This window comes from Pseudomonas sp. GW821-FHT05D12 (assembly GCF_059419825.1).
Map to the genome: position 1 here is coordinate 57694 of NZ_JBWKSN010000008.1, position 40843 is coordinate 98536.

Sequence of the window (40843 nt, forward strand, 5' to 3'; positions counted from 1 at the left end):
GGCCTGCCCAAGGCGCTGATCGACCTGGTGTACCTGCGCGTTTCGCAGATCAACGGCTGCGCGTTCTGCATCGACATGCACTCGCGGGACCTGCTCAAGCAAGGCCTGGCCGTGGATAAACTGGTACTGGTACCGGTGTGGCACGATGCCCGCGACGTGTTTACCGCGCGGGAACGCATCGCCCTGGCCTTCGCTGAAGCCGTTACCCGCAGTGATGTGTCGGACGCGGACTACGCCGCCGCCGCCGCCGAATTCAATGCCAAGGAACTCGCTGACCTGACTTACGGCATCGCCCTGATGAACGCCTTTAACCGCCTTGGCGTCACCTTTCGCACCACGCCTGCAGCGGCGGCCTGAAACATTGCGCAAGAAGGCAATTTAATGGCCCCCCTGTAGGCAAATCCTCGCCAAAATCACTTTTATTTTCAGGTGGTTAGGTGAGGAAGCAAATGCGCACTGTTGGAATCATGCTGATCGCCTGCTCATTGGCCGGCGGCGCGGCTGCCGTGCAGGCACGGGAGCTGCGCGAGGGTGACAAGTACATGTGCAGTTGGGGCGCCGGCACTGCCGCCAGGGCCCAGGAACTGAAGCTGTCGGGCGTGTCGCTGTATGCCGCGCGGCAGAAGATCCAGACCATCAAGTTCAGCAAATCGTGGATGCGCATGATGGCCATGGGCATCACCGAACAGACCTATGACAGCCGTTCACGGCTCAAGCCCGAGGCGATTCGCCAGAGTTTCTACCAGGATTGCCTGCGCTATAAAGTGGCGCGCAAATAACCTCCGGCGGTTTAAAAAGACTGCGGTGAGCCGGCATGTTCCTGGAAAAATACGTTCGCCGTGGCGATAAACCATCGGTTCGCCTGGGACAGGCATACAGCGGCGCGCCAGCCCAGGTTGAAGTGCATGAACTGCGCAGGCATCGAATGATGCCGGGCAGTGCGCCGCAGGAGCAAACACCGCCCAGTGCAAAATCTGCGTAAGCCTGTCCAACTTCGTCGCGGGCACCCTCGCCATACTGGTGCCAGGCAAACCAAGAGGCACAGACCATGACCGAGTATGTCTTCACCCCCGCGCAAACCCCCTCGTTGGCAGTCAAGGGCAGCGACGCGCGCTTCCCCTTGCGCCGGGTCTTTTGCGTCGGCCGCAACTACAGCGAACACGCCCGCGAAATGGGGCACGATCCGGACCGCGAACCGCCTTTTTTCTTTATGAAACCCGCAGACGCGGTGGTGCCGGCCGAGGGCGTGATCGCCTATCCGCCGCTGACCGCCGACCTGCATCACGAAGTCGAACTGGTGGTGGCGATCGGCAAGGGTGGGGTGGACATCAATCCTGAAGACGCCTTGTCCCACGTCTGGGGGTATGGCGTCGGCATCGACCTGACGCGCCGCGACCTGCAGGCCGAGGCAAAAAAGCTCTCGCGTCCGTGGGAATGGGCCAAGGCTTTTGACGAATCCGCACCGACCACCGCGTTGCAACCGGTGAGCGCCGTCGGGCATCCGTCCAGCGGCAAAATCTGGCTCAAGGTCAATGGTCAGCTCCGTCAGGTCGGAGACTTGGCGGACTTGATCTGGAACGTCAGCGAAGTGATCAGCCACGCCTCCAAATCCGCAGCCCTCAAGCCCGGCGACCTGATCTTCACCGGCACGCCCGCCGGTGTCGGTGCGGTGCAGCGCGGTGATGTGCTCAGCGCCGGCATCGACGGCCTCGGCGAGTTGCGTTTCACCCTCGGCCAGGGTTGAGGCTACAGTGGTGCCCAGGCCATCCGAGAGACCGTTATGCCAGGCACCCGCGTCACCACTTACGGCATGGAGCAGCGCAGCGACCGCCCCGACTTCTACATCCGCGACAAATGCGGCAGGGCGGCGCTGACCAGTCCTCATCGCCATGAGTATTTCCAGATCCAAATCAACCTTGGCGGCGACACCGTGCAGCATATCGGCGGCGCGGTGCGGCCGTTCCCGCGTAACGCCCTGGCATTCATCCTGCCGCATCGGCTGCATTTGATCCCGCATCCCGAGGATGGCGAGTTCTTGTTGATCAACTTCAGCCAGGCGTTTTTCCTGCCGCAGTTGACGTGCGATCCCCTGGACCTGGAAGACATCCCCATCGGCCAGGCGCCGGAACTGTCGCCGTTTCGCTTCCAGGAACAGCTGGACTTCATCCTCGACGATGCCACGTTCGAGCAGGTCAAAACCTGGCTGGCGCATATGCGCGACCTGGATGCCCATCGCACTTTCGGCGCGCGCGAGCGCCTCAAGGGCTATCTGTTCCAGCTGATCGGCCTGGTCTGCGAGCAATACGCCGAGCCGTTACAGGCGTTCGCTGCCAACAACGCCACCCGACGCGGGCGCAAGGATGCCCTGGCGCGGGTGCAGGTGCATATCCGCGAGCACTTGCACGAACCGACCCTCAACCTGACCGATACGGCCGCCGCGGCCTTTTTGTCGCCCAACTACCTGACCCACCTGCTGCGCAAGGAAACCGGCAAGCCCTTCTCGCAACTGGTGCTCGACCGCCGCATGCAATTGGCGCGCACGCTGTTGCTCAACGGCACGCAGATGATTGGCGTGATTGCACATCGCTGTGGGTTTACCGATGAGGCGTACTTTTCCCGCTGTTTCCGCAAGGCTCACGGCATGGCGCCGGGGCAATTCAGGCGTCAATCCAGTGCATAGCGGCCGGCTTGCCGCTGCCTGTTAAGGCGTTTTACAAATCCACGACAATCGGTGTGTTTCTATTTGCATACAATTGCGCACTTCATCAGGGAGGCCAGTATGCAAACACTTATCCGCGTGGCGACGACGGATGACATCGACACGCTTTTTGCCATCCGCACCTCGGTGGTGCAGAACCACCTGAGCCGCGAGCAGATGGCCGACCTGGGCATCACACCGCAGGTGCTGGCCGACACTATCCAGGCAGCGCCCTGTGCCTGGATTGCCGAGGTGGAGGGCCAGCCGGTGGCGTTTGCCATGGTCGACCTGGCGCAGGGAGAGGTGTTTGCAATGTTCGTCTTGCCGTCGCACGAGCGCCTTGGCCTTGGACGCCAGTTGATGGCCGTGGCCGAGGCGGCGCTGTTCAAGCATCACCAGCGACTGTTCCTGATCACCGATGGTGGTGCCGACATTCGCGCCAACGGTTTCTACCAACGCCTGGGCTGGTCGGTAGTGGGCCGGGTCGAGGGTGACGACGTGCGTTATGAAAAGAGCAGGGTGGACTAAACCATGAGGCCCCTTGAGCCGCAGCCGTCCAACAGCCTGCGCTACTATGCGGTCGGGGTGCTGTGCGTGGCGGTGCTGCTCGGGGGGTATTTCATGCAGCTCAACGCCAAGGCGGATCGCCAGCGCGAGGAGGCCGCCGAGCGCCTGGCACTGTGTCGGCAAGTTGAGCGGGTTGCCAGTGTGGCAGTGTCCGGCAGCCTTGAACTTCGCGATAGCTGCAAACAGTTGAGCGAACAGTCGATCAGCAGAGACGCACCGAATTAATCAATAACCCTTTCTTATACGTGGATATATAGCGGAAGTTGCACCAAAAAGTGGCATTAATACCGCTGACTCCCTTTAAAAAAGTGTGGTTATTGAATGACTTACAACACTTTTAATCCGACGAAAGGATTAAAATAATCTTGTTACGGCTTTTTACAATCGGTAATATTGCCGGGCGTTCACCTCCCACGGTTTATGCATTTTTAAATCCCAAGTTTCCATCAGCTACTTGGGATTTTTTTTGCCTGTGATTTGACCTCGGCGTCAAACTTCACCCTCGGCAAACTCTGCGCGCATGCGTCCATTACGTTTGGCTTGATACAGCAACTTGTCGACGTCTTCGACAAAACCCAGCATCGCACTCTCGGGTGTGACGATCCGCGTACCGACACCCAGGCTCAAGGTCAGTTGGTTGGCGACGGGCGAAAAGCCGTGTTCGATCTGCTGCTGGCGGATCAGATGCAGGCAGCGTTGTGCCACTTGCCGGGCCGACGCCGCGTCGGTTTCCGGCAGCAGCCACACAAACTCTTCACCGCCGATACGCGCAATGAAATCCCGTGGGCGATTGGCCGCCTGCGACAGTGTGCGTGCCACCTGGCGCAGGCATTCGTCACCCTTGATATGCCCGTAGTGATCGTTGTACTGCTTGAAAAAATCGATATCCAGGATGATCAACGACAGCGGCAACTGGCTGCGCTGGGCGCTGGCCCATTCGCGCTCCAGCACGGTGTCGAACATGCGCCGGTTGGCGATGCCGGTGAGGCCGTCCTGATAGGAATATTCCTCGAGTTGTTTCTGCAGGCGCACCAGGTGTTCTTCGGTCTTCTTGCGCTCGCTGATATCGAACATGAAGCCAATCAGTGCCTCGACTTCGCCCTCTTTGCGCACCACATGCACTACGTCGCGAATCCACACGTAGTCGCCATTCGCCGTCAGCGCGCGGTAGTCAGCCTCGTGGTCGATGCCGGCGCGCGATTGCGACACGCAGAAATTCACCACGTATTCGCGGTCATCCGGGTGCATGCGTTCGACCCAGTCATCGACGCTGACCCAGCTTTGCGGGGTCCAGCCGAGCAATGCCTCGATCTGCGGGCCGATATAGCTGAAGGTCATGGTCTGCCAATCGATGCGCCAGGGGATGGCCTTGGTCGACTCCAATAGCGTCTTGTACACGTCACTGTCGGGCTGGCTCGGAGGGGCGGTGCTCATGCTGGAATGCTCGAGATGATGGCCAAAAGCCAAGAGCGTCTTTTGATCCACGCCTGGAGTCAAGCCCGGGCTTTGGCAGTAGACGAGAGGTCTGGTTGACCGCTTTTCTGACGCCAGCGAACCGGCGGTTCCGGGGCAAAATGAGTCAGGGTTGGCACTTTTGCGCGAATAGCCCCATCCCCTGCAAAACCTCATCTACTCTGTCTGCATCACAACTACCGGGTGAGGCCCAGGGAAGGGGACTTATCATGATTTCCATCGTCGAATTCAACCGCATCATGGCCTCCGGCTTCCTGCCGCTTGCGTGCGATTGCACGGTGAACAGCGACGGTTCGCTGCGCATCAGCGTGTTCGAGCCAGTGTCCGGACGCGTCGACCTGCTGCTGACGCGCGTGTCCCCCGAGGGTCTGGACAGCATCCGTTCCATCGCAAACCTGATCGGCGAACTGCGCACCGAGCTCAAGGCCGGGCGCCGTGGATTTGCGGCGGTCAGTTAGCTGTCGACGGTGTGGCTGGGCGTGTCGAGCGCGCCGTAGTAGCGCCAGCAGCAATGGCGGTGCTCCGGCAGGATCACGCAACCGCTGAGGCTGACGATCAGCAGGGCGGCAACCAGCATGGTAAGGCGACGGTACATGGTGTTTCCTCTTGGTTTTACCTGCGTTAATCCTTCAACGCGGCCACCCGTGTAAATCCGTCGCGAAGCTTTCAGATATTTCATCAAGCCCTCTCATTCCCTGCGCAATACTGCTGGCGAGCACTGCCCGAAAATAAATCCGCGCGGCCCGCGACGGATTTTTTGCGCACCCGCCGTTCAACCCATCAGCAACCCGCACTTTCGCCGGTTGCATGAAGGAGTTGCCATGAGACCCCTGGCCAAATTGCGTTTTGCCTTGCTTGCTCCGCTGGCCCTCGCCGCGTTTGTGAGCACCCCGACTTTTGCCCAGACCGAAATCATCATCCAGCAGGCACCCCCGCCGCAGCGTGTGGAAGTGATTCCCGCCCAGCGCCCCGGCTACGCCTGGGACCGAGGCCACTGGCGCTGGGAAGGGCGCGGCTACGGTTGGGTGCCGGGTCACTGGCAGCCGGTGATGCGCAATGCGCGTTGGGAGCCCGGCCACTGGGAAGCCCATGGTCCGAACTGGTACTGGCGCGAAGGGCATTGGATCCGCTGAAACTTGACCCTTGGCCCCGAGAACTACCCGATTGAAAGACACTGATCCGGACGTTGAACTGCTGGCGCGTATCGGCAATAACGAACCTGCCGCCGTCAACGAAATGGTGACGCGCAAACTCCCGCGTTTGCTGGCGCTCGCCAGTCGGATCCTGGGCGATGCCGATGAGGCCAAGGACGTGGCCCAGGAAAGCTTCCTGCGCATCTGGCGCCAGGCGGCCAACTGGCGCAGTGGCGAGGCGCGTTTCGACACCTGGTTGCACCGGGTCGCGCTCAACCTGTGTCACGACCGCCTGCGCCGGCGCAAGGAGCGCCCGCTGAGCGACGAGGACACGGCAGAACTGGCGGACAGTGCGCCGCCACCGGATGAACAGCTGGAAACCCTGGACCGCAGTGCCCGCATGGCCGCCGCGTTGGCGGCCTTGCCCGAACGCCAGCGCGAAGCCATCGTGCTGCAGTACTACCAGGAGCTGTCGAATATCGACGCCGCGGCCCTGATGAATATCAGCGTCGAGGCACTGGAGAGCCTGCTGTCGCGGGCCCGACGCCAGTTGCGCAGTCAACTTGCCGACACACCCGGGCTTGCCCGCCCAGGAAGGGGAAAATCATGACACCCGAACGCTTTGCTTATCTGGCCGACGTGTACGGGGCGGACCTGCAGCGCTGGCCCGACACCGAACAGCGCGCCGCCCAGGCGTTGCTCGACAGCGGCAATCTGCATGCGCGCGACGCCCTGCAGCAGGCGCGCTGGCTCGACCATCAGTTGGACAGCCATCAACTCGCGTTGCCCGACCCGGCGCTGGTGCGGCAGATACGTCAATCCGCGCCACGCTCATTCTGGTCACGCTACGCCAGCTGGTTATCGCCCGCCGGCCTGGTCGGCGTGGGCATCGCCGGCATCGTCACCGGGATGCTGGTGGCGTCCATGAGCGTGCCGTTGCCCATGTTGTCATCCGAAGTGCTGCCCAGCGTCTTCGACCAGGGCGACGCCGAAGTCGTCTTTACCGTCAACGCTGAGGAAACCGAGCAATGACCGTCAGATCCCTTAAACCGTGGTTGTTCGTTTCGGTGTTGCTCAATGTGTTTTTGATCGGCGGGGTCGGCGGTGGCCTTTACCACTGGATGGCCAGCGCCAAACCGGCGCAAGTGCTGGTCAACCAGCACGGCCTGCGCCAGGCCATGATCAACCTGCCACCGGAACGGCGCAGGGAACTGCGCCAGTTGCTGCGACGCAACAGTGCCGACAGCCAGCCGTTGATCATGGCCGGACGTGAGGCGCGCATGGGGGTGATCAAGCAGCTGGAGGCACCCACGCTGGACCATGAAGTGTTGGTGGCCGAGTTGGCCAAGGCGCGTGAGGCGGATGCAGCGCTAAGGGCGTTGGTGGATGGCACCCTGGCGCAGTTTGCCGGGACCTTGCCGCAGGATGAACGGCAGAAACTGGTGGAGGCGTTGTACCTGCGCGGGCAGGAGCGGGGGAAGAAGCCTCGGTCTTGAGTCCATATCCGTTGCTGCGGTCGCGGTTGCCATGGGTTGCGCTTTTACAGCGGGTCACTTTGGAAAAGAGCCGGAATGCCGGCCCAGCCCAAAGTAACCCAAGGGCTCGCATGGCGACCACGGTCAACCTGTAGAAGCTGGCTTGCCGGCGATGCCGGCACCTGGGTGTTACGCCCAGCCAGGTTCTAAAGGTTCTATGTGGTGAGCGGGTTGACTTACAGGCGTTTGCCCACCAGCACTTCCTGCTCTCGCTCTGCGCTGTTGACGTTCACCGTGCGGGCGAGGCTCACGCTGTTGCCTTCAAACACACATTTCACCCGATCCCTGAATGCGGTCTGCGGATAGATCCAGGTCATCTCCAGCGTCTTTTGATCCAGCCAGCGGGCACCGGCCACAATCTGTGCGTGGTTGAATTCATAACCGTGGTGCAACGCACGGCCCGGCATGCTGGTGAGGCCTGTGAGCCAGTGGTCGATGCCGATCTGCAAGCGATGGGTGGCCTGGCTGTCGGTCAGTTCGAAGGTGAGTACATGGCCTGTAAACGCGAACGACAGTTGGCGCACGCCAAGCCCGTTTTCGGCCACGGCAAATACGCGCATCGAATCCTCGGGCGCTGGGCAGTCTGAAACCAGTAGAGGCTGCTCAGCCATGCTCGCCAGCCGTTGCTCCAGCCGTGCATCGGCTTCGAGTTTCACGCTGCAATCCTCGCTGAAGGCTGCGGGAAAATAACGCTCGATAAACGGCACGATCTCTGCCGAGTTTTTCATCCCACCTACCAGCACCAAGGTTGCGTTGTGTTCGCGGTACACCGCGGCCATCTGCACGAACACCCCCAGCGCACTGAAGGCTGGGCGCGGTTTCATCATCCAATGGTAGCCGTAGCGGCTGTCGGGGCCGCCCTGGGGTTGGGTAGCGGCCTGGACCCACGCCGCCGGCAATACCTGCCGGCCGTCCCAGACACCGTTCTGGGCGTGCAATACCGCCAGTTTCAGCGCCGCCGACACGGGGGCGGTAAGGCCGTTGCCGCCGGGGTTCACGCCGTCTGGGCCGATGTCCCAGGTTTCATTGTGAATATCCAAGGGGATGAACAGGCGTGGCTTGAGGTAGTCGTGCAGGGTTTGGCCGGTGACGCGGTTGATCAGCGCCGAGAGCATGTAGCTGGCCGCGCTGGTGTACACGTATTCGGTGCCCGGCGCGTAGGCCAGGGGGATCTTGAAGAATTCGGCGATCCAGCTGGTGCTGATGCCGCGCCATACCGAGCCGGAGGTGTTGCTGGCGTGCCCGGTGCGCATGGTCAGCAGGTGTTCGACGGTCATGTCGGCCAGGCGCGGGTCGGCGTTCGCGGGGACGTCATCGGGGAAGAAACGCACCAGCCGATCATCGAGATTGAGCAAGCCTTCTTGGATGGCCAGGCCGATGGCGCAGCCGGTAAAACTCTTGGCCATGGAGTGCAGCACGCGTGGCTCATTGGGATCTACCGGCCAGGTCCAGCCTTCGGCAACCACGTGGCCGTGGCGGTGCAGCATGAAGCCGTGCAGGTCGAGGCCGGCGGCCTTGACCGCATCGAGAAACGCGATCAAACGGTCGGGGTCGATACCAAGGCTGCTGGCGCTGGCGCGGGGCAGACCATCGTAGGAAGTCAGGGGCATGAAAAGGCTCGGCAAGGGTGGCGATCAACGGCTGCGGTGTACCAGCCGGGAATAGGAAATCAGCATGCTGGTGAGTTCCTGGCTGACCCCGGTGAGGGGCGCTGAACGGCGGCTGATCAGGCACACATCCCGGGGCGCCAGGGGTTCTTCGATGGCGATGGTGGTGAGTGCGCTGGAAAACAGCTTCATCCCCGGCAGCATGCGCGGTTCGATGGTCAGGTAGTCGGTTTCCGAGACGATGTGCAGGGTTTCCAGCAGCGAGTCGGTGGTAATCGCGATCTTCGGCGGCGCCAGGCCCTGGGTGCGGAACAGCTGGACCAGGCGGTTTTCCGCGCCACCGATGACACCGGTGGAGCGCACGCTGATCCATTGGCAGTCCACCAGTTCCCGCACCGATCTGGCCTGGCCCAACGGATGGCCCTTGCGCGCGATAATGCCGGCGCTCGAGCTGTAGAGACGGTCGATGGACAGGTCGATATCGGTGACATTCGGTGCCAGCGGGCACAGCACGAAATCCAGGCGACCATCGCGGACCTTTTCGACCAGGCCCTTGGTGGTGCCGCTGGCCACGTGCACCTGGATGCGCGGGAAGCGTTGGGTGAAGTTGCTCAGCACCGGCACCAGCAGCTCGGCCAGGGGCTCGGAGGTCACGCCCAGGTCGATATGGCCTTCGGGCTCGCCTTTCCAGGGTTGCAGGTCGAGCAGCGCGCGTTCGCAATCGAGGGTGATGGAACGGGCGCGCACCAGGAACACTTCGCCAGCCGACGTCAGGTTGATGCCTTGGTTCGAGCGTTGCAGCAAAACCACGCCGAGTTCTTTTTCGAGGGTCTGGATCGATTGGGTCAGGGTGCTTTGCGCCACATCCAACTGGCGCGCGGCAGAGCGGAAACTGCCTTTTTCGACCACGGCACAGAACGCACGAAGATGGGTGAGTGTCATGAAGGACGGCCTCGGGTTTGAGCATTTGAACCATTGAATACCCGCCAGCTTATCTGATGCCTCCAGGTGCGCACAGATCGGTTTGGACGATCAGGTTCATTATTTCTGAACGCGCGCAAACGGCTCCGGGCCCTGATTTTTCGGTAGGCTGGGGGCAGGTTGTGAACGGCTCGGTAGGTGATCGGAAAAGCCGAGCCTGATCACCTGGAGCGTTCTTCTCAAGCTTGCCGCGTGAAGAATAAGATCGGTCCAGGAACATTCGCCGACCGTGACGGCGACTAAAACAACAACAACTATCCAGGTGTTCGGCCGTGCCTCTTTTTGGGTCCTGCCAGCGTCCGAACCCCAAGCGTAAGGATCATTTAAGGTGCATTTATCATGAACAAGACTTTAATCCTGGCAGGCGCTTTGTCTGCGGCGCTGGCGGGTACTGCCCACGCCGAAAGTGTGTTGAAGGTGGCGCTCAACGCCGATATCCGCAGCACCGACCCCGGTGTCAACCGTGACACCAACTCCGACGCGGTGATCATGCACCTCACCGAAGGGCTGGTGGCCTTTCGTGAAGACGCCACCGTCGGCCCGCTGCTGGCCAAGGACGTGCAGGTGTCCGACGACGGCCTGCGCTACACCTTCCACCTGCGCGACGGGGTGAAGTTCCAGAATGGCAAGGCGCTGACCTCCGCTGACGTGCTGTGGACCTGGAAGCGCTTCCTCGACCCCAAGACCCAATGGCGCTGCGCGCCTGAATTCGATGGCCATGGTGGCGCCAAGATCGTCGACATGAGCGCCCCGGACCCACTCACCGTGGTGTTCACCCTCGACAAGCCCAATGGCCTGTTCCTCACCAGTACCGCACTGCCGGAGTGTGGCGGCAGCGGCATCCTCTCCTCGGACTCGCTCAACGCCGATGGCAGCTGGAAAGCCCCGGTCGGCACCGGCCCGTTCAAGCTGGGCGAGTGGAAGCCCGGTCAATACGTCGAACTGCTGCGTAACCCCAACTACAGCGCCCGCGATGAGCAACAGCCCGATGGCTACACCGGCAACAAATCCACCACCCTCGACCGCGTGCGCCTGCTGGTGATCCCGGACCCGGCCGCCGCCAAAGCCGCCTTGCTGTCGAAAAACGTCGACTTGCTGATCGACGTCACCCCGCTGGACGCCACCGAACTGGCGGCCAACCCCGGCGTGCGCGTGACCTCCAGCGGCACCATGTCGGTCAACGCCTTGCTGTTCCAGACCCGCGACCCGCTGCTCAAGGATGTGCGCCTGCGCCAGGCCATCGCCCATGCCCTGGATTCGGCGCAAATCGTCGAAGCCCTCACCGGCGGGCGTTCCAAGGCCAACAACTCGATGGTCGCCAGCGGCAGCCATTACCACACGGCCATCGAAGACCAGGGCTACACCTTCGACCCGGCCAAGACCGCGCAATTGTTGCGTGAGGCTGGCTACAAGGGCGAGCCGATCAAACTGATCGTCAACAAACGCTACGCCGCGATTTTCGACATGGGCGTATTCGTGCAGGCCATGGCCAAGGCCAGCGGCATCAACCTGGAGCTGGAGACCCTGGAGTGGGGCACGCAACTGGAGCGCTACCAGAGCGGCAACTACCAGATGATGGCGTTCCCGTACTCCGAGCGCCTCGACCCGGCCCTGAGTTTCGATTCGATGACCGGCGACAAAGACAAGGAAGCCCGCAAGGTCTGGGACAACCCCCAGGCCCGTGAATGGCTGCGTGAAGCCCAGCGCGAAGGCGACATTACCAAGCGCCAGGCATTGTTCGATCAACTGCACCAACAGATGATCAAGGATGTGCCGATGATCCCGATGTACAACGGCAACGCGATTGCCGCCAGCCGTGACTACGTCAAGGGCCTGCGCACTTGGCCGGTGTCCAAGCCGCGCCTGTGGACCGTCAGCGTCCCTGCTTCCGGGAGCAATTGAGGATGTTTCGTTTTATCTCCCAACGCCTGGCGATGTCAGTCCCGACCTTGCTGCTGATCTCGCTGATGGTGTTCGCGATCATCCGCCTGGTGCCGGGTGACCCGGCCCTGCTGATGCTGGGCGACATGGCCGACGCCCATAGCCTGGAGGTCGCGCGCGCGTCCCTGGGCCTGGACCAGCCGCTGCCAGTGCAGTTTGTAATCTGGTTGAAGGCGGTGCTCAGCGGCGACCTTGGGCATTCGATTACCACCAATGAGGCAGTGTTACCGCTGATCCTCGATCGCTTCCAGGTGAGTGCCGGGATTGTGTTGGTGTCGGTGTTGCTGGCTGCCTTGATTGCGGTGCCGGCCGGCTTGCTGTCGGCGTGGAAGCAGGACAGTGCACTGGACTTTGGCGTGGTGTCGACCGCCACGCTGCTGCTGTCGATCCCCAGTTTCTGGCTCGGCCTGCTGTTGCTGTATGCGTTTGGCATCAAGCTGGGCTGGTTGCCGGTGGTGGGCTACGTGTCGTTCGGCCAGTCACCGTGGCAGGCCTTGAGTTTCATCGTGTTGCCGATCGTCACCCTGACCCTGGTCGAGCTGGGTGCAATCACCCGCATGGCGCGGGCCAGTGCCATCGAGGTGTTGCGCCTGGAGTACATCACCCATGCCCGCGCCAAGGGCCTGTCGGAACGTGCGGTGCTGTGGCGCCATGCGTTGCGCAACTCGTTTGCACCGACCCTGACCCTTATCGGCCTGATCCTCGGCAACCTGCTCAGCGGCATTGCCGTGCTGGAAACCGTGTTCACCCTGCCGGGCATCGGCCGCCTGATGGTCGACGCCATCTACGCCCGTGACTACCCGGTGCTGCAGGGCTGCCTGCTGCTGGTGACCTTTGTCTATGTGCTGGTCAACCTGTTGGTGGACCTGCTGTACCCGCTCTTCGACCCCAGGGTTAAGTTATGAATAAGCCACTGCCTGTTGCACCCGAGGTGCTACTGCCTGCACCGGTGCGTGCCCCCAGGGCCTGGCGCGTGCCGCCGTTGAATGCGCTGATCGGTGCGTTCCTGTTGGGCTTGCTATTGATCATGGCCGCGCTCGGCCTGGTATGGACGCCCCATGATCCGCTGGCGCTGAACCTGCTGGCGCGGTTGCAGGCGCCGACCGCCGCGCACTGGCTGGGCACCGATGAATACGGTCGCGATGTCTTGAGCCGCTTGATGATCGGCGCGCACACCAGCCTGTGGGTGAGTGTGCTGACGGTGAGCATGGCGATTATCGCCGGCACCTTCCTCGGCTTGCTGGCCGGCTTCCTGCGCGGCTGGGTCGACCGTGGCCTGATGATGATCAACGACGCGCTGCTGGCGTTCCCCGGCATCTTGCTGGCCCTGGGCTTGATGGCGATCATCGGTCCGAGCCTGTACGGCATCGTCTTCGCCCTGAGCCTGGCCTATACGCCGTCGGTGGTGCGGGTGGTGCGCGGCACGGTGTTGTCGCTGCGCGAGAAGGAGTTTGTCGAGGCCTCGCGGGTGATCGGCAATTCCGAGCTGTACACCATGCTGCGCCATATTGCGCCGAACTGCGTGGCGCCGGTGTGCGTGCTGGCCACCAGCATGTTCGGCTGGGCGATCCTCGCGGAAAGCTCCCTGAGCTTCCTCGGCCTGGGCGTGCCGCCACCGGCAGCGACCTGGGGCAACATGCTCGCGGCCAGCCGGCCGTATATCGCCACGGCCAGTTGGCTAGGGCTGTTTCCCGGTGTCTGCATCGCCATGGCGTTGCTGGCGTTCAACCTGTGTGGCGATGCCTTGCGTGACCGCCTTGATCCACGGATGAGTAAATGACCATGACTGATGTATTACTGGCAGTCGATCACCTGAAAATCCGCGTCGGCACCCACGGCCCGCTGGCGGTCAACGACCTGAGCTTCACCATCGCGCCGGGGGAAATCGTCGCGTTGGTGGGCGAGTCCGGCAGCGGCAAGACCATGGCCGCCCGCGCCGCCATCGGCCTGCTGCCGCCACCGCTGCAACACTGCGGCGGCCAGGTGCGATTCCAGGGCCATGACCTCAATAGCCTCAAGCCCGAGCAACTGCGCCAACTGCGCGGGGCCAAGATCGGCATGGTGTTCCAGGAACCCATGGTGTCGTTGAACCCGTCCATGAGCATCGGCGAGCAAATGGCCGAGGGCCTGCGCCTGCACACCAAGCTCACGGATGCGCAGATCCTCGAACGCAGCCTGGAGATGCTCGGCCATATCGGCATCAAGGACGCCGAACGTTGCCTGGCGGCGTTCCCTCACGAGTTCTCCGGGGGCATGCGCCAACGCATCATGCTCGCTTCGGTGATGCTGCTGCGCCCGGCGCTGCTGATTGCCGACGAACCCACCACGGCCCTGGACTGCTTGGCGCAACTGGACGTGTTGAAGCTGATGCTCGACCTGACCCGCGAGCAGGGCACGGCGATTCTGTTTATCAGCCATGACCTGTCCCTGGTGGCGCGCTACGCCGACAAGGTGGTGGTGATGCGCGAAGGCCGCGCGGTGGAGCAGGGCACCATTGAGCAGATCCTGCTGGCGCCCAAGGCCGAATACACCCGCCAGCTGCTGGAAGCCTTGCCGCGCCGTGGCGTGTTGGCGGACTTGCCCCAGGCCGATGGCCCGCTGCTGACGGTCCGCGACGTGTGCATCGAACACCCTGGCCCGCGCAGCCTGTGGGGCCGCACGCCGTTCAAGCGCGTGGTGCATTCGGCCAACCTCAGCATCGCACCGGGCGAAACCCTGGCGCTGGTGGGCGGCAGCGGCTCTGGCAAGACCACCCTGGGCCGCGCGATTGTCGGCCTGAACAAAGCCTGTGCCGGCGCCATCGAGTTTGAGGGCGTGGACATCCTCAAGTCCGGCAACCGCGAACACCGTTTGCAATGCCAGATGATTTTCCAGGACCCGTATTCGTCTCTCGACCCGCGCATGAAGATCGGCGACATCCTCGCCGAACCGCTGCGCCATGTACCGGGCATGAGCGCCGAGCACAAGCGTGAGCGCGTCACCAGGACGCTGCTGGATATCGGCCTGGCCGAGCAGTTTGTCGACCGCTTCCCGCATCAGTTGTCCGGTGGCCAGCGCCAGCGTGTCGCCATTGGCCGCGCGCTGGTGCGCCACCCACGGTTGGTGATTGCAGACGAGCCGATCTCGGCCCTGGACATGACTATCCAGAAACAGATCCTGGAGCTGTTCGAACGCCTGCAGGCGCAGTACGGCTTCGCCTGCCTGTTCATCTCCCACGACCTGGCGGCGGTGGAGCGCATCGCCCACCGGGTGGCGGTAATGAGCGAGGGCAGGGTGGTGGAAATGGGCACGCGCGATGAGATCTTCGACCGCCCGCAGCACCCCTATACCCGCAAGCTGCTGGCCGCTGCCAGCCCCTTGGAGAAACTTGAAAACGGTGGCTACCGCATTCGCCAGGGCCCTGTACCGCTAGCGCTGTAACCCAGGACTGACGTCACCCGCCGCGCAAATCACCGATTTGCGCGACCGGCGAAGCCATGCCCGAAGAACAATAAAAACCCCCAACCATGACACTGCCAGGAGCTTAAAAAAATGAAAAAATCCCTGACTCAACTCATCACCGGCGTGGGCGTCGTGAGCAGCGGGTTGATCCCGTTCGCCGCCCATGCAGATTTCATCAAGGACAGCAGCGGTACGCTGGAATTGAAGAACTACTACTTCAACCGTGACTACCGCGAAGAAGCCAGCCAGTCGGTGCGCGCCGAATGGGCCCAGGGCTTTCTGCTGGGGATCAAGTCCGGCTTTACCGAAGGCACGGTAGGTTTTGGCCTGGACGCCATGGGCATGCTCGGCCTGAAGCTCGACTCCAGCCCGGACAAATCCGGCACCGGCTTGCTGCAGCGTGACAGCGACAAGCGCGCTTCCGACAGCTACTCCAAGCTCGGCGTGACCGCCAAGGCACGCTTCGCCAAGAGCGAACTGCGCGTGGGCTACCTGGTGCCGGATCTTCCGACCCTGCAACCCAATACCAGCCGCCTGTTCCCGCAGTCGTTCAGTGGCACGCAGCTGGTGTCCAACGACATCAGCAACCTCAAGCTCAGCCTCGGTCAGTTGGACCAGGCCAAGGACCGCGATTCCACCAACTACGAAGACATGAAGCTGACCACGGTCAGCAAGGTCTACAAAAGCACGGCCCTGAGCGATCAGTTCCGCTTCGCCGGCGGCGATTATTCGCTGACCCCCAACACGTTGCTCAGCTACCACTACGCCGCGCTCGACAGCATCTACCACCAGCAATACGGCGGCTTCAAGAACAGCTTTGGCCTGGGCCCGGGCAGCCTGAAGACCGACGTGCGCTACTTCAAGGCCGACAAGGACGGCGCTGGCCTCGCGGGTGATGTCGATAACCGCGCCTTGAGTACACGCCTGACCTACCAGTATGGCGGCCACAGCATCGGCGGCGGCTTCCAGCGGCAGTTCGGCACCACGCCGTTCACCTACCTGGATGGTTCGATCAGCTACCTGTTCACCGAGTACCAGTTCACCAACTTCACCCAGACCAAGGAGCGCGCCTGGCACGCTCGCTACGACTACAACTTCGCCGACCTGGGCCTGCCGGGCCTGCTGTTCGGGATCAAGTATGCCAAGGGTGATTCGGCCGAGGTGATCGGCTTCAACGGCGAAGGCCGTGAATGGGAACGCGATCTGGACATCAGCTACGTGGTGCAGACCGGTCCGTTCAAGGGGGTGTCGATGCGTTGGCGCAACGCCCTGGCCAAGGGCAACTTCTACAACGACGTCAACGAGAACCGCGTGCTGCTGGGCTACACCCTGGCGCTCTGGTAAGCGTGTGTCTGAGGCTTAGTTGTGATGAGCGGGGCAAGCCCGCTCATCACACTGTCCCCGATCGGCATCACAACTGATCGGTTTGGCAGATCAAGATAGCCCCGGCCGCCCTTACAGGCGATCACCCGGTCTCGATACTCTTTTCAACAGCATCTTTTCTCCAGAACCATCACTCGAATATCGAGACTCCTGCGTTATGAAACTTAATCAACACCCCTTGCTGCAAGCGACACAAGGTACCCACAGGCACGTGGAAAGCGAGCATTACGGTGCAGTGGGTGCGGGTCGAAAAATCTATATCCAGGCGGCGCTGCATGCCGATGAAACCCCAGCGATGCTGGTGGCTGCGCACCTGCGCCGGCAACTGGCTGCGCTGGAAAATGCCGGCCGCCTGAATGCGCAGATCGTGCTGGTGGCCGTGGCCAACCCGGCCGGTCTGGGCCAATACATCATGGGCGCACCTAGCGGGCGTTTCGAGCTGGGCAGTGGGCGCAATTACAACCGTGGTTTCCCAGTGCCATACCCGGAAATCGCCAGCCGGATCGAACACCTGCTCAGCCAGGACATCGACGCCAACCGTGAACTGATCCGCCAAGCCTGGGGCGAATGCCTGCGCGCCGCCCAGCCGATGGACGAATACCAGTCGCTGCAGCAGACCCTGATGCTGCTGGCCCACGATGCCGACATCGTGCTGGACCTGCACTGCTCACGCGAAGCGGCCATGCACCTCTACACCGGCGAATCGGTGTGGCCGACCATCGAGCCGTTGGCGCGCTACATCGGCGCCGAAGCGACCCTTCTGGCTACCGATTCCCAGGCCAATTCCTTTGATGAAGCGCTCTACCTGCTGTGGGTGAATCTGCGCGAGCGGTTTGGCGAGCGATTCCCGATCCCCGACAGCAGCATCGCCGTGACCGTGGAGCACCGTGGCCAGCGTGATGTGTCGTATGAACTGGCAGACCATGACGCCACGGCGATCATTGATTACCTGACCCACCTGGGCGCCATCGAAGGCACCCCACGACCGTTGCCCGCCTTGCGCAACCCGGCCACGCCGCTGGCGGGCAGCGAGCAGTTCTATGCGTCGAGCGCCGGGGTGCTGGTGCATCGCGCGGCGGTGGGCAGTCGTATTGAAGCGGGGCAGGCGTTGTTCGATATCGTCGATCCCCACAGTGGCAAGACCGTGACGATCAACAGCCATACCACCGGCGTGTTGTACATGCGCCGCGATGTGCGCTTTGTGAAACCGGGCGACCCCTTGGGCCGTGTTTCCGGCGCCACGCCGATCCGCAGCGGCAAGCTGCTGAGTGCGTGAATTGAAAGGCGATCACTGTAGGAGCTGGCAAGCCAGCGCCTGCAGTAGATCCTCACTATTTTTAGATTTTTATCAGGCAGGACACCCCATGCACCCCAACCCGGCAATCACCCTCGAAAACCAATTCTGCGCCCACAACTATTCGCCGCTGCCGGTGGTCATCGTCAAGGGCGAGGGCGTGTGGGCCATTGGCGATGATGGCAAGCGCTACCTGGACATGATGTCGGCCTATTCAGCCGTCAGTCATGGCCATGTGCACCCGCGTATCCGCGCCGCCGCCGTGGCGCAGATCGACAAGATCAGCGTGGTGTCGCGCGCGTTCTACAGTGAGCCACTGGGTAACTTCCTCAAGACGCTGTGCCGCATCAGCGGCTTCGATTCGGCATTGCCGATGAACAGCGGCGCCGAAGCCGTGGAGACCGCGATCAAGGCCGCCCGTCGCTGGGGCTATCGGGTCAAGGGCATCGCCGCGAACCAGGCGAAGATCGTGGTGGCCGACAACAACTTCCACGGGCGCACCTCGACCATCGTCGGCTTCTCGTCCGAGCCGGACTACAAGGCGGACTTCGGTCCGTTCTGCGACGGCTTCACCGAAGCGCGGTTTGGCGATATCGAGAGTTTTCGCCAGGCCATCACGGCTGATACCTGCGCGGTGCTGATCGAACCGATCCAGGGCGAAGCCGGTATTCGCGTGCCGCCGGCCGGGTTCCTGCGTGAGCTGCGTGCACTGTGCGACGCCACCAATACCTTGCTGATCCTCGATGAAATCCAGTCGGGCCTGGGCCGCACCGGCAAGTGGTTTGCCTTCCAGCACGAAGGCATTCGCCCGGATGCGCTGATCCTTGGCAAGGCGCTGGGCGGCGGGATCATGCCGGTGTCGGCGTTTGTCGCGGACCATTCGATCATGGACCTGTTCGATGCCGGCAGCCATGGTTCGACGTTTGGCGGTAACCCCTTGGCGGCGGCCGTTGGCCTGGAAGCCCTTAACGTGCTGGAAGATGAAGGCTTGATCGATAACAGCGCGCAATTGGGCCACTACCTGGTGGAGCGCCTGCGGGCGATGAATTCCCCGGCGGTCCGTGAGGTGCGTGGTCGCGGTTTGTGGGTGGGGGTGGAGCTGGACCGTGATGCACGGCCGATTTGCGAAGCGTTGCTTGCCGAAGGCCTGTTGACCAAGGAGACCCATGAAAACGTGCTGCGTATCGCGCCGCCGTTGTCCATCACCCGCGAGGAACTGGATTGGGGCCTGGCGCGTATCGAGCGGGTGTTCGGCCAACTATGAGCGACGTTCTCAACCATCTGGACATCGGCGGGCAGCGTTACGCCTATATCGATCTGCATAAACTGCTGACCCCGGTGCAGCTGCATCGGCTGCCTTATTGCCTGCGCATCCTGGTGGAAAACATCGCCCGTTGTGCCCCGGCCTCATTGCCGTCCGTGCTGGCGCGAGCCACCGGCAGCGGGCCGGACTGCGAGGTGCCATTCCAGCCCAACCGCCTGATGTTTCACGACACCACCTGCCTGCCGGCCCTGGCGGACTTTGCCGGCATGCGTGATGTGGTCGCGGAGCTGGGCGGCGACCCGACGGCGGTGAACCCGGCGATCCCGGCCGTGTTGACCATCGACCACTCGGTGATTGTCGAGCACTACGCCGAAGCCGGCGCGGTGGACGCCAACCTCGACATCGACTTTCGCCGCAACAGCGAGCGCTACCGGTTTATCAAATGGGCCGAGGCCAGCCTGGACAACTTCAAGGTGATCCCGCCGGGGACGGGGATCATCCACCAGATGAACATGGAATCCATCGCCCAGGTGGTATGGGAAAGCCCGGCCGCCGAGGGGGGCGTGCTGCTGCACCCGGACTGCATGGTTGCCACCGACAGCCATACGCCGATGATCAATGCCATCGGCGTGCTGGGCTGGGGCGTGGGCGGGCTCGAAGGGCAGGCGGCGATGCTCGGTGAGCCGGTGCCGATTGCCTTTCCCCAGGTCGTGGGGATTCGCGTCAGCAATGCCTTGCGGGCCGGTGTGACGGCGACGGACCTGGCATTGAGCGTGACCGAGTTGCTGCGCCAGCGCAGCATGGTCGGCAAGTTTGTCGAGTTCACCGGGCCGGGGCTGGCGTCGTTGAGTTGGGCGGCGCGGGGCACCGTGGCGAACATGGCGCCGGAGTATGGCGCGACGGTGGTGTTTTTTCCGTTTGATGACGAGACCCTTGCCTACCTGGAATTGACTGCGCGGCCGGCGCCATTGTTGGCCAAGGTGTCGACCTATATGGCGGCACAGTCGCTGTGGCGCCAGGCCGGCGAGCCCGAGCCGCAGTTCGATGAACTGATCGAGCTGGACTTGGCCCGGATTGAACCCAGTGTGGCCGGACCACACCAACCCCATCAGCGCCAGTCGCTGGCGCAGGCGGGCGCCTCGTTTCATCAGCATGTGCACGCTGAGGCCGGGCAGCAATTCTTCGAGCCGTCCTTTGAAGCGCCGTTGACCCACGGCGCGGTGGTAATGGCGGCGATCACCAGTTGCACCAACACGGCCAACCCGGCGCAGATGATCCAGGCCGGATTGCTGGCACGTCGTGCACGGGCACGCGGCGTGGGGCGCAAACCCTGGGTGAAGACTTCGCTGTCGCCGGGTTCGCGGGTGGTGGCGGACTATCTGGATGCGGCGGGTTTGTTGGCGGATTTTGCGGCGCTGGGCTTCGACCTGGCGGGCTTTGGCTGCATGACCTGTATTGGCAATTCCGGAAGCCTGGAGGCCCATGTGGAGGCCTTTGCCGAGCAAGGCCTCAAGGGTGTGGTGGTGCTGTCGGGCAATCGCAATTTCGAAGGACGGGTCAACCCCAAAGTCCCCGCCGGGTATCTGGCCTCGCCGGCGCTGTGCGTGGCCTATGCGATTGCCGGGAGCATTGATATCGACCTGTCCAGCAGTCCGCTGGCGTTGGATGCCCAAGGCACGCCGGTGTACCTGGAGGAGCTGATGCCCAGTGATGCCGAGGTGGCGGCGCACGTGGCGCAGGTGGTGCGCCCGGTGTTGTTCCAGCAACGCAGTGAACTGCTCTGGCAGGGCACGCCGCACTGGCAGGCGCTGGAGGCCGACGCCAGCGTGAGATTTGCCTGGAACCCGGATTCCACCTATTTGCGCCGCCCGCAGTACCTGGCGCAGGTGCCGCCCGTGCCGGCGGCGCGCCTGTCGGTGCGCAACGCGAGGGCGTTGGTGGTGCTTGGTGATAACGTCACCACGGACCATATTTCACCGGCGGGCACCATCCCTTCCGAGAGCCTGGCCGGTGCCTGGCTGCGCGAAAGGGGTGAGGCCGAGGCGGATTTAAACCAGTACTCGACACGGCGCAGCAACCACGAAGTGATGGTGCGTGGGGCCTTTACCAACCCGCGCCTGAACAACCTGCTGGACCCGACACAAACACCACGCCGAGGTGTGTGGGCGTGGAATGCCGACCACACGGACTACCAGCCGTTGTACCTGGCCGCGCAGAGCTACGCCGGCACGCCCACCGTGCTGTTTGCCGGGAGCAACTACGGCGCCGGTTCCAGCCGGGATTGGGCGGCGAAAGTGCTGAGCCTGTTGGGGATCAAGGCGGTGGTGGCGCGCAGTATCGAGCGCATTCATCGCAGTAACCTGATCGGCATGGGCGTGTTGCCGTTGGTGTTCAGCGCCGGGACGACGGTGCAGGACCTGGCGCTGGATGGCAGCGAGCGCTTGACGTTCCTGGGGCTGGAACACCTGCAGGTTGGCGAGAACCTGATCATCCTGCAGATCGATCGCGCCGATGGCCGTGTTGTCACGCACCGGCTGGTTTTGCGCCTCGACTCGTTGCAAGAGCTTGGGTACCTTGAGCACGGCGGCGTGCTGCCGTTTGTGATCCGCAAGACCGTGCAACGAACCCGCCCAGGAGCGCTCGATGATTGATCCCGCTGTACTGCAACAACTGGCCCCCGATGGCGTGCTGCGTGCCGCCATCAACTTCGGCAACCCGGTGCTGGCGCAACGCGGCGCAGGCGGTGAGCCACAAGGGGTGTCCGTGACGTTGGCCAAGGCCTTGGCTGAAGAGCTGGGTGTCGAGTTGGCGCTGATCACTTTCGAGGCGGCGGGCAAGGTCTTTGCTGCGCTGGCCGAGGATGCCTGGCGCGTGGCGTTCCTGGCCATCGAGCCGGTGCGTGAGCAGGAGATCGCGTTCAGTGCACCCTACGTGGCGATCAAGGGCACCTACCTCGTGGCGACGGATTCGCCCTTTACCCACGTCGCCCAATTGGATGCAGCGGGTCGACGCATCGCCGTCGGCCAAGGCGCAGCCTACGACCTGTACCTGAGCCGTACGGTGGCGCATGCCGAGCTGGTACGGGCGCCTACGTCGGCAGCAGCGGTGGACTGGTTTATCGCGCAAGGTCTGGATGCGGCGGCGGGGGTGCGGGACTTTCTGCGCACCCGCGTGAGCGCGCAATGGCGCCTGGTCGAGGATGACTTCATGACCATCCGCCAAGCCATGGCGGTACCGGTGGCGCATGCAGCCGCTGCCGCGTTCGTCAGGTCCTTTGTCGAACGGCAGAAAGAGAAGGGTGTGGTAAAGCGAGGTCTCGAGGCCTGCGGACAGAGCGCTGAATTACAGGCGACGTAGAAAGGATTTGACGATGTGCCGGGTGGCGTCGGTGGTGTCCAGTTCATCCACGGCGCCATAGGCGTACCACTGGCAATCGATGATTTCGTTGCACGGCCGCGCGTCGGCGATGTTCACCACCGAGGCCTCGAACACATGGTGTACGGTGTCGCGGGCCTTGAGCTCCTGCAGGTACAGCAAGCCGTCCACATTCAACCCGGTTTCTTCTTCCAGCTCGCGTTCGGCCGCGCCGACCGGGCGCTCGTTCCGTTCGACCTTGCCGCCCGGCAATGCCCATTTTGACCTGGCCTTGCGCACGAAGAGGATATGTCCCTCGTGTTCGCAAATGACCGTTGCGCGTATTTTCATCGTCTGTGCCCCCGCAGCGGGATGAGTGTCATAAAAGTGTAATGCAAATGTCATGCTAAGTGGTTATGGCGTACCGGGTTGGGGATGTGGATACTGCCTGATTGATGAAAACGGACGAGGACAACAGATGAACACCGTACGTTGGGGCATGATCGGCTGTGGCAGTGTCACTGAACTGAAGAGTGGACCCGCCTTCTATAAAGCGCCAGGTTCGGCGCTGGTCGCCGTGATGGGGCGCCGCGAGGCAGCCGTGCGCGATTATGCGGCGCGCCATGGCATTGCCCGTTTCTATACCGACGCCCAGGCACTGATCGACGACCCTGAAGTGGACGCGGTGTATATCGCCACACCGCCCGACAGCCACCTCGAGTACAGCCTGATGGTGGCGGCGGCCGGCAAGCATTGCTGTGTCGAGAAGCCCATGTCGCTGAATGCCGAGCAGAGCGCGTTGATGCAGCGCACGTTCGAACGGGCCGGGCTGCACCTGTTTGTCTCCTACTATCGTCGCTCGCTGCCGCGCTTCCAGCAGGTACGCGAGTGGCTGCAGGCGGGACGCATCGGCCAACTGCGCCACCTGACCTGGACCTTGTGCAAGCCTCCGGGGGCCGACGACGCCAGCGCCGCCAACTGGCGCACCGACCCACTGATTGCCGGTGGCGGTTACTTTGCCGACCTGGCCAGTCACGGCTTTGACCTGTTCCAGTACCTGGCCGGGGATATCGTCGAGGTCTCGGGCTTTACCGCGCGCCAGGCCGGGCGCTATGCGGCGGAAGATGCAGTGACGGCCTGCTGGACCTTTGGCTCGGGCGCCCTGGGCATGGGCTGCTGGAACTTCGTCGCGGACCGCAAGGAAGACCGCGTCGAGCTGATCGGCAGCCGTGGTCGCATTCAGTTCTCGGTGTTCGAAGACCAGCCGCTGCGCCTGGAAGCCGAGACCCAGGAAGTGCTCGAAGTACCGTGCCACGCGCATATCCAGTGGCACCACGTGCTGGCGATGAATGCACACATTCGCGGCGAGGCCGAGCATCCTTCGCTGGCCATCGAGGCGTTGAAGACGGATCGGATTCTCGACAAGGTGCTATTACGCAACCCCCACCATCCTGGGTAGTCGCGATAAAAAAAGGTTTTTTCAAGGAACAGGCCGATGAAATACTGGATGGTGGTGTGGCTGGTGCTGGCGACCGGCGCAGTGGCAGCCCCGCGTGAACAGGGCACGCCGGGGGAGTTTGATTTCTATGTGCTGTCGTTGTCGTGGTCGCCGACGTTTTGCCTGACGCACCCGGACAACGAACAGTGCTCGGGCAAGGGCTATGGGTTTGTGCTGCACGGCCTGTGGCCGCAATACGCGCGAGGAGGGTGGCCGGCGAGCTGTGCGCCGCAGTCGTACCTGAGCCGGGAAGCAATGGACAAGGGCGCGACGTTGTTCCCGACGCGTGCGCTGCTCAAGCACGAATGGGCCAAGCATGGCACCTGCAGCGGGCTTGAACCGCTGGCGTACCTGGAAAAAACCGACGCGGCGTTGGGCGTGGTTGCCATTCCACACCAATTGCAGCCGTTCAACACACCGCCGTCGTTGCCGGCTCGCGAGATCGAGGCGCTGTTTCGCCAGAGCAACCCGCGCATGGGCAATCACGGTGTGGCGGTCATCTGCAAAGGCAAGGTGCTGTCGGAGGTGCGGGTGTGCCTGACCAAGGACCTGGCCTTCGCCGGCTGTCCGCGCAGTGTCAAAAGCCAGTGCCGCGAGGGTGAAATCCGCATTCCGGCCCAGCGCTAGGGCCGCATCGCCACGCGATGATGCTCATCAAAATCCTCGGCCAACTGCGCCAGGGTGACCTTGCCGAGGCGCTTCAACAACAGCGCCTGGGCTTGTTCGAAGGCGTCGGTGAGCGCCGCGTTCTTCATGGCGGCCCATATGGATCAGCACATGCAGCCTGCGCAACGTGACGCGTCCCTCGCCGCCGGCTCCGTGGTGCTGGCCGTGGCCGAGGGTGTGCGCGCCGGGGTCGGCGCGCATTTTTCGCTGGTCAGCGGTTGAGGTAGACCGGGCTGTCGGTGGACAGCGACGCCTTCACCGCGTGGGTCATGTCGGTGATCAACACTTCTTCGCGGTCCTCGCCCAGGGCTTGCAGGGTGAGGGCGACCACTTCCTGGGGCGTGCTTTTAGGCGCCTGCACATCAGCGACCATGTCGGTGTCGATGTAGGCCGGGTGCACGCCGATCACCAGGGTGTTCTGCTCGCGCAACTCGCCGCGCAGGCCGTTGGTCAGCCCCCACTGGGCGGATTTCGAAGTGCTGTAGCCACCGGCGCCCGGCGGGCTCAGCCAGCTCAGCACCGAGAGGATATTGATCAGCGCGCCGCCGCCCTGTTTGGCCAGGATCGGCGCAAAGGCACGGCTCAGGCGCAGGGTGCCGAAGGTGTTCACGTCAAAGTGCTGTTGCAGGTTTTCGACACTGTCTTCGGCCAGCAACGAACCGTACTTCAGGAAGCCCGCATTGTTGATCACCACACTGACGTCCGCGCACTGCTCGGCGGCGTGCTGCACGCTGGCCGCGTCGGTGATGTCGAGGGCAATCGGGGTGCTGCCGGGAATGTCCACACTGCGCGGATCCCGCGCACCGGCGTAGACCTTGGCGGCGCCGGCTGCCAGCAGGGCGGTGACGAAGGCTTTACCCAGGCCGCGATTGGCGCCGCTGACCAATACCACTTTTCCACGAATATCCATGATGAACTCCAGGCTGCGAATTAGGTTTAATGATGAAACCGTTTTTATCCTGAGGCTGTAGGTCCTATAATGCAACCAGATTTTTCAATGCCGGGAGGCCCGACGATGAAACGCAAATGCCTGGAAGGCGATGGCTGCCCCGTTGCCCGTGCCCTGGACGTGGTGGGCGACTGGTGGACGCTGTTGATCATCCGCGATGCATTCGCCGGCGTGACGCGCTTCGGTGATTTCCAGAAGCACCTGGGCGTGGCTAAAAACATCCTTGCCACGCGCCTCAAGGACATGGTCGAGCAGGGCCTGCTGCAAACCAGCGAAGTCGGTGCGCGCAGTGAATATCAGCTGACCGACAAGGGCCGCGCGCTGATGCCGGTGCTGGTGACGCTGGCGCAGTGGGGGGAGGCGCACACGCAACCCGAACAGGCCGGCGCGCGCGTGCTGGATGCGCGCTCGCTCAAGCCGCTGCGCAAGGTCGAGATCCTGGCCGAGGATGGCCGGGTGCTGGGCCTCGACGATATCGTCACGCAGGTCAGCTAGGCGCGATTGCGGTCTATGTGATCTGTGGGCGCGCAGTGAGTGCGCGCCGACAGGGGGCAGGGTCTATTTGCTATCGAGGAAGCCCAGCAGCGCTGCATTGAACAACGCCGGGTCCTGCAGGAAGGCAAAGTGGCTGGTGTTCGGCAGGATCAGCAGGCCGGCCCCTGGGATGGTGGCCGCCATGTACTCGGTGTGCTCGCGCTTGATCGCTTCGTCATGGTCGCCGTCGGCAATCAGGATTGGCGTCTTGATGCTCGCCAGCTGGGCGTCGGTCCAGTTCGGTTGGCTGGCCCACATATGGCTGATCTGCTCGACGAATGCATCGTACTCTTTAGGCGTCGGCGACAGCTTGGCGTACTCCTTGCCGGCGCGTTCGATGAAGGCGGCGAAGGTCGGGTTTTTCTCTACGCCGTCCTTGACCCCGGCGGTCTGGGTGTTGGCGGCGAACGCGAACACCTTGCCGATCCGGTCCGGGTGACGCAGGGCCAGGTCGATGCCGATGATGGCGCCGTCGCTCCAGCCGACAATATCGGCACGCGGGATCTTCAGGCTGTCGAGCACGGCCACCACGTCATCGGCCATCAGGTCGTAGCCGTAGGGTTTATCGTCCCGCGAGCTGCGCCCGTGGCCACGGCTGTCGAGGCTGATCACCGTGTGCTTGGCCGCCAGCGCCTTGACCTGGTTGCCCCAGTAATCGGAGTTGGACAGCCCACCGTGCAGCAGCACCACCGGCGATCCATGCCCGGTGCGGGTGTAGTAGACCTTGATGCCGTTGACGGCGGCGTAGCCGGTTTTGGCGCCGGCCACCGGGGCAGGCGTCGGCGGCAGGGTTTCCCAGCGTTCAGCGGCCTGGACCGCAGAGAAAGACAGCAACAGGCAGGCAGTTGCCAGCAGGCGACGTGACATGGCGATTCCTTTGATTGCAGTGAGTAGGCGCTGAACTCTAGCACCGGCCCAGGCGTGGGAAATACGCATTTTTGCCTATTGAGATCGGCATTCTGAAAGAAAAAAATGCAGTTATATCAATGGAATAAAAGCGTCTAAAGCGCCCGGGCCAGAACGGTTTCACCGCCGTTGTCTGTCCCATGCCGTGAGCGGTGCGAGGCCGACTCCAGGGGCGCACACAAAATACTTCGACAAGGGTCATTTTGTTCAATACCCCGCGTGCCTTGCCCTTTAACGTGGCTCCATCGTCATCTGCCCGAATAAAAAGGAACTGCAATGAGCTTGATCATTTCCATGGCCGCCTTCGCACTGGCCACCTCGATCACACCCGGACCGGTCAATGTGGTGGCCCTGAGTTCAGGCGCGCGCTTCGGTTTTGTCGCCAGCCAGAAACACGTGTTTGGCGCCGCCGTCGGCTTCACCTTGTTGCTGGTGTTGATTGGCCTGGGGCTGCATGAAGTGCTGGTGCGCTGGCCGCTCCTGACGCAGTTGATCCAGTGGGGCGGGGTGGCCTTCTTGCTCTACATGGCCTGGAAACTCGCGGTGGACGATGGCCGCCTGGACGCGGACGGCAGCGCGACGGCGCCGTCGATGCTCTACGGCGCGATCATGCAATGGCTCAACCCCAAGGCCTGGCTGGCCTGCGTGGCGGGCATGGGCCTGTTTGTGGCGGACGGCGATGCTCGGCAGGTCTGGCTGTTTGCCGGCCTTTACCTGGTGATCTGCTACCTGTCGGTGGCGTGCTGGGCCTATGCCGGCACGTTCCTGCGCCGCTACCTGGGCAACCCCCAGGGTGTGCGTGTATTCAACCGCTCGATGGCCGCGTTGCTGGTGGCCAGTGTGGGTTATTTGCTGATGGCTTGAGGACGTCGCGGTACTGCCCCGGCGTGGCCGCGAAATGCTGCTTGAAGGCGCGCTGGAAATGCGCCTGGTCGGCAAAGCCTGCGGCCAGGGCGACATCGGCGATCAGCTTGCCGTTGCGCAGTTGGGTGCGTGCAAACTGGATGCGCCGGTTGACCAGGAAGGCATGCGGGGTCAGCCCGTAATACTGTTTGAAGGCGCGGATCAGGTACGACGGCGACAGCTCGGCGGCCAGGCAGATATCTTCCAGCTTCAGGGCCTGGGTGCAGTGTTCGCGGATGTAGTCGGCGGCCCGTTCCAGCTTGTGGTTGACCTCGCGCATCGGGGCGGGTGAAGGGTTCAGGCGTTGCTGCACTTCGCTGAAATAACTCACCAGCGCGCTTTGCTTTTGCAGGTGTTCGGCCTGCTCATCCACCAGCATCCGGTACAGCTCCAGCAAGCCCTCGTACAGCACCGGGTCGCGCGTGTAGGGCGTATTGAATGGCCGGTAACCCTGGTCGGTGCTGAACCCCAGTTGGTACTGCAGGTCGGTCAGCCAGGGCGTGTCGATGTACAGCATCTTGTAGGACCATCGCTCGTTGTCGATGGGATTGCAGGCGTGCACATCGCCGGGGTTCATCAACACCACCGTGCCGGCGCTGATCTCGAACGTCTCTGCACCGTAGTGGTAATAACTGCGCCCCGTGGTGACCACCCCGATGGAGAAGTGCTCGTGGGCATGGCGCGTGTAGGTGACCTTGCGCCCATCGGCGATGGTGCGCGCTTCGATGAACGGCAAGCGCTCGTCGCGCCAGAAGCGCGGCGAGTGCGAAGGGTGAGCAAGGCTGTCCAGCGACATGGCGGCAGTTCCATCCCTTGAGCGAGTGAAGGGGATGATTGCACAGACCGCCCGGGGCGTCAGCCTAGAAATCCCACTTGGTCGCCAGCTGCAGGCTGCGCGGTTCGCCATAGAAACCGGTGCCGAAGTTGCCCAGGCCCGTGTAGTACTTCTTGTCGAAGAGGTTCTTCACGTTCAGCGTGGTGCTCAGGTGGTCGTTGAAGCGATAGCGTGCCATCAGGTCGACCAGGTAGTAGCTGTCCTGCGTGATGCGCGAATCGTGGCCGAAGTTGACCGTGTCATTCGGGTCCGGCTGGAACACCTTGCCGAAGAACTCACTCTGCCAGTTCACACCGCCGCCCACGGTGATGTTGTCCAGGGCGCCCGGCAGGCGATAGGCGCTGAACAGCCGTACGACTTGTTGCGGCGTGGTGGTCTGCAGCACCGAGCTGTAGACGTAGCCGTCATTGGCATCGCGGGTGTGCTGGTAGGTGTAGCCGGCGGAGATATTCCAGCCGTCGAGCACTTCGCCCGACAGCTCGGCTTCGAAGCCTTTGGTGGTGGCGCCGGCGATGGGGCGGTAGATCGAGTCGCTCTCGAAGCCCGAGACGTACTCGGCCACGTTGTCCTGTTCGATGCGGAATGCGGCAAAGCTGGCATTCAGGCGGCCGCCGTAGAACGCTGCCTTGAGCCCCGCTTCATAGGTCTGGCCTTCGACCGGGTCGAGCAGCTTGCGGTCGGCATCCTTGCTGGTTTGCGGGCGATAGATCTGGGTATAGCTGGTGTAGACCGACCAGGTGTCGTTCAGGTCATAGACGACCCCGGCATAGGGCGTGACCACGCCACTCTGGTGGTAGGTGGCGCGGTTGTCGGCCTGGGCGGGGTCAAAGAAATCGGTGGTGTCGGTGCCGCTGAAATTGCTCACGCGCGCGCCGAGGATCACCGCCAGGTCATCGGTCGGTTTCAGGCGAGTGGCGAGGTAGGCGCCGGTCTGGCGTTGCACGATATCGTTCTGGCCGCTGCGTGGGATGTCGGGCTTGGGGTATTCGCCGTGCCAGTCAAAGATGCTGCCGCCCACCGGTGGGTAGATCGAACCGTATACCGGCACGTCCTGTTTCGAGCGGGTGGCCATGAAGCCCATGATCAATTCGTGCTCGCGGCCGAACAGGCTGAACGGCCCGCTGAGGTTGACGTCCAGGGTGTTCTGCACCTGGTCGCCCTTGTACTTGCCCATGAACATGTACATGCCCTCGCCGCTGACCGGATCGGGGTTGCCGCCACTCGCGGAGGCGAGCAGGGTGTCGTGCTGGCTGCGCTTGCGGTCGAGGCTGACTTTGAGCGACCAGTCATAGGCGAGCTTCTGCTGCACCGAGGCGAAGATCGTCTGGTTCTGGAAGTCGCGACGGCTCCAGTCGGCGGCCGGGTTGAACGATCGCGAGAAGTTCGTGCGCGAGCCGTCGCTGAAGTACATCGGGAAACCGGTCCAGCTGGCGCCGCGCGAGCGGGTGTCCTGCTGGTCGATGCCGAAGGTCAGCAGGGTGTCGGGGGTGAGATCCGCTTCGAGGATGCCGTAGGCGATGTCCTTGGTGTTCTGGTAGTGGTCCAGGTACGACTGGCGATCCTGGTACACGCCGACAAAGCGCCCGCGCACATTGCCAGACTCGGTCAGGGGGCCGGAGATATCGCCTTCGGTGCGGTAATTGTCCCAGGAACCGAAGGTCTGGGTGACCGACGCCTTGAAGTCGCGGGTAGGTTTTTTGCGGATCAGGTTGACGGTGGCCGAGGGGTCGCCGGAGCCGCTCAACAGGCCCGCCGACCCCTTGATGATTTCCAGGTGGTCGTACACCGCCATGTCGGTACTGGTGGTGCCGTAGTCGTACACGCCGTCATAGGTGGAGTTGACGCCGTCGTACTGGAAATTGGTGATCGGCAAGCCCCGGCTGGAGAACTCCCAGCGCTCGCTGTCGTAGTTCTGCACACTGACGCCCGGGGCGCGGCGCAGGGTGTCGGCGATGTTGTTGGAACCCTGGTCGTCCATCTGCTGGCGGGTGATCACGGTGACCGACTGCGGGGTTTCGCGCATCGACAGCGGCAGGCCGGTGGCCGACGCCATGGAGCCTGTGGTGTAGGCGTGGGTGTCTTCGGTGGTGGCGCCCAGGTCCTGGCCGGAAATGGTGGTAGCACCAAGCTCCAGGGCGCCGGTGTTGGCCGGGACCGGTTCGAGTACGTAGCCGTTGTTGCCTTGGGGCAGGGCTTGCAGGCCGCTGCCCTGCAACAGGCGCTGCAAGCCGCTGGCCGCGGTGTAGTTGCCATTCAGGCCTGGGCTGGTTTTACCTGCGGCGAGGCTGTTGTGCCCGGCGATGAAAATACCCGACTGCTCGGCAAAGCTGTTCAGCACATTGACCAGGGAGCCGGCGGCAATACGGTAGCTGCGCGCGGCTTCCTGGGTCGATGGTGTTTCGGCGGCGTGCAGCGTCGGTGCGCCGAGGCAAAACAGCGAGGTGGCCAACGCCAGTGGGCGCAGCGCGAAGCGAGCAGGTTGCGGCATGAATGTTTCCCTTTGGATCAAATCGATCGGCGAATTGAAAGCGTCTGCAGGGTTAACCGAACGAGTTTTGAAAAAGGGCACTGGCGGTTGAAGATTTTTTCACTGGGGGCTGACGGTGACCCACCACGGCAGCAACCGGTCGACGCGAATCGGCAACGCGGCTTGCAGCAGGCGCAGGGCGTGGTCGCTGTCCTTGAGCGGGAATGAACCCATTACCGGCAACTGCGCCACGGCCGGGTCGCAACCCAGGTGGCCGGGACGATAACGGTTGAGCTCGGCGACCAGCTCGCCCAGCGCCAGGTTGTCGGCCAACAGCACGCCACGGCTCCAGGCCTCACGGGCGGGAGAGGCCGGGGCGGTCGGGTCGAAACCGTTGCGGGTGAACCTGACCTGCTGGCCTGCCTCGATGATGCGCACCTGCTGGTTGAGGGTGCTGACCTGCACCCGGCCTTCGAACACGTTGAGTTGGGTATGCTCGTCGCCCTGCAGCACGCTGAAGCGGGTGCCCAGCGCCTGCAGCCGGCCGTATTCGGTGTCCACCAGGAATGGGCGGCTGGCGTCCTTGGCCGTGTCGATCAGCACTTCGCCAAAGCGCAGGCGCAGCAAGCGTTGCGTCGTATCGAAGCGCACATCCAGCGCGCTCAGGGCGTTAAGCCATACATGGCTGCCATCGGCCAGCAAGGCGTCGCGGGTTTCGCCGCTGGCAGTGGCGTAGTCGGCGCTCCAGCCGCCCACCAGCCGGGGCAGGGCGGTGTTGCGCCAGGTGCCCCAGGCCAGCGTCGAACCGGCGCACAGCACCAGCAAGGTCTTGAGGGTCTGGCGCCGTGAACTGCGCAGTGCACGGCCGGCGCCCTGGGAATGCTCCATCAACGGTGCGAAGCGCTGGCTGACGCGCTCCACATAGTGCCAGGCCGCCAGGTGCTCGGGGTTCTGCATCAACCAGGATTGCCAGCGTTGCTGCTCCTGGGCGCCGCTCGGGTCCTGCAGGCGCACGTACCACTGCGCGGCCTGTTCCAGGCTCGCGTGGCTGAGTTTGCCGGTGCGGCTCATTGCACCAGCATCCCGTCGAGCTCGGCTTCGAGGATCGCGCAATGCAGCAAGGCCTGGGCCATGTACTTCTTGACCATGCGCTCGCACACGCCCAACTGTTGCGCGATCTGTTTGTAGGTCAGGCCATGCAGTTGCGCGAGCAGGAAGGCTTGGCTGACCTTTTTCGGCAGGCGGGCGAGCATGGCATCCACTTCGTAGAGGGTCTCGACGATGATGGCGCGCTGTTCCGGCGATGGCTGCGTCGCCTCCGGGCCCAGCGCCAGGCTGTCGAGCCAGGCTTTCTCCAGCTGGCGACGACGCCAATGGTCGATGCACAACCCGCGGGCAATGGTGGCCAGGTAAGAGCGCTGGCGCACGTGATCGGTCTCGGCGGGGGGCCGGCTGAGGATGCGGATAAAGGTGTCGTGAGCCAGGTCAGCGGCATCCCAGCGATCGTTCAGGCGTCGGCGCAACAGGCCAAGCAACCAGCTGTGGTGGGAACCGTAGAGGTGGGTGAAAGAGGTCGACACAATATCCATCCAGCGCAAAAGAATTGGCGTAAATAAGAATTGGTCGCGATTAAAGCAAAGGGCGGGAAGGTGCGCAAATGATATTGGTTTGCTTCCAGGTGGGAGCGGGCTCCCACCTGGGAGTGCAGTGCGTCAGGCCGGTACCAGGAAGGCAGCCTCCAGCAACTGCCGGGTGTAGGCGTGCTGCGGGTCGGCGAAAATCGCCTGGGCGTCGCCTTGTTCCACCACCTGCCCCTGGTTGACCACCATCAACTGGTGGCTCAGCGCCTTCACCACCGACAGGTCATGGCTGATGAACAGGTAAGTCAGGTTGTACTTGGCCTGCAGGCTGCGCAGCAATTCCACCACTTGGCGCTGTACGGTGCGGTCCAGCGCCGAGGTGGGTTCGTCGAGCAGGATCAGGCGTGGCTTGAGCACCAGCGCGCGGGCGATGGCGATGCGTTGACGCTGGCCCCCGGAGAACTCGTGGGGGTAGCGATTGCGCGACGCCGGGTCGAGGCCGACCTCTTTGAGCGCGGCGATGATCGCCGCTTCCTGCTCGGCCGGTGTGCCCATCTTGTGGATGCGCAGGCCTTCGCCGACGATCTCGCTCACGCACATGCGTGGGCTGAGGCTGCCGAACGGGTCCTGGAACACCACCTGCATTTCGCGGCGCAACGGGCGTACCTGTTGCTGGCTGAGCGTGTCCAATTGCTGGCCTTCAAAGCGGATTCCGCCCTTGCTGGCGATCAAGCGCAAGATGGCCAGGCCCAGGGTGGATTTACCCGAGCCGCTTTCACCGACGATGCCCAGCGTCTGCCCCTGCGGCAGGCTGAAGTTGATGCCGTCCACCGCCTTGACGTAATCGACGGTGGTGCGCAAAAAGCCTTTCTTGATCGGGAACCACACCTTGAGGTCATCGACCTCCAGCAACGGCGGACCGATAGCGTTGCTGGCCGGCCCGCCGCTGGGCTCGGCTGCCAGCAGCTCCTGGGTGTAGGGGTGCTGCGGCGCCTGGAACAGCGTCTCGCAATCGGCCTGTTCAACGATGCAGCCCTGTTGCATCACGCACACCCGATGGGCGATGCGCCGCACCAGGTTGAGGTCGTGGCTGATCAGCAGCAAGGCCATGCCCAGGCGTGCCTGCAGCTCCTTGAGCAACTCCAGGATCTTCAACTGCACGGTGACGTCGAGGGCGGTGGTCGGCTCGTCGGCGATCAACAACTCCGGCTCGTTGGCCAGTGCCATGGCGATCATCACCCGCTGGCGCTGGCCGCCAGACAACTCATGGGGCAGGGCCTTGAGGCGCTTGTGCGGCTCGGGGATGCCCACCAGTTCCAGCAGTTCCAGGGTGCGCTGGGTCGCGACCTTGCCGGTGAGGCCTTTGTGCAGGCCGAGTACCTCGTTGATCTGCTTCTCGATGTTGTGCAGCGGGTTCAGCGAGGTCATCGGCTCCTGGAAGATCATCGCGATGCGGTTGCCGCGAATGTGCCGCAGGGTTTTTTCCTTGAGCGTCAACAGGTCTTGCCCGGCGTACTCGATGGTGCCCGACGGATGCCGAGCCAACGGGTAGGGCAGCAGGCGCAGGATCGAGTGGGCGGTCACCGATTTGCCGGAGCCGCTTTCGCCGACCAGCGCCAGGGTTTCGCCGCGCTTGATGTCGAAGCTGACGTTGTTCACCACTCGGTGGTGATGCTCGCCGGTGACGAACTCGACAGAGAGGTCGCGGATTTCGATCAGATTGTCCTGATTCATCTCATTTCCTCGGGTCGAAGGCATCGCGAGCGGACTCGCCGATAAACACCAGCAGACTCAACATGATCGCCAGCACGGCAAACGCGCTCATGCCCAGCCACGGCGCCTGCAGGTTGGATTTGCCCTGGGCCACCAGTTCACCCAGCGACGGTGAGCCCGCCGGCAAGCCGAAGCCGAGGAAGTCCAGGGCGGTGAGGGTGCCGATGGCGCCGGTGAGAATGAACGGCATGAAGGTCATGGTCGAGACCATGGCATTGGGCAGGATGTGGCGGAACATGATCGCGCCGTTCTGCATGCCCAGTGCCCGGGCCGCGCGTACGTATTCCAGGTTGCGCCCCCGCAGGAACTCGGCGCGCACCACGTCCACCAGGCTCATCCAGGAAAACAGCAGCATGATCCCCAGCAGCCACCAGAAGTTGGGCTGCACGAAGCTGGCGAGGATGATCAGCAGATACAGCACCGGCAACCCGGACCAGATTTCCAGGAAGCGCTGCCCGGCCAGGTCGACCCAGCCGCCATAGAAGCCCTGCAGGGCGCCGGCGATCACACCGATGATCGAGCTGAGCACGGTCAGCGTCAGGGCGAACAGTACCGACACACGAAAGCCATAGATCACACGCGCGAGCACGTCACGGCCCTGGTCATCGGTACCCAGCAGGTTCACCGCGGACGGTGGCGCCGGGGCCGGTACTTTGAGGTCGTAGTTGATGCTCTGGTAGCTGAACGGGATAGGCGCCCACAAAGTCCAGGCATCCTTGGCCTTGAGCAATTCCTGGATATACGGGCTCTTGTAGTTGGCTTCCAGCGGGAATTCGCCGCCGAAGGTGGTCTCCGGGTAGCGCTTGAGCGCCGGGAAATACCAGTCGCCATCGAAGTGCACGGCCAGCGGCTTGTCGTTGGCGATCAACTCCGCGCCCAGGCTCAGCACAAACAGGATCAGGAACAGCCACAGCGACCACCAGCCGCGCTTGTTGGCCTTGAACCGCTCGAACCGGCGGCGATTGAGGGGGGATAGATTCATCTCAATGCTCCCGGCTGGCGAAGTCGATGCGTGGATCGACCAGGGTGTAGGTGAGGTCGCCGATCAGTTTCACGATCAGCCCCAGCAGGGTGAAGATAAACAGCGTGCCGAACACCACCGGGTAGTCGCGGTTGATGGCCGCTTCAAAGCTCATCAGGCCGAGGCCGTCGAGGGAGAAGATCACTTCGACCAGCAAGGAGCCGGTGAAGAAGATGCCGATGAACGCCGAGGGGAAGCCCGCGATCACCAGCAACATTGCATTGCGGAACACGTGGCCGTAGAGCACGCGGCGGTTGGTCAATCCCTTGGCCTTGGCGGTGACCACGTACTGCTTGTTGATCTCGTCAAGAAAGCTGTTCTTGGTCAGCAGGGTCATGGTGGCGAAGTTACCGATCACCAGCGCGGTGATCGGCAGCGCCAAGTGCCAGAAGTAGTCGAGAATCTTGCCGCCCCAACTCAGCTCGTCGAAGTTGTTGGACGTCAGCCCGCGCAACGGGAACCAGTCGAAATAACTGCCGCCGGCAAACACCACGATCAACAGGATCGCAAACAGGAACGCCGGGATCGCGTAGCCGACGATGATCGCCGAGCTGGTCCACACATCAAAGTGGCTGCCGTGTCGCGTGGCCTTGGCGATCCCCAGCGGGATCGACACCAGGTACATGATCAGCGTGCTCCACAGCCCGAGGGAAATGGACACCGGCATCTTTTCCTTGATCAGGTCGATGACCTTGGCGTCGCGGAAGAAGCTGTCGCCGAAATCCAGCGTGGCGTAGTTCTTGACCATGATCCACAGGCGTTCCGGCGCCGACTTGTCGAAGCCGTACATCTTCTCGATTTCCTTGATCAGCGCCGGGTCCAGGCCCTGGGCGCCACGGTAGCTGGAGCCGGCCACCGCGACTTCGGCACCGCCGCCGGCGATGCGGCTGGTGGCGCCTTCAAAGCCTTCGAGCTTGGCGATCATCTGCTCGACCGGCCCACCGGGCGCGGCCTGGATGATCACAAAGTTGATCAGCAGGATGCCGAACAGCGTGGGGATGATCAGTAACAGGCGGCGAATAATATAGGCCAGCATTCAATCGCCTCCGCTCGCCGGATCGGCGGTCTGGGTGGTGTCCACGGTTACCGCCGGCTTGGCATCGGGCTTGGCCCACCAGGTGGCAGTGCCGACGTCATAGCGCGGTGAGACCTTCGGGTGGCCGAGGTGGTCCCAGTACGCCACGCGGTAGGTCTTGATGTGCCAGTTGGGGATCACGTAGTAACCGAACTGCAGCACACGGTCCAGGGCCTTGGCGTGGGCCACCAGGCTTTGGCGCGAGTCGGCGTCGATCAGCTCTTCCACCAGTTGGTCGACGGCCGGGTCCTTGAGCCCCATGTAGTTGCGGCTGCCGGGCTTGTCGGCGCTGGACGACGACCAGAATTCGCGCTGCTCGTTACCCGGTGAGGTGGACTGCGGGAAACTGCCGACCAGCATGTCGAAGTCCCGCGAGCGAATACGGTTGACGAACTGCGAGACGTCGACCCGGCGGATCACCAGGTCGATGCCCAGGTCGGCGAGGTTGCGCTTGAAGGGCAGCAGGATGCGTTCGAACTCGGTCTGGGCGAGCAGGAACTCGATGGTCACCGGTTTGCCGGTGGTGTCGACCATCTTGTCGTCGACGATGCGCCAGCCGGCTTCCTGCAGCAGTTGATAGGCCTCGCGCTGCTGAGTGCGGATCATGCCGCTGCCGTCGGTTTTGGCCGGTTCGAAGGCCTGGGTGAAGACCTCGGCGGGGATCTTGTCGCGCAGCGGCTCGAGGATCTTCAGCTCATCCGGTCCGGGCAGGCCGGTGGCGGCCATTTCGGAGTTTTCGAAATAACTGCGGGTACGGGTGTAGGCGCCGTTGAACAGCTGTTTGTTGCTCCATTCGAAGTCCAGCAACAGGCTGATCGCCTTGCGCACGCGCACATCCTGGAACATCGGCTTGCGCGTATTGAACACAAAGCCCTGCATGCCGGTGGGGTTGCCGTTGGGGATTTCTTCCTTGATCAGCCGGCCCTGGGCCACTGCCGGAATGTTGTAGGCGTTGGCCCAGTTCTTGGCACTGAACTCCAGCCAGTAATCGAACTGCCCGGCCTTCAACGCTTCCAGGGAGACGGTGCTGTCGCGGTAGTAGTCGGTGATGCGGTTATCGAAATTGTAGAAACCTTTAGTGATCGGCAGGTCCTTGGCCCAGTAGTCCTTGACCCGCTCGTAGCGGATCATGCGCCCGGCCTTGACCTCGGCGACCTGGTACGGCCCGCTGCCCAGCGGCACCTCCAGGTTGCCCTTGGCAAAATCACGCGTGGCCCACCAGTGCTTGGGCAATACCGGCAGTTGCCCGAGGATCAGTGGCAATTCACGATTGTTGGTGCGCTTGAACTTGAACAGCACGCGCAGTGGGTCCTCGGCGACCACTTCGTCGACGTCGGCATAGTAGGTGCGGTAGATCGGCGAGCCTTCCTTGAGCAGGGTCTGGAAGGTGAACACCACGTCTTCGGCACGGATCGGGTGGCCGTCGTGGAAGCGCGCTTCGGGGCGCAGGTAGAAGCGCACCCAACTGTTGTCCGGGGCCTTTTCGATCTTGCCGGCGACCAGCCCGTACTCCGTGATCGGTTCGTCCAGGCTCTGCATGGCCAGGGTGTCGTAGATCAGCCCCAGGTTGTCGGCGGGCACGCCCTTGCTGATGTACGGGTTGAGGCTGTCGAAGCCGCCCATGCTCGACTCGCGGAAGGTGCCGCCCTTGGGCGCGTCCGGGTTGACGTAGTCGAAGTGCTTGAAGTCGGCGGGGTATTTCGGCGGTTCGTTGTAGAGCGTCAACGCATGTTGCGGGGCGGCCTGGGCCGCGGTGCACAGCAACAGGCCGCCAAGCAGGGCAGTACGCAAATACATCATTGGGCTTTCTCCGAAGCTTTCAGCCACCACGCGCTTAGGCCCAGGCTATAGGGCGGCGTGGTGACAAAGGCGAACCGGTTGCGGTACGCCAAGCGATGATAGTTGAGGTACCAGTTGGGAATACTGTAGTGCTGCCACAGCAGCACCCGGTCCAGGGCGCGACCGGCCGCCAGTTGTTCTTCGCGGGTCTTGGCCGCCAGCAGTTGTTCCAGCAGGTGATCGACGATGGGGTTGTTGATGCCTGCGTAGTTCTTGCTGCCCTTGATGGCGGCCTGGCTGGAGTGGAAGTACTGCCATTGTTCGAGGCCGGGGCTCAAGGTCTGGTTGAGGGTGATGAGGATCATGTCGAAGTCGAACTGGTCCAGGCGCTGCTTGTACTGCGCGCGGTCAACCGTGCGCAGGCGCGCGTCGATGCCGATGCTGATCAGGTTCTCGACGTAGGGCTGCAGGATGCGCTCCAGGTTCGGGTTGACCAGCAGGATCTCGAAGCGCAGCGGTTGCCCGTCCTTGTCGAGCAGGCGTTGCCCCGACAGCTTCCAGCCGGCGTCGCCGAGCAGGGCGAGGGCGCGGCGCATGGTTTCGCGGGGGATGCCGCGTCCGTCGGTCTGGGGCAGGCTGAAGGCCTGCGTGAACAGGTTGGGCGGCAACTGGTCGCGGTAGGGCGAGAGCATCAGCCATTCATGGCCGGTGGGCACCCCGGTGGCGGCGAATTCACTGTTGGGGTAATAGCTGAGGGTACGTTTATAGGCGCCGCTGAACAGCGTGCGGTTGGTCCACTCGAAGTCGAACATCATGCCCAGGGCTTCGCGCACCTTGGTCTGGCTGAAGGTCGGCCGGCGCGTGTTCATGAACAGGCCCTGGCTCTGGGTCGGGATCTGGTGGGCGATCTGTGCCTTGATCACGTCGCCCCGGTTCACCGCCGGGAAGTTGTAGCCATTCGCCCAGTTCTTGGCCTGGTGCTCGATATAGATATCGAACTCACCGGCCTTGAATGCTTCGAAGGCCACATCGCTGTCGCGGTAGAACTCCACTTCGACCTTGTCGTAGTTATAAAAACCCTGGTTGACCGGCAGGTCCTTGCCCCAGTAGTCCTTGACCCGCTCGAACACCAACTGCCGCCCTGGAGTGACCTTGCTGATGCGGTACGGCCCGCTGCCCAAAGGGGGTTCGAAGGTGGTGGCCTTGAAGTCGCGATTCTTCCAGTAGTGCTGGGGCAGCACCGGCAACTCGCCCAGGCGCAGGATCAGCAGCGGATTGCCGGCGCGCTTGAACACAAATCGGATGCGATGCCGGTTGAGGATATCGACCCGCGCCACTTCCTGCAGGTTGGTGCGGTACTGCGGGTGGCCTTCGGTCAGCAGGGTGCGATAGGAAAACGCCACGTCATACGCGGTGATCGGCTTGCCATCGTGAAAGCGTGCTTCCGGGCGCAGGTTGAACACCACCCAGCTGCGGTCCTCGCTGTACTCCACCGACTGGGCAATCAGCCCATAGCTGGAAGTGGGTTCATCGCCGGACGGCGCGTACTGGCCAGTGCCGACCATCAACGGCTCGTTCAGCTCATTGACGCCGTACTGGAGGAAATTGGGCGTGGAAACCGGGCTGGAGCCCTTGAAGGTGTAGGGGTTGAGCGTATCGAACGTGCCAAATGCCATGACCCGCAAGGTCCGGCCTTTCGGCGCTGCAGGGTTTACCCAATCGAAGTGGGTGAATTTGGCCGGGTACTTGAGCGTGCCGAACTGCGTGTAACCGTGGCTCTCGGTAATCGTCGCGTTCGCACCAAAGCTCAAGGCCAGACTTATTAGTAAAAGGAGGGGACGCTTCAAGTCAGGAATCCGATCCAGGCAGCTTGGGCTTTATGATCGGTACAGTAACAGCTTGTTCCGGTTGGAAAAAGGCTGTTGCGGGGGCTGACTGAGGGCCGGCGAGGTCTTGAGCGGTATGACCGACAAATGTGGGAGCTGGCTTGCCTGCGATAGCATCGGCTCGGTATCACCGATACACCGAGGTGTCTGCATCGCAGGCAAGCCAGCTCCCACACTTGGGCCGCGTCGCTTCGTATATTGCGATCCCGCAGGGGATTGAAATAACGGCGACACCGCAATCCCCTGTGGGAGTTGTCGAGCTTCAGCGAGGCTGCGAAAGCGCTGTCTCAGGCGAAGAGA

At 62.8% G+C, this 40843-nt stretch carries 40 protein-coding genes and 2 pseudogenes (1 of these 42 cut by a window edge); 25 read left to right on the forward strand and 17 right to left on the reverse strand.

Annotation, left to right across the window (positions count from 1 at the left end; translation table 11 throughout):
• The 6 genes from AC07SI_RS16470 to AC07SI_RS16495 all read left to right on the forward strand — a co-directional run.
• On the forward strand, positions 1-357 hold the 3' portion of the coding sequence (locus AC07SI_RS16470; protein ID WP_065906326.1) for a carboxymuconolactone decarboxylase family protein. Its footprint begins 84 nt before the window's first position; only the last 357 of its 441 coding nucleotides appear in the window; its start codon lies beyond the left edge, outside the window; its stop codon occupies positions 355-357.
• Between the two features lie 92 nt (positions 358-449).
• Positions 450-779 (forward strand): hypothetical protein, encoded by a 330-nt coding sequence (locus tag AC07SI_RS16475; RefSeq protein ID WP_065906328.1) that lies wholly within the window; start codon positions 450-452, stop codon positions 777-779.
• A gap of 269 nt (positions 780-1048) precedes the next feature.
• Complete coding sequence (locus tag AC07SI_RS16480; RefSeq protein WP_201144138.1) at positions 1049-1744, forward strand: fumarylacetoacetate hydrolase family protein; 696 nt, start codon at positions 1049-1051, stop codon at positions 1742-1744.
• A 36-nt stretch (positions 1745-1780) separates the two neighbouring features.
• Positions 1781-2680 (forward strand): helix-turn-helix transcriptional regulator, encoded by a 900-nt coding sequence (locus tag AC07SI_RS16485; RefSeq protein WP_495006102.1) that lies wholly within the window; start codon positions 1781-1783, stop codon positions 2678-2680.
• A 99-nt stretch (positions 2681-2779) separates the two neighbouring features.
• Positions 2780-3226 carry a GNAT family N-acetyltransferase gene (locus AC07SI_RS16490; protein WP_495006103.1) on the forward strand — a complete coding sequence of 149 codons (447 nt, stop codon included), beginning with the start codon at positions 2780-2782 and terminating at the stop codon, positions 3224-3226.
• 3 nt (positions 3227-3229) lie between these two features.
• Positions 3230-3490 (forward strand): hypothetical protein, encoded by a 261-nt coding sequence (locus AC07SI_RS16495; RefSeq protein ID WP_315419239.1) that lies wholly within the window; start codon positions 3230-3232, stop codon positions 3488-3490.
• A 264-nt stretch (positions 3491-3754) separates the two neighbouring features.
• On the opposite strand, the gene AC07SI_RS16500 is transcribed toward AC07SI_RS16495, so the two are convergent.
• A complete protein-coding gene (locus AC07SI_RS16500; RefSeq protein WP_495006104.1) occupies positions 3755-4699 on the reverse strand; it encodes a GGDEF domain-containing protein in 945 nt (314 codons plus the stop codon).
• A gap of 248 nt (positions 4700-4947) precedes the next feature.
• On the opposite strand from AC07SI_RS16500, the gene AC07SI_RS16505 reads away from it, so the two are divergent.
• Positions 4948-5196, forward strand: a complete 249-nt coding sequence (locus AC07SI_RS16505; RefSeq protein WP_065906338.1) for a DUF1652 domain-containing protein — start codon at positions 4948-4950, stop codon at positions 5194-5196.
• Here AC07SI_RS16505 and AC07SI_RS16510 read toward each other — a convergent pair.
• Complete coding sequence (locus AC07SI_RS16510) at positions 5193-5333, reverse strand: hypothetical protein (protein WP_162946075.1); 141 nt, start codon at positions 5331-5333, stop codon at positions 5193-5195. The genes AC07SI_RS16505 and AC07SI_RS16510 overlap by 4 nt on opposite strands.
• A gap of 226 nt (positions 5334-5559) precedes the next feature.
• Between AC07SI_RS16510 and AC07SI_RS16515 the strand changes: the two genes are divergently transcribed.
• The 4 genes from AC07SI_RS16515 to AC07SI_RS16530 are packed head-to-tail and all read left to right on the forward strand — an operon-like array spanning position 5560 to position 7367.
• Positions 5560-5871, forward strand: a complete 312-nt coding sequence (locus AC07SI_RS16515) for a YXWGXW repeat-containing protein (protein ID WP_106804209.1) — start codon at positions 5560-5562, stop codon at positions 5869-5871.
• 31 nt (positions 5872-5902) lie between these two features.
• Entirely contained in the window at positions 5903-6481 is a 579-nt protein-coding gene (locus AC07SI_RS16520; protein ID WP_201144142.1) for an RNA polymerase sigma factor, read from the forward strand.
• The gene (locus AC07SI_RS16525; RefSeq protein WP_065906343.1) at positions 6478-6903 is read left to right on the forward strand and encodes a hypothetical protein; all 426 of its coding nucleotides are present in this window, start codon (positions 6478-6480) and stop codon (positions 6901-6903) included. The genes AC07SI_RS16520 and AC07SI_RS16525 overlap by 4 nt, the downstream gene beginning before the upstream one ends.
• Positions 6900-7367 (forward strand): periplasmic heavy metal sensor, encoded by a 468-nt coding sequence (locus tag AC07SI_RS16530; RefSeq protein ID WP_065906345.1) that lies wholly within the window; start codon positions 6900-6902, stop codon positions 7365-7367. The genes AC07SI_RS16525 and AC07SI_RS16530 overlap by 4 nt, the downstream gene beginning before the upstream one ends.
• A gap of 215 nt (positions 7368-7582) precedes the next feature.
• Here AC07SI_RS16530 and AC07SI_RS16535 read toward each other — a convergent pair whose 3' ends face one another.
• Entirely contained in the window at positions 7583-9016 is a 1434-nt protein-coding gene (locus AC07SI_RS16535; protein WP_495006105.1) for a serine hydrolase domain-containing protein, read from the reverse strand.
• A 24-nt stretch (positions 9017-9040) separates the two neighbouring features.
• Positions 9041-9955 carry a LysR substrate-binding domain-containing protein gene (locus AC07SI_RS16540; protein ID WP_065906350.1) on the reverse strand — a complete coding sequence of 305 codons (915 nt, stop codon included), beginning with the start codon at positions 9953-9955 and terminating at the stop codon, positions 9041-9043.
• 378 nt (positions 9956-10333) lie between these two features.
• Between AC07SI_RS16540 and AC07SI_RS16545 the strand changes: the two genes are divergently transcribed.
• The 9 genes from AC07SI_RS16545 (at position 10334) to AC07SI_RS16585 (ending at position 22674) form a co-directional block, all read left to right on the forward strand.
• Positions 10334-11896, forward strand: a complete 1563-nt coding sequence (locus AC07SI_RS16545) for an ABC transporter substrate-binding protein (protein WP_201144144.1) — start codon at positions 10334-10336, stop codon at positions 11894-11896.
• A gap of 2 nt (positions 11897-11898) precedes the next feature.
• The gene (locus AC07SI_RS16550) at positions 11899-12840 is read left to right on the forward strand and encodes an ABC transporter permease (protein ID WP_065906353.1); all 942 of its coding nucleotides are present in this window, start codon (positions 11899-11901) and stop codon (positions 12838-12840) included.
• Complete coding sequence (locus AC07SI_RS16555; protein WP_016977188.1) at positions 12837-13715, forward strand: ABC transporter permease; 879 nt, start codon at positions 12837-12839, stop codon at positions 13713-13715. The genes AC07SI_RS16550 and AC07SI_RS16555 overlap by 4 nt, the downstream gene beginning before the upstream one ends.
• Complete coding sequence (locus AC07SI_RS16560) at positions 13712-15355, forward strand: ABC transporter ATP-binding protein (RefSeq protein ID WP_495006106.1); 1644 nt, start codon at positions 13712-13714, stop codon at positions 15353-15355. The genes AC07SI_RS16555 and AC07SI_RS16560 overlap by 4 nt, the downstream gene beginning before the upstream one ends.
• 111 nt (positions 15356-15466) lie before the next feature.
• Positions 15467-16720 (forward strand): OprD family porin, encoded by a 1254-nt coding sequence (locus AC07SI_RS16565; protein WP_065906358.1) that lies wholly within the window; start codon positions 15467-15469, stop codon positions 16718-16720.
• Between the two features lie 196 nt (positions 16721-16916).
• The gene (locus tag AC07SI_RS16570; protein WP_065906360.1) at positions 16917-18035 is read left to right on the forward strand and encodes a succinylglutamate desuccinylase/aspartoacylase family protein; all 1119 of its coding nucleotides are present in this window, start codon (positions 16917-16919) and stop codon (positions 18033-18035) included.
• Positions 18036-18123: 88 nt separating this feature from the next.
• A complete protein-coding gene (rocD, locus tag AC07SI_RS16575; protein WP_106804202.1) occupies positions 18124-19317 on the forward strand; it encodes an ornithine--oxo-acid transaminase in 1194 nt (397 codons plus the stop codon).
• Positions 19314-21968: an aconitate hydratase AcnA gene (gene acnA, locus AC07SI_RS16580; RefSeq protein ID WP_495006107.1), complete on the forward strand. Its 2655-nt coding sequence runs from the start codon at positions 19314-19316 to the stop codon at positions 21966-21968. Before rocD ends, acnA begins: the two co-directional genes overlap by 4 nt.
• Positions 21961-22674: a transporter substrate-binding domain-containing protein gene (locus AC07SI_RS16585; RefSeq protein WP_495006108.1), complete on the forward strand. Its 714-nt coding sequence runs from the start codon at positions 21961-21963 to the stop codon at positions 22672-22674. Before acnA ends, AC07SI_RS16585 begins: the two co-directional genes overlap by 8 nt.
• Here the strand turns inward: AC07SI_RS16585 and AC07SI_RS16590 are convergent.
• On the reverse strand, positions 22660-23022 hold the full coding sequence (locus AC07SI_RS16590) for an NUDIX hydrolase (protein ID WP_065906369.1): 363 nt from the start codon (positions 23020-23022) through the stop codon (positions 22660-22662). The genes AC07SI_RS16585 and AC07SI_RS16590 overlap by 15 nt on opposite strands.
• A 127-nt stretch (positions 23023-23149) precedes the next feature.
• Here AC07SI_RS16590 and AC07SI_RS16595 point away from each other — a divergent pair, with 127 nt between their 5' ends.
• Both AC07SI_RS16595 and AC07SI_RS16600 read left to right on the forward strand, forming a co-directional pair.
• Positions 23150-24130, forward strand: coding sequence for a Gfo/Idh/MocA family protein (locus tag AC07SI_RS16595; protein WP_065906370.1), 981 nt, complete (start codon positions 23150-23152; stop codon positions 24128-24130).
• Between the two features lie 36 nt (positions 24131-24166).
• Positions 24167-24796, forward strand: a complete 630-nt coding sequence (locus AC07SI_RS16600) for a ribonuclease T2 family protein (protein ID WP_065906371.1) — start codon at positions 24167-24169, stop codon at positions 24794-24796.
• Here the strand turns inward: AC07SI_RS16600 and AC07SI_RS16605 are convergent.
• Positions 24793-24918, reverse strand: a pseudogene (locus AC07SI_RS16605) (transcriptional regulator); the annotation flags it as partial. The gene AC07SI_RS16600 and the pseudogene AC07SI_RS16605 overlap by 4 nt on opposite strands.
• A gap of 46 nt (positions 24919-24964) precedes the next feature.
• Here AC07SI_RS16605 and AC07SI_RS16610 point away from each other — a divergent pair.
• Positions 24965-25057 (forward strand): annotated as a pseudogene (locus tag AC07SI_RS16610) (thioredoxin reductase); the annotation flags it as partial.
• Here AC07SI_RS16610 and AC07SI_RS16615 read toward each other — a convergent pair.
• The gene (locus AC07SI_RS16615) at positions 25047-25745 is read right to left on the reverse strand and encodes an SDR family oxidoreductase (RefSeq protein WP_120448352.1); all 699 of its coding nucleotides are present in this window, start codon (positions 25743-25745) and stop codon (positions 25047-25049) included. The pseudogene AC07SI_RS16610 and the gene AC07SI_RS16615 sit on opposite strands and share 11 nt — an antisense overlap.
• A gap of 105 nt (positions 25746-25850) precedes the next feature.
• Here AC07SI_RS16615 and AC07SI_RS16620 point away from each other — a divergent pair, with 105 nt between their 5' ends.
• Complete coding sequence (locus AC07SI_RS16620; protein WP_065906375.1) at positions 25851-26279, forward strand: winged helix-turn-helix transcriptional regulator; 429 nt, start codon at positions 25851-25853, stop codon at positions 26277-26279.
• 63 nt (positions 26280-26342) lie between these two features.
• On the opposite strand, the gene AC07SI_RS16625 is transcribed toward AC07SI_RS16620, so the two are convergent.
• Entirely contained in the window at positions 26343-27185 is an 843-nt protein-coding gene (locus AC07SI_RS16625) for an alpha/beta fold hydrolase (RefSeq protein WP_065906377.1), read from the reverse strand.
• Positions 27186-27500: 315 nt separating this feature from the next.
• Between AC07SI_RS16625 and AC07SI_RS16630 the strand changes: the two genes are divergently transcribed.
• Positions 27501-28088 (forward strand): LysE family translocator, encoded by a 588-nt coding sequence (locus AC07SI_RS16630; RefSeq protein WP_106804195.1) that lies wholly within the window; start codon positions 27501-27503, stop codon positions 28086-28088.
• Here AC07SI_RS16630 and AC07SI_RS16635 read toward each other — a convergent pair.
• From AC07SI_RS16635 to AC07SI_RS16675, 9 genes are all read right to left on the reverse strand, one after another.
• Positions 28030-28923 carry an AraC family transcriptional regulator gene (locus AC07SI_RS16635; RefSeq protein WP_120448354.1) on the reverse strand — a complete coding sequence of 298 codons (894 nt, stop codon included), beginning with the start codon at positions 28921-28923 and terminating at the stop codon, positions 28030-28032. The genes AC07SI_RS16630 and AC07SI_RS16635 overlap by 59 nt on opposite strands.
• Before the next feature lie 64 nt (positions 28924-28987).
• The gene (locus AC07SI_RS16640) at positions 28988-31450 is read right to left on the reverse strand and encodes a TonB-dependent siderophore receptor (RefSeq protein ID WP_495006109.1); all 2463 of its coding nucleotides are present in this window, start codon (positions 31448-31450) and stop codon (positions 28988-28990) included.
• A 99-nt stretch (positions 31451-31549) separates the two neighbouring features.
• A complete protein-coding gene (locus AC07SI_RS16645; RefSeq protein WP_495006110.1) occupies positions 31550-32500 on the reverse strand; it encodes a FecR domain-containing protein in 951 nt (316 codons plus the stop codon).
• On the reverse strand, positions 32497-33018 hold the full coding sequence (locus tag AC07SI_RS16650; protein ID WP_495006111.1) for a sigma-70 family RNA polymerase sigma factor: 522 nt from the start codon (positions 33016-33018) through the stop codon (positions 32497-32499). The genes AC07SI_RS16645 and AC07SI_RS16650 overlap by 4 nt, the downstream gene beginning before the upstream one ends.
• Positions 33019-33141: 123 nt before the next feature.
• Entirely contained in the window at positions 33142-34743 is a 1602-nt protein-coding gene (locus tag AC07SI_RS16655; protein WP_495006112.1) for an ABC transporter ATP-binding protein, read from the reverse strand.
• A gap of 1 nt (position 34744) precedes the next feature.
• Positions 34745-35764, reverse strand: coding sequence for an ABC transporter permease (locus AC07SI_RS16660; protein ID WP_065906391.1), 1020 nt, complete (start codon positions 35762-35764; stop codon positions 34745-34747).
• A gap of 1 nt (position 35765) precedes the next feature.
• Positions 35766-36839: a microcin C ABC transporter permease YejB gene (locus AC07SI_RS16665; protein ID WP_065906392.1), complete on the reverse strand. Its 1074-nt coding sequence runs from the start codon at positions 36837-36839 to the stop codon at positions 35766-35768.
• Entirely contained in the window at positions 36840-38678 is a 1839-nt protein-coding gene (locus tag AC07SI_RS16670) for an extracellular solute-binding protein (RefSeq protein WP_065906394.1), read from the reverse strand. It abuts the gene before it with no gap.
• Positions 38675-40504 (reverse strand): extracellular solute-binding protein, encoded by a 1830-nt coding sequence (locus AC07SI_RS16675; RefSeq protein ID WP_495006113.1) that lies wholly within the window; start codon positions 40502-40504, stop codon positions 38675-38677. The genes AC07SI_RS16670 and AC07SI_RS16675 overlap by 4 nt, the downstream gene beginning before the upstream one ends.
• Between the last annotated feature and the right edge of the window lie 339 nt (positions 40505-40843).

Coding starts and splice junctions, on each gene's coding strand:
- AC07SI_RS16650 (WP_495006111.1), bottom strand. CDS start 33,018: ATGGATATTGTGTCGACCTCTTTCACCCACCTCTACGGTTCCCACCAC.
- AC07SI_RS16670 (WP_065906394.1), bottom strand. CDS start 38,678: ATGATGTATTTGCGTACTGCCCTGCTTGGCGGCCTGTTGCTGTGCACC.
- AC07SI_RS16590 (WP_065906369.1), bottom strand. CDS start 23,022: ATGAAAATACGCGCAACGGTCATTTGCGAACACGAGGGACATATCCTC.
- AC07SI_RS16665 (WP_065906392.1), bottom strand. CDS start 36,839: ATGCTGGCCTATATTATTCGCCGCCTGTTACTGATCATCCCCACGCTG.
- AC07SI_RS16625 (WP_065906377.1), bottom strand. CDS start 27,185: ATGTCACGTCGCCTGCTGGCAACTGCCTGCCTGTTGCTGTCTTTCTCT.
- AC07SI_RS16615 (WP_120448352.1), bottom strand. CDS start 25,745: ATGGATATTCGTGGAAAAGTGGTATTGGTCAGCGGCGCCAATCGCGGC.
- AC07SI_RS16635 (WP_120448354.1), bottom strand. CDS start 28,923: ATGTCGCTGGACAGCCTTGCTCACCCTTCGCACTCGCCGCGCTTCTGG.
- AC07SI_RS16620 (WP_065906375.1), top strand. CDS start 25,851: ATGAAACGCAAATGCCTGGAAGGCGATGGCTGCCCCGTTGCCCGTGCC.
- AC07SI_RS16645 (WP_495006110.1), bottom strand. CDS start 32,500: ATGAGCCGCACCGGCAAACTCAGCCACGCGAGCCTGGAACAGGCCGCG.
- AC07SI_RS16530 (WP_065906345.1), top strand. CDS start 6,900: ATGACCGTCAGATCCCTTAAACCGTGGTTGTTCGTTTCGGTGTTGCTC.
- AC07SI_RS16600 (WP_065906371.1), top strand. CDS start 24,167: ATGAAATACTGGATGGTGGTGTGGCTGGTGCTGGCGACCGGCGCAGTG.
- AC07SI_RS16485 (WP_495006102.1), top strand. CDS start 1,781: ATGCCAGGCACCCGCGTCACCACTTACGGCATGGAGCAGCGCAGCGAC.
- AC07SI_RS16535 (WP_495006105.1), bottom strand. CDS start 9,016: ATGCCCCTGACTTCCTACGATGGTCTGCCCCGCGCCAGCGCCAGCAGC.
- AC07SI_RS16555 (WP_016977188.1), top strand. CDS start 12,837: ATGAATAAGCCACTGCCTGTTGCACCCGAGGTGCTACTGCCTGCACCG.
- AC07SI_RS16630 (WP_106804195.1), top strand. CDS start 27,501: ATGAGCTTGATCATTTCCATGGCCGCCTTCGCACTGGCCACCTCGATC.
- AC07SI_RS16545 (WP_201144144.1), top strand. CDS start 10,334: ATGAACAAGACTTTAATCCTGGCAGGCGCTTTGTCTGCGGCGCTGGCG.
- AC07SI_RS16550 (WP_065906353.1), top strand. CDS start 11,899: ATGTTTCGTTTTATCTCCCAACGCCTGGCGATGTCAGTCCCGACCTTG.
- AC07SI_RS16480 (WP_201144138.1), top strand. CDS start 1,049: ATGACCGAGTATGTCTTCACCCCCGCGCAAACCCCCTCGTTGGCAGTC.
- AC07SI_RS16475 (WP_065906328.1), top strand. CDS start 450: ATGCGCACTGTTGGAATCATGCTGATCGCCTGCTCATTGGCCGGCGGC.
- AC07SI_RS16660 (WP_065906391.1), bottom strand. CDS start 35,764: ATGAATCTATCCCCCCTCAATCGCCGCCGGTTCGAGCGGTTCAAGGCC.
- AC07SI_RS16655 (WP_495006112.1), bottom strand. CDS start 34,743: ATGAATCAGGACAATCTGATCGAAATCCGCGACCTCTCTGTCGAGTTC.
- AC07SI_RS16515 (WP_106804209.1), top strand. CDS start 5,560: ATGAGACCCCTGGCCAAATTGCGTTTTGCCTTGCTTGCTCCGCTGGCC.
- AC07SI_RS16560 (WP_495006106.1), top strand. CDS start 13,712: ATGACCATGACTGATGTATTACTGGCAGTCGATCACCTGAAAATCCGC.
- AC07SI_RS16585 (WP_495006108.1), top strand. CDS start 21,961: ATGATTGATCCCGCTGTACTGCAACAACTGGCCCCCGATGGCGTGCTG.
- AC07SI_RS16570 (WP_065906360.1), top strand. CDS start 16,917: ATGAAACTTAATCAACACCCCTTGCTGCAAGCGACACAAGGTACCCAC.
- acnA (WP_495006107.1), top strand. CDS start 19,314: ATGAGCGACGTTCTCAACCATCTGGACATCGGCGGGCAGCGTTACGCC.
- AC07SI_RS16525 (WP_065906343.1), top strand. CDS start 6,478: ATGACACCCGAACGCTTTGCTTATCTGGCCGACGTGTACGGGGCGGAC.
- AC07SI_RS16490 (WP_495006103.1), top strand. CDS start 2,780: ATGCAAACACTTATCCGCGTGGCGACGACGGATGACATCGACACGCTT.
- AC07SI_RS16595 (WP_065906370.1), top strand. CDS start 23,150: ATGAACACCGTACGTTGGGGCATGATCGGCTGTGGCAGTGTCACTGAA.
- AC07SI_RS16510 (WP_162946075.1), bottom strand. CDS start 5,333: ATGTACCGTCGCCTTACCATGCTGGTTGCCGCCCTGCTGATCGTCAGC.
- AC07SI_RS16540 (WP_065906350.1), bottom strand. CDS start 9,955: ATGACACTCACCCATCTTCGTGCGTTCTGTGCCGTGGTCGAAAAAGGC.
- AC07SI_RS16500 (WP_495006104.1), bottom strand. CDS start 4,699: ATGAGCACCGCCCCTCCGAGCCAGCCCGACAGTGACGTGTACAAGACG.
- AC07SI_RS16505 (WP_065906338.1), top strand. CDS start 4,948: ATGATTTCCATCGTCGAATTCAACCGCATCATGGCCTCCGGCTTCCTG.
- AC07SI_RS16565 (WP_065906358.1), top strand. CDS start 15,467: ATGAAAAAATCCCTGACTCAACTCATCACCGGCGTGGGCGTCGTGAGC.
- rocD (WP_106804202.1), top strand. CDS start 18,124: ATGCACCCCAACCCGGCAATCACCCTCGAAAACCAATTCTGCGCCCAC.
- AC07SI_RS16640 (WP_495006109.1), bottom strand. CDS start 31,450: ATGCCGCAACCTGCTCGCTTCGCGCTGCGCCCACTGGCGTTGGCCACC.
- AC07SI_RS16495 (WP_315419239.1), top strand. CDS start 3,230: ATGAGGCCCCTTGAGCCGCAGCCGTCCAACAGCCTGCGCTACTATGCG.